Below are 40701 nucleotides of genomic sequence, written 5' to 3'. Positions count from 1 at the left end.
CCTTAGTAAAGTCGTACTGCCTTAGAACTTCTGCATCGTGACATCTAGCAGCAAATAGGATACCAGCGCTTTCTCATGGACCGGGATGCCACAATGAAACAGTGTATTAAACACCAACATCCTCACTCCAAAACCGCTTTAATTCTCCCCTTATTCCCTCACTATTGCAAACTTTATAATCCTCCCATTCCCTTGGGAACACATTCTGACACTGTCGTTCCATAAAGCGGTCATCCAGTAATACAATGACGCCTCTGTCCTGATCCGTGCGGATTACTCTGCCTGCTGACTGCAGTACTTTATTCATTCCCGGATAGAGATAGGCATAATCAAATCCATTCAACCCCTGATTGTCAAAATAGTATTTTAAAAGTTCTCTCTCCAGGCACACCTGCGGAAGCCCAGTTCCTATAATCATCGCCCCTATCAGTTTATCTTCTGTCAGGTCAATTCCTTCGGAAAAGATACCTCCCATTACACAAAAGCCGATCAGACTATGGTCTTTCACTATTTCAAATCTTTCCAGAAATTCTTCTCTTTCCTGTTCTGTCATATACTGGGATTGTACGAGTACTTCTATCTCCCCGGTAACATATCCTCCTGTTGTATCTGTCTTCGTCCATCCGTTGGACATTGATTCCTTTTCCTGTACATCGCTTTGATTACAGAATTCTTCGTATACGTCCTCCATGAACCGGTAAGATGGAAAGAAAGCAATATAATTTCCACTTTTTGCCATTGTTATCTTCCGGATATAGGATGCATATTTCTGATACATTTCAGGTCCCCGTCTTGTATATTTTGTACTGACATCATTTCCCAGCAGAAGGAGTCTTTTCTTCTGCTCAAACGGCGACTCTGCATAGATGGCATAGTCATCTTTCGCGGTTGATAAAAGCCTCTTATAATAATTAATCGGAAGAAATGTAGCAGAAAACAGTATCGTGCTATTTCCCTTTCCCATATATTCCTGCAGACATGCTGCCGGATTGACGCAAAAGAGATGAATATAAAAATCCCCCGCTTCATTTAACTCGGAATAGATCAGGTAATTCCCATCCAGACGTTCATGGATATACAGAAAATTCCGGATCGTAAAATAAAATTCCAGCACTTCTTTTCTGACATTCTCATCCTTGCAATCTTCCAGATAATCCTCAAGCTCCGTCATAAGTGTCAGAAGCTTCACATAAATGTGTGATACGCTGTTTAAAATCTGGCATCCGTCACACTCTCTTTTTAACGCAAGCAGAATCTTATTGCAGCTTTCAAGGGAAGACTCAAGTTTTGGTTCTCCGGCCTTTACCAGTCTTTTTATTTTCAGGAAATCTTCTTTACAGATACTGGTGCTGTACATCGTTCTTCCACGTTCTACCAGATTATGTGCCTCATCAATCAAAAACAGATACTCACCCTTTACACCATCTCCGAAGAAACGTTTCAAATGTGCATTCGGATCAAATACATAATTATAATCGCAGATGACAGCATCTACCCACTGTGATACATCCAAAGCCATTTCAAACGGGCAGACCTTCCATTTTTCTGCCTGTGCTTCCAGTATCTCTCTGCTCATATGGTCTGTTGTAGTGATCAGTTCATAGACCGCATCATTTACCCTGTCAAAATGTCCTTTTGCATATGGACATGCATCCGGATTACAAACCACCTCATCACAAAAACATATTTTTTCTTTTGCTGTCAGTGTAATTTCTTTCATACGCAGATTCTGCTCCCGGAGTGTTTCAAATGCCTGGCTTGCAACCGTTCTTGTAATCGTCTTCGCTGTCAGATAGAAGATTTTTTCTCCCAGTTCTTCTCCTACAGCTTTTACCGCCGGAAATACTGTTGCCATCGTTTTTCCCACACCGGTCGGTGCCTGGATGAAAAGTTTTTTCTTTCTGAGAATGGTCCGGTACACGGACGCTACCAGGTTTCGCTGTCCTTCCCGGTAATCAAATGGAAATTCTATAGACTTAATGGATGCATTTCTCTTTTTTCTCCATTCCATCTGATAGCGAGCCCATTTTTCATATTCCGATACCAGTTCTTTGAACCATATTTTCAATTCTTCCTTTGTATATAACTGCTGAAAACGCTTGATTTCTTCCGTATCCAGGTTACAATATGTCATCTGAACACCAATCTCGTCCAGATCTTTTTGTTCCGCATAGATATAAGCATAACACTTTGCCTGTGCGAGATGTAAAAGCTGTGGTTCTTCCAGACGTTTCAAATCCTTAAATACACCTTTGATCTCATCGACCACAACTCTTTTGGGTAATTCTATGATTCCATCTGCTCTTCCTTCCACCGACAATACAAAATCCTCACACGGTACTTCATATTTTAATGCAACTTCTGCACGGTATTCCGCTCCCATCTGACGCTGGATCTTTCTATGTATCCTGCTCCCCTGCTGCATGGCATCTTTATCTGCCCCGCCTGTCCGGTTGTCAATATCCCCATGCCTTAATATGAATTCTACCAGATTCCGCACTGATATGCGGATACACGACTGTTCCAGATTCATGCCGCATCCTCCTGTCTTCTTTTTTATCTTCTTTCGCTATTTTCAGCCACAATCACCTGCCGGCCTTCCAGTTCGTGCTCTTCAGACCGGATCGATCACTAATACTTCTATTTACTGTCTTTGCCGCAGAATCTCCTCATACATCGGCTGAATTGCTCCTGTCATCCCTGCGATTACATCAATCACGGTCACGATATCTTTTTCCCTGTTTTTCTGATATGCATGATAGCTCCCCTGGATACAAAAACTTAACATCACGTTCAGTGTGGTATGCTCTGCAAGATCCGGGTATTTTTCAAAGATCATCTGTTTAATACTGCACTCGATGCTGTCCGCAAAATGATTCGCCTGACTTCCCGAGAACAGAATCGCCGTCAGAGAATTCTGAGACACATATGCCATCAGAAGTTCTTTTGCAAATTCTGCCGGATGTTCCAGCAGGTATTCCGGATGCTGTATACTTTTTGCAATAGACTCTACAACTTCTGCCTCCATTGCATCTGACAGATCATAGATATCTTTGTAATGTGCATAAAACGTTGACTTATTAATCCTGGCGCTTTCACATAATTCCTTCACCGTAATCTTTTCCAGTGCTTTCTTTGACCGCAATTCAATGAATGCATTTTTAATTCCCCGTTCCGTTTTTTCAATTCTCAGATCCATGTACATTTCCTCTTTTTATCCGACTTTTTCCGCAATCCGTCGTTTATCCATCCATTCGTTGATTTTGTTGGTGGATTGCGTATCCCTTTTTACTTATAATAGCATTATAAATCACAAAAACAACTACTGTCCATTATCTTTTAGCAGATAGTTGATTATTTTATGTTACTGTTCACAGATGGGGATCTTCCAAAGTGGCGCGTATAGATTGCAGAAATGATTTTTCAGACACACTCTGGGAACTGTGAACCGTAATATATATTTTTTAGGAGGATATTATGGATTTTTATGGATTTTACACAGGAAAAATGTTTGACGCCTATGAATTTCTCGGCGCGCACCCAGATAAGGACGGAACAACCTTCCGTACCTTTGCACCTGCCGCATCACGTATTACAGTTATTGGGGAATTTAACGACTGGCAGGAATGGGAACTGAACAAATCTTATGATGGGAACTTCTGGGAATGCTATGCAAAGGGAGCAAAACCTGGCATGATGTATAAATACCGCATTTACAGACAGGACGGAGCCTGCGTAGAACACTGCGATCCTTATGGATTCGGAATGGAACTGCGCCCAAACTTTGCTTCTATTATCCGTGACCTGTCCCACTACAAGTTCAAAGACAGCAAATGGATGCAGAAGCGTTCCGTATGTAAAGACAAGCCACTGAACATCTACGAGCTTCATTTTGGATCATTTAAGAAACCTTCCGAAAAGGCAGATGACTGGTATACTTATGTGGAAATGATCGACATCCTTATTCCTTATCTTAAAGAAAATGATTATAACTATATTGAGATCATGCCTCTTAGCGAACATCCATGTGATGAATCCTGGGGATATCAGAACACCGGATTTTTCAGTCCGACAGCCCGCTATGGAACTGCCGAAGATCTGATGAAATTCATCGATGCCTGCCACAAAAATGACATCGGCGTAATCATGGACTTTGTCCCGGTACATTTTGCAATCGATCATTATGCACTTGCTGATTATGACGGCACCGCTCTGTATGAATATCCACACCAGGATGTTGGTGTCAGCGAATGGGGAAGCTGCAACTTTATGCACTCCAGAGGAGAAGTACGAAGCTTTCTGCAGTCCGCTGCCAATTACTGGTTAAGCGTATATCATGTAGACGGAATCCGCATGGATGCGATCAGCCGTATCATCTACTGGCAGGGCGAACCGGCAAGAGGAGTCAACAATAATGCTGTAGACTTCATCCGCGAAATGAACCGTGGTTTAAAATCACTTCATCCGACAGCTATGCTCTCCGCCGAAGACTCCACTTCATTTGAAGGTGTTACAAAACCGGTAGATCAGGGCGGACTTGGTTTTGATTATAAATGGGACATGGGCTGGATGAATGACACATTAGATTATTTCCGTACTGCCCCGGAATACAGAAGTCGTGATTATCATAAGCTTACATTTTCTATGATGTATTATTATAATGATGATTTCCTGCTTCCACTTTCTCATGACGAAGTTGTACATGGAAAGGCAACTATCGCACAGAAAATGAGCGGAGACTATGAAGATAAATTCCCACAGGCACGTGCTTTTTACATGTATATGTATGCACATCCGGGAAAGAAACTTAATTTCATGGGAAATGAGATTGCACAGATAAGAGAATGGGATGAAAAGCGCGAACAGGACTGGGATATCTTAAAATATCCAATCCACGATGCATTCCATCATTTTATGCAGAAATTGAACCATCTGTACATGACCCATCCTGCTTTATCTGCACTGGATTATGAAAATGCCGGATTCCACTGGCTCGACTGTCATCAGGAAGAACGCTGCATCTACGCAATCGAAAGAACCGATGGAAAAGAGCGGATTGCTGCTGTGTTTAACTTTTCTGATGAAGTACAGAAAAAGTATGAACTTCCGGTCGAAGATGCAAAAGAGCTTGAATTGATCCTTACCAGTGATGATGCTGTCTATGGGGGATCTAAGAAGTATACAAAGAAAAAGATAAAAGTTACAGGAGATACCGTATCACTTGATTTGCCGGCATATTCCGCAGCATACTATCTAATTCATTAAATTGGTGTTGAACTAAGTCGCTCCGCGACGACCTAGAAAGGTTGTTGCGGAGCGACTTAGTTCAACACCAATTTACTTTTTCTTCTTCGGCACCACATGTATCGCCCCGCCTTCGAGTTCCTCAAGAGCTTCCCCGATTCCTTCATTGTAAGTCGGATGCGAACGCATTCCTTTTAACATCTGTTCTGCCGTCAGTCCATTTGTAATTGCAGTTACGAATTCCCCGATCATGTCTGTTGCTCTTGCACACATCATCTGGGCTCCCAGGATCTTACCGGTTGATTCTTCTGCCACAACCTTGATAAATCCGCGTTCTTCCTGTGTAATAATAGATTTACCATTGGCACTCATAATAAACTTGCCACATTTTACTGCGATTTTCTTTTCTTTTGCCTGGTCTTCTGTTATTCCTGCGGATGCGATTTCTGGATCTGTGTAGACACACCCCGGAACGATACTCAGATCTATCGACGGTTCTTTTCCGGCGAGCTTTTCGGCTACAACGATTCCCTGCGCACTTGCTGCGTGTGCAAGCTGTGCACCAAAGATCAGATCACCGATTGCATAGACTCCCGGGATACTGGATTCAAAGTTTTCGTTCACCAGCACACGTCCGCGTTCCATATCTGGTTTTACATTTTCTCCGAACAGGCCATCTGTATTCGGACAGCGTCCCACTGCACACAGCACGTACTCTGCTGTTACTTCCTGCTCCTTTTCTTTCTCTATATAATGGCAGGTACAGGTTTCGCCTTCTACCGTTACACCTTGTACTGCCGCAGAAGTATGAATATCTATCCCTCGCTTTTTCAGGATCATCTTCAGATTCTGACTGATCTCTTTATCCATATTCGGTACTAACTTTGGCATTGCTTCCAGGATTGTAATCTTGCATCCAAGGTTCGCGTATACTGTGGCAAATTCCACACTGATCACACCGCCTCCGATGATGATCAGACTCTTTGGAGCTTCTTTCATCGCAAAAAGTGCATCACTGGTCAGGACTCTTTCATTGTCCATTCCCGGGATTGGCAGTATCAGTGGTTTTGAACCACTGGCAAGGATAATATTTTCCCCTTCTATCACATCCACTGTACTCTCTGTTATTGTTAAATCTTCCTTACCTTCCGCTTTCTTCTGAATCCGCACCTTCTTCTCTTCCAGAAGCGTACCTTTTCCATTGTATACATCTACGCCATTTGCCTTCAGAAGCTGCTCGACTCCCTGCACCAGTTTGTCTGTTGTTTCTTCTTTATATGCAACAATTTTTCCGTAATCATATGTTACATCCGAAGCTGATACTCCGAACCGTTCTGCATCCTGCATTTCTCTGTATAACGAAGATGCATGGATCATTGCTTTCGCCGGGATACAACCACGGTTCAGGCAGGTTCCGCCCGCTCTTCGTTCTTCTATAATGGCCGTCTTAAGTCCGAGTTTTGCAGCTTTGATCGCAGCTACATATCCGCCCGGTCCGGCACCGATTACTATAACATCATATTTTCCGCTCATTTCATTTTCCTCCTGTAAAATCTGCATTTTTACAAGGTTTTTATCACATGTTCATTCACCAGTTCCATCTACAGAACCTGCCACTGGCAGCTTCTTCCGAACGCATGGCGATTCAAAATTGCACCTCATCTACAAGCCAGATAATATTGCATCTGCAAAATTATTCCATCTTTATAAATCTGACTCCCTAATCCACGCAATCACATCATTCATCATATGCTCAACGTTCTTATCCTTTGACCAGAATAATCCAAGCTGTACACACATAGTTTCTTTTCGGTATTTGATTCCTTTTAAGAACTTTGGAATTGCCTCTGCCAGTTCAATATTCAGCGCATCGGAATAGACTTCTACATCCTTGATCTTTCCTGCTTCTACCTGAAACTGCATAGTAATCCCGCCCCATGCAAATCTGTGACTCAGCTCGTACTGGAAGTCCAGTTTTCTTCCGTACAGCCATTTCCAGGATGAAAAATGTGCCTTCTTTTCTTCAACCTCATCTGTATCCAGATCTTCCATCTTCTTTTCTTCCGATTTCAGATTATAAACCTCTTCAAAAGATTCGCGAAGTGCCTTCTTTAACTCTTCCAGTGTCAGTTCCGGAAGATATTCCCTCAGATTTGTCACTCTGGATTTCACAGAATCCACACCTTTGGATTTCAACTTATCTTTGGATACGGTCAGATATCTGGACAGTGTTTCCATATTCACATCTACCATGATAGTTCCGTGGTGATAGCAGTGTTTTTCCTGTTCGTAAAATGCATTACCAGAAAATTTCTTTCCATCGATCAGGATGTCATTCCTTCCGGATTTTTCTGCCTTTAGTCCTAGCCGCCCCATTGCATTTATGATTACCTGCAATTGCTTTTCCAGACTGTACTCATCCTTATTTACCAGAAAAGTAAAGTTCAGATTGCCCAGATCATGATAGACTGCCCCGCCTCCGGAAAGTCTTCTTGCGAGATGTCCGTTCTCTTCTTCTAATTTTGTAACTTTACATTCTTTCCATGCGTTCTGGTTACGCCCGATTACAACGGTATTCTGATTCTGCCAGAGATACAAAATACACTCTTTATCCTCACAGTGGAGGAGTAAATACTCCTCCACTGCAAGATTCTTGTATGGGTTCACCTGATTGCTTTCTATATACGTAAGCTTTGTGACCATAATTGTTCCTCTCTTCAATTTTTACCAACACAGGTTTACCCCAAAACCCGTTTATCTCTTCCAGGTATTCTCAGATATGAAACCTGTTAACATTTCTTATCCTGTTAAAACTCGTAACGCAGATGTGGATGTCTTGCCGCATTGACTTCATCCAGCCTTGTAACCGGAGTTGTCACAGGCGCCTGATGTAATTTTTCAGGATCTGTCTCTGCCAGTTCGTATAACTTGCGGAATACTGCGATTGCATCATCCAGCGTCTCTTTCGATTCTGTCTCGGTCGGCTCTACCATCAATGCTTCATCCACGATCAGTGGGAAATACATTGTAGGCGGATGAATACCGTCATCCAGAAGTCCTTTTGCAATATCCATTGCCGAAATGCCTGTCTTCTTTTTCAGACCTGCAAGACTCATAACGAATTCATGCATACAGATTTCGTCATATGCCATCGGATACAAATCTTTTAATTTATTCATCATATAGTTGGCATTCAGTACTGCATTCTGACTTGCCTCCGGAATACCCTCTCTTCCGAGTGTCTTGATATAAGTCAGTGCTTTTACCACTACAAGGAAGTTACCGTAGAAGCTCTTCATCTCACCGATACTATTTTCCGGTTTCTCCAGATGTAATGTCTCTTCTCCTTCTACCAGATATGATGGTAAGAAATCAGACAACATTTCCTTACATCCAACCGGTCCGCTTCCCGGACCGCCGCCACCATGTGGTGTGGAGAATGTCTTATGAAGATTCAGATGGATCACATCAAATCCCATATCTCCAGGGCGTACCGTACCCATGACTGCATTTAAGTTTGCCCCATCATAATAGCAGAGGCCGCCACATTCATGAATGATATCCGTAATCTCCAGAATGTTCTTATCAAAGAGACCGACTGTGTTCGGATTGGTAAGCATCAATCCTGCTACATCATCTCCTGCTGCCTCTCTTAACTTTTCAATATCTACACCTCCATCCGGTGCAGACGGAATACTGACAACCTTATATCCTGCCATTGCCGCACTTGCCGGATTCGTTCCATGTGCAGAATCCGGTACCAGAATCTTTGTTCTCTTCTCATCATTTCTGCTCTCATGATAAGCTTTGATCAGAAGAAGTCCCGTAAATTCTCCGTGCGCTCCTGCTGCCGGCTGTAACGTCATACGATCCATTCCCGTGATCTCACAAAGGGAATTCTCAATCTCCCCGATAACCTCCAGACATCCCTGTACGGTATGCTCCGGCTGTAACGGGTGGATTTCTGTAAATCCTGGCAGTGAAGCCATATCTTCATTGATCTTCGGATTATACTTCATCGTACATGATCCAAGTGGATAGAACCCGTCATTCACTCCATGTGATTTCTTTGCAAGTTCTGTATAATGTCTGCTCAGTTCTCCTTCTGAAAGTTCAGGAAGATGAAGCGGCAATTCTCTTTTATCTTTTTCCTCAGGTAAATAAATCTCTACATCCGATGCCGGTAACAGATCACATCCTCTTCCCGGTCTGCTTTTTTCAAATACTAACATGCCGGCACCTCCTTTAAGATCCGGATCACCTGATCCATCTCTTCTTTTGTATTAACTTCCGTACAGCACCACAGAATATGATGCTCATCCAGTGGATATCCGCCAAGGATTCCCTTGTCTTCAAGTGCTTTTAATATCTGTTCTGCCGGTATTGCAGATTCTGTCACAAATTCATGGAAGAATTCTGCCTTGTTACAGATCTTATATCCTATTTTTTGCAGCTCTTCTGCAAGGTAATGTGCCTTAGAAGTGCAAAGTACCGCAGCCTGTCTGACACCTTCATTTCCCATTGTTGCAAGATAGACTCCGACTGCCAGTGCACAAAGTGCCTGGTTCGAACAGATATTGCTGGATGCTTTTTCTCTCCGGATATGCTGTTCTCTTGCCTGAAGTGTCAATACATATCCGGTCTTTCCGTTATGATCGACTGTCTCACCGACAATTCTTCCAGGAAGCTTTCTCATCATTGCTTCCTTACTTGCCATGAATCCGAGATAAGGACCTCCGAATCCAAGTGAAAGCCCAAGCGGCTGTCCTTCACCAACTGCCACATCTGCTCCATATTCTGCAGGAGTCTTTATCACTCCAAGTGAAATCGGGTTCACACCCATCACATATTTTGCTCCTGCACCGTGTACGATCTCACCGATCTCTTCTGCATCTTCCAGATTACCGTAATAATTCGGATGCTGGATATATACGCATGCAGTCTGTGCATCGATGTGTTCCTTTAAATATTCTTTATCCGTCAGTCCGTCTTTTTCCGGAATAACTTCCAGTTCCATTCCATTTCCAAAGCAGTAGGTCTCTACCACTTCCAGTACATATGGCGGAACCGTTCCTGATATCAACGCTTTATGTTTCTTTCTTTCCTGACACATTGCAACACCTTCTGCCGCTGCAGTTGCACCGTCATATACAGAGGCATTGGATACATCCATTCCGGTCAGATCACAGATCATCGTCTGATATTCGAAGATTGACTGTAAGATTCCCTGACTGATCTCTGCCTGATATGGCGTATATGCCGTCAGCAGATTTTCTTTAGATGTCACATTTTTTACCATGGCCGGGATAAAATGTCTGTAAGCTCCGGCTCCGCGGAAAATTGTCCGAAACACCTGGTTCTTTTCTGCAATCTGTTCCATCTCGCGCCGTACTTCAAACTCTGTCTTTCCTTTCGGAATATTCAGTTCCCCTTTTAGTTTTACTTCTTCCGGAATATGTGCAAATAAGTCCTCAATGGACGAATAGCCGATTTCCTGAAGCATTTTTTTCCGTTCTTCTAACGTATTCGGTACATAGCTTCCCATCGCTTTTTCACCGCCTTTTTCAATGACTTAGGTTTATTCCTGCTCGCTTTCCACAAATGCTTTGTATTCATCTGCAGTTAAAAGTTCTTCCGTTGCTGATACGTCTTTTACTTTGATAAACCATGCTTTATAGGCATCATCATTGACCAGTTCCGGTGCATCTAAGAGTTCTTCGTTGATCTCTGTTACTTCTCCGGTTACCGGTGAATAGACATCTGACACTGCTTTCACAGATTCTACATCACCGAACACTTCGCCTGCTTCTACGGTATCTCCTACTTCCGGAAGGTTAACAAATACCAGATCTCCGAGTTCTGACTGTGCATAATCTGTCAGTCCTACAACTGCTGTATCTCCGTCTAATGCTATCCATTCGTGTGATTTTGAATATTTTAATTCTTCTTTTAAAATCATGATATTTTTCTCCTTTATATCTTTTTATTATATCTTTTTATTTTTCTCTTTTATAAAACGGAAGTGCAACCACCTCTGCTGCCACTCTTCTTCCTCGCACATCTGCCTCTACTGTATCTCCAATTTCTACAGAATCAGCATCAACGAGTGCCATTGCGATTGGATATCCAAGATACGGACAATGTGTTCCACTTGTTGTATGTCCGATTTTCTTATCGCCTACATATACATCCTGATGTTCACGGATGATTCCTCTTCCTGTTACCTTAAGACCGATTCGTTTGATGGATGGAGTCCCCTTCTCCTCTAAAGCTGATTTCCCAATAAAATCATTTTTCGCCATCTTCACTGCGAACTTCAGTCCGGTCTCAAGCGGAGTGATATCATCGTTCATCTCATGTCCATATAATGGCATTGCTGCCTCCATACGGAGTGTGTCTCTTGCACCCAGTCCGCAAGGAACGAGTCCTTCTTCCTTTCCTGCCTCTAACAATGCATCCCACATCTCTTCTGCTTTCTCACTTGCCAGATACAGTTCTACACCATCTTCACCTGTGTATCCTGTCTTGGAAACGATACATGGGATTCCGGCAACTTCAGCATCAAATACTGCGTGATAATATTTCTCCGGAATATTCTCTTCTGCGGTCAGCTTCTTAAGGATCTCCATTGCTTTCGGTCCCTGCAGTGCAAGCTGTGCATACTCGGATGATACATCTTTAAATGTTACTTCGCCAAACTGATGGCGTAACATCCACTGATAATCTTTGTCTTTATTTGCTGCGTTTACAACGACAAAGTAGTGTTCATCAGATTTCTTATATACGATCAGGTCATCTACTGTCCCACCGTGTTCATTACACATCGGACTGTATCTTGCCTGTCCGTCTACCATATTGGTAAAATCATTCGTCAGGATCTGGTTCAGATTCGCCAGTGCATCTTTCCCTTCACATAATACTTCTCCCATATGTGAGACATCGAAAAGTCCTGCCTGTGTACGTACTGCCATATGTTCTTTGATCACACCTGTTCCATACTGTACCGGAAGAAGATATCCCCCAAATTCTACAATCTTTCCACCGGCTTTAACATGTGCATCATAAAGTGGAGTCTTTAATTCCATTGCTAACACCTCCTAGTTGTAAAGTGGATACTTGCCACAGATTTCATTTACTGCTTCACGGATCTCATCTGCTTTTGTATCAAAATCTGTAACCGTCATCTTGATCAGTTTTGCGATGGTCTTCATATCTTCTTCTTTCAGGCCTCTCGTTGTCACTGCCGGTGTTCCGATACGGATTCCGCTTGTCACAAACGGGCTTGCCGGATCGTTCGGCACTGCATTTTTATTAACTGTGATATAGACTTCATCCAGTCTGTTCTGCAGTTCTTTTCCTGTGATATTCATATTCTGCAGATCCACTAACATCAGATGATTGTCTGTTCCGCCACTTACCAGATTGAATCCTTCGTCGATCATTGCCTGTGCAAGTGCTTTCGCATTTTTGATCACCTGCTGCTGATATTCTTTGAATTCCGGTTTTAAAGCTTCTCCGAAACAGATGGCCTTTGCGGCGATAATATGCATCAGCGGTCCTCCCTGTGTTCCTGGGAAAATGGCTTTGTTGATCGCTTTTGCGTATTTCTCTTTACACATGATCATTCCGCCTCTCGGACCTCTGAGTGTCTTATGTGTAGTTGTGGTTACAACATCTGCATATGGAACCGGACTCTGGTGCAGTCCCGCTGCCACAAGTCCTGCGATGTGTGCCATATCTACAAACAGATATGCTCCGACCTCCTTTGCGATATCTTCAAAGATATCAAACCGGATCTCTCTCGGATATGCGGATGCGCCTGCAACGATCATCTTTGGTTTGCATTCCTGTGCGGTCTTACGGATCTCATCATAATCCAGATATCCGTCGTCGTTCACATTGTATGGTACGAAATGATATAAGATTCCGGATAAATTCACCGGTGAACCATGTGTCAGATGTCCGCCGTGTGCAAGATTCAATCCCATAACCGTGTCACCTGGCTCCAGAAGTGCCTGATACACTGCAGTATTGGCATTGGCTCCTGAATGCGGCTGTACACATGCATGTTCACATCCGAACAGTTCTTTTGCTCTTTCGATTGCCAGATTCTCCAGAATGTCTACATCTTCACATCCGCCGTAATATCTCTTTCCCGGATAACCTTCCGCATATTTATTGGTTGGTACAGTTCCCATTGCCAGCATAACTGCCGGACTTACGATATTTTCGGATGCGATCAGCTCCAGATTTCTTCTCTGTCTGCCAAGCTCTAATGAAAGTGCTTCCCCAACTTCTTTGTCACATTCTGTGATGTAGTTTGTTACATCTTCGATTCTGTTCATTTTTGTTTTACCTCCTTCGGAATCTGCCTGCTTTTCATGCCCATTCCCCATTTTAGGCATCAAAAAAGCAGGCAAAAAATACTTTTTTCTCAAAAGTGTTTTTTGTCTGCCTCTGTCCTTTTACCTGAAAGATTACTTCTTCGGTACAATTCTAATTGTTCTCCAGAGCGTCGTCCGAATTCGTTCCTTTTACCTGAGAGTTTCTGCATGCCCCTTCGGCTCCTATGCCGCATAATATCTTTGCTTCATTCTTCACATCTTGCCTGAATGATATGGTTTATTCCATTTATGCACTTTGTACATAGGCATCTCACAAATTCATCTATCAACTATGCAATTAGCATAACAGGTTGTGTTCTTTAAGTCAACAGTAAATCCATAAGTTAATTATTTATCACACTTTATGTACTTTGCACAGCAATACAATCTTATGAATACCTAATATTTCTCATGCTTTATAAATAAACTCATCTATATGTCATACCAACAACTCCATCACCGCTTACGCTTAGAGCAGGGAATGTATCGCCCCGTCTCTTCCCTGATTCGGTGTGATCACATATGGCACATTCTTGGAATCCATCATATTGTGGCTTCCTAAGAATCCGCCAGGTTCATATGGGAACATTGCCGTGTCATACATATTTCCAAGACCGGATACGATCTTCACCTGTATGATCTTGCATCTTCCAGGCTTTGCCACATCCGTGAATTCCTCTCTTGTATATGGCATGTTCTGAAGGTCTTTCAGTACCTTCCGGATATCCTGTACGATCCGGTCGGCCGCCCGGTGTGCTGCCATAATACCTTCTGCTGTTCTGCCTTCGCCTTCTTCAAAGAGAACATCAATGTGCAGAATATAATCCGAAGATGCCGGTGTTCCCGCACGGTCGAGCACGACCTGGTCATGAAAGATTCCCTCCGATGAGCCAATATTAGACGGCTGGAAACCGCTTTTATCTTCCACTCCGGTGATCATGACCGTTACACCGGATAACAGATGCGTTACACCTTCTCCAAGTTCTCCCCGTACTTTACATGCAATCGGAGAATAATCCAGATTCGAATTGACGAACATATCGCATTCTCCCGGTTTCAGGATTTCAACCTTCATGTCCTTAATTCTGGACTCCTGCATGATCAGGGACTGTTCCATCCCTTTACGGATTGTCAGAACACCCTGTTCAATCTTTGTAGCATCGCCAAATTTTACTTCCCTGATCTGGAATGTTTTCCTTGTAAGTCGTCTGAGCGTTCTCGTCTCTGCTCCTGCGTTCTCATCTCCCGGCACATATTTTCCGGCTTTTCTGAGTTTATTCTTAAGCAGTGCCACTGCTTTCATAGCATCATATTCCGTCAGATTATTATCTCCTACCACACACGACTCATAACCGGATGTATTTTTATTAAAGTCTACTACACAGTCTACATAATTATTCGTACACACCAGTCTTCCCTGCTGCCCGATATAGCTAAGGCCTACACTTGGGATTCCACGGATTCCGAGCTGTTCGATCACATTTACAAAATCCACGTGATGATTGCCCCATCCGTCAATTGCAACAATTGCTCCGTCCGCCCGCATGATCTGTGCCAGATCACCGACTCTTTTTGCTGTATAGATCTTGTCATCACATACTTCCGATACCCCGTCTACGATGATTCCCGTATATTCCAGATCTTCTGCTTTCGTAAGTTCTGCTGTTACCGGACATCTGTAGTGGTGTAATGTTGTCATCTTGATACTTGGTCCTAATCCCATAAAAGTGCCTCCCTTCATACATTTTTGTATAGCGGCAAAGAGGCTATCGTTTCCTGACAGCCTCTTCATTTCTTTTTATCCAAGATGCAACAGAAGTCATTTTCAACTACTCCTGTTGCACTCTCTGTTTACATTTCAATTATACGTTATGACGATATTCGTATGGCAGAATCTTTGTCTGGTTGAAGCTCGGGCAATCACGAACCCATTCCAGAGACTCTTTTAAGATTGCGATCTGCATCGGAACATTGTTTGGTTCACCTGCATTTGATCCGATCGGTACATGAGGTGCTGTAATTCTAGGTGCACCCTGCTGTCTTGCGATCGGAGGAAGTGCAGCGATCACGCAGCAGCTCATTCCTGCTTCTTCACAGCATCTTGTAACGATTGTAGCTGAACGGTGGCAGGTTCCGCATCCACCTGTACACAGAACGATGTCAACACCCTGTTCTTTTAATTTGCGTGCGATTTCAGGACCTGTTTCGCCTCTGAATTTCTCAACGTTTCCACCGCCGCCCATGAATGTATATGTCTCAGCCGGCAGAGATCCGATGAATCCTTCTGCTACCAGTTCATGCAGACGGTCGATTGGGAACATCGCATTTACGTCTTTGTTGATATCAGAGTTATCGAATCCACCGTGTGTAACCATCAGCTGATCAGATGGTGTATCAAATGGAATCGTACGATAAGAGAAGTCTCCGGATGTATTAAATGGAGTCTGGTCTTTCTTATGGATACCACCTGCTGTAATAAATGCAACTTTACACTCGCTTAATGGTTTCTTTAATTCTGTAAATACCGGCTTTGGTGTAACCGGTACGAAGATTTCTGACTGCATACCTTCTTTTACTGTTAATTTCATTGTCTTACCTCCTTAGATTGATTCTATCGGAATATCCTTTTTTCCTATTATCTTCATACAGCTAAAATAGAATTCTACATCCTGTCCTACCTGCATCTCGACCGGTGTAAATGCCCATCTTCTCGGAACATTGATTGTTCCTTTTTCGTTCATAATGGCCACACTGATCGCTGTATCATTAACTTCAATTATCTTGCCACCCAAAAGGCAAGGCTGCGGCTCGTGATCTGTTGTCATATCAGAATCATCGTAATCGTATGGATCTTCTACAATCTGGATATAGCTGAAATAAAACTCAAGATCATGTCCCGGCTCAATCGGGGTATCGCCGATGATAATGCTCTCGGGAACTGTAATTACGCCTAATCTTCCATGTAGATGAATCTTTACCATTCCATCCGATACTTTTTTTACAAGACCGCCCATTTTTACAGGGTTGATAATATAATCCATTAGTGCATTGTTCCGCTTTCTACAAGTTTTGTCTCTGGAAGACCTAATAATTTGTTATTTGCATTGATAACGTCATTATTCCATTTCTTCTCAGCTGGTTTGATCGGAACACCTGCCATCTTATTCTTGAGCATCTGGATTGCACGTGCTGCTACTTCCGGTGTTACGCATGATGTACCGGCGATATCATTTTCGAATCCACCCTTATCCATGTTCTCTTCAACCATGGCATCTGCATACTCATTACCAACAACGAGCTGTCCCTGATATGCACAGAAGGAAACTCCTACTACAGGAATGCCTCTCTTACCTGCCTGTCCGATATGCTGGATAAAGTCAATGTGGTTATTTCCAAATCCTTCTGTTGTGATGATCACACCGTCAAGATTCATACTTTCCATTAATGATCCAAGTCTTTCTGATACCCAGAGTTTTTCATCATTAACCTGAGGAGAGCCTACACAGATAACACCAATCAGATCCAGTTCATCATCTGCTGCAAGTCCTTCTACCAGAGGTTCTCTGATATAATGACGTGTCATTTCTTTTGTTGCAGGTCCGATACATGTCAGTGCATGGATAGATCCGTCTCTTACCTGGTTCGGTGTTAACAGAATTGGTACGTTTCCACAGTCTACATTCTTCTGTCCGCCTTTGATTCCGCAAGGCTCTTCCGGACAAAGTACATTGTCATGCATAGCTCCCTGTCCCATGATTTCTTTTACGAGGGCAACTCTTGGATTACCAACTCTTCTTACATCTTCGCAAAGTTCTTCACGAACAACTTCACCATCGTATTTCTTCAGTTCATTACGAACTGCCTGTACGATGTAGTCCTGGCATTTGTGTGCTGCGAACGGGCCAGGTCTTGTCATTCCTGATAATCTCTGGATAACAGCGTGGCAGCGGATGATGATATCATTCTCATCAGCGCATCCAGGATGTCCGAAATACATCTTCTCATCAAGGTATCCTTCTGAAGATCCGAATTCATGTACCTGAACACCGTCTTCATCCACACCTGTCAGCATGAATACAACACCGTCTGCTACTTTTGTGATACCTTCTCCAAGTTCACCTTCTACTTTTGTAGCGATCGGGCACACATCCATGATCGTCTCTGTGTAAATGTGTCTCTCGTCCGGATGGATAACTTCCAGTTCCAGACTCTTACAAAGTATGTCTTCTTTTACTGCATCTTTTACGATATCTTTATTAATTGTAATCACGCCATCTTTGATCGATGTTTCTGTTCCGAGTTTTACATCTGTGATCTTGATATGTTTCTTTACAAGGCTTCTGATTACTGTCTTCTCGCCTGTCTTTTCTTCTGCCGGTGCAGGAGCTGGTGCTGCAGGAGCCGGTGCTCCGCCTGCAAATACAGGTACATCGAGTTTCAATCCATCAAATTTTTCTGCTTTTCCGATTTCAATATGAATCATTCCATTACCTCCTGTAACTGGCTGTACTGCAGGAGCTGGTGCTACTGCCTCTTCTTTTGCAACAGGCTCCTCTGTCTTCTCTTCTTCTACTTCATTTACCTTATCGAGCACATCTTTTGTAATCGGTGTAAGTGCTTCTACATCCTGAAGTAATGTGCAGCCAATTACCTGTTCGATACGAAGTCCGTCCGGACTCAGTGTTAAAAGACCTGCATCCTGCATATCATCGAACAGTCCCGGATCTTCCAGATCTGCTGCGCTGATCACAAGTCCTTTCTCTCTTCTACAGCAGAAGATTGCTGGATCTTTTAAATGTTTCTGCAATGTTTCCTGTGTAATAGACATTTTGATTCCTCCTTTTATTCGTCCTTTTTAAATTTTCTTATCAGCTTATGATTTACCGCTCTTAATGCACCGTCTGTACAATGATAAACCGGTAATTTCAGCTGTGGAGCGCATGACATTACTGTATTGCTGCAATCCGTACAGTTACTGATTAGAACTGCCTGGGCTCCGTCCTTCTTCAGCTGCATGACTTTCTGCACCTGACCTGGACATCGTCCCGGATTCTCGCATTTACGACTGTTTTTGACTTCTTTTGCCTGCTTACAATATTCAACCCCTACAACTTCAGAACCCATGCTCTTTGCCTGTTCTTCCAGTCGTTCTTTATTTGCGCCGCAGGCACAGACAAGAAGTCCGATTTTCTTTGGTCCTGGAAGAAATTCTTCTGCTGCTATGATTCCTCCTGTTGTCTTGACAACCGGGGCATCCAGCGAAGTTCTCTTTCCTGTAAACGGACCTCCCATAATGATCTCGCCGTATTCTTTTCCAAGACCTCCGGCTTTTTCGATCACATCAGCTACTTTCATGCCGATTGGAATATCAAAGAAGATATGCACAGATGCATCTTCTTTTAATTTACCAGCCACAGTCATATCTTTATCAATGAGTGGTTTCTTTTCTTCTACCGCCTCACGGATTTTAAGGACTGTCTCTGCATTGATCACGATCGCATTTGCTGCCATCGGAAGCTGTTCCGGCTCTAACAGAATGCCGAGGGTCTCACGTACGATTGCACGTTCTTCTCCCATCGGATAGATATTTTCCAGTGTGGAAATCTCTATATCATCTTCTGTAATGACTGCTTTTAATTTTTCAATTGCTTCTTTGTGAATTTCCTTGATTGCGATAATGCCTCTTTTGGCATTCACCAGATCCATCACGATCTTAAGACCTTTGATCAGGTTCTCCGGTTCCTGTTCGATTCTCGCAATATTATGGGACAGGATCGGTTCACATTCTGCTGCATTCACGATCACGACTCCATCGCCGTCAAAATGTGCATTCAGTTTCACGGATGTCGGGAAACCGGCACCTCCTAATCCAACGATCCCCGCTTCTTCGATCAGCTCTTTTGGAGAATTACCTGTCAGTTTCTGATAACTTGTAAAATCTGTATCGGATTCTTCTATCGTAATATAGTTGTCATCGATTGCTGTTACTTTTCCGTCTACACTTGAGAAAATATTACTTCCCAGTGCATTTTCCGGTTTCGCAGCAATCATCTGACCTCTCTTTATGTTATCTCCTTCACAAACCACCGGTCCGGCTGGTGCACCTACATGTTGTTTAAGTGCAAAAACAAATTCCATCGTCGGCACCTCCTTTCTAAACAATTTTTAAGTTTTTGTGTTTTCGTCACACAATTGTTTGTTTATGCTTGAATTATATGCTATAATCTTAACGAATGGAACTGACATTGTTTAATATATAACATGTCAAACTTTCATAACTGAGAAAAGCCCTGGAAAATCGGGCCTCACAGACGAGGCAGCCGAATTTTCAGGGCATATCTATTGACAATTTTTTATCATTTTTTCAAGAAAGGAGGGTTTTATGGATATCAATAAGCTTGCTCTTCTGTGTGATGTTGCAGATACAAACAACTTAACCTTAAGCGCAGAACGTATGGGATATACCCAGTCCGGTGTCAGTCACGCCATCAGTAAACTGGAAGCGGAGATGGGGATTCCTCTTATTAAGCGTACCAAGCATGGCGTTGAACTGACCTCGGAAGGTTCACTTCTCTTACCATATATACGCATGGTGGTCACACACTATCAGCGGATGGATGATGTTGTGGATTCGATCCTCGGACTTCAGCGTGGATCTATCTGTATCGGAACTTACTGTAGTATTGCATCCCAGTGGCTTCCCGAGATCATCCGGAAATACCAGCAGCTTTATCCCAATATTGTCATCCGTATCCGGGAAGGCGGGATCCGGGATATCGAGCGCTGGTTATATGAAGGAAGTATTGATTTTGGATTTTTAAGCTGGAAGAAAAATCAGAATTTTAAATTTCTGTCACTTGCAAGAGATCCGTTGTATGCGATTCTTCCAAAGAATTCTATGCTCCCGGAAAACTATCTGGAACATTTTCCCATTACAGCTTTCGCCGATTATCCTTTTATCGCATCGGAAAATGGCGTCGATCATGATGTAAATGCAGCTTTAGAGCAGTCAAATGTCACACCTATGACCAGCTTCACCTGTCATGATGATCATACGATCATTCCCATGGTAGAAAAAGGTCTTGGATTCAGCCTGCTTCCGGATATGTTCCTTAAGGGTCTGGACTCCAATGTTCTGAAAGTTCCGGTCACTCCCTGTTCGGTAAGAACTCTGGGAATCGGTATCTTGTCCGAAAGGACACTTTCTACATGTGCAAAAGCATTTATCAAATTATCTCAGAAAATGATATCGGAAATGATTCATAATGAACGTGACTGAGTATGTAAGTCCACAGATCTGAGGTTCAGGTCAAAAAGAAAAATGATATCTGATAAAGCTCTCCTGCTTTATCGGATATCATTTTTTGTCCTCGTGGTTTAAAATTTTTAAAGTTTATTCACCGCATCTGCAAGATAATCATTACTTACTTCCGCAAAGTTCTCATTCTCTACTGCTTCTGCAAGGCTTGCATCGATCGGCATCTTTCCGATGACCGGAACGCCGAGTTCTGCTGCCACTTCGTCGATATGGCTCTCTCCGAATACTGAGATTTTGCGTCCGCAGTCTGGACATACCAGATAACTGTAGTTCTCGACAATTCCGAGTACCGGAATATCCATCTGACCTGCCATATTGTAGGCCTTCTTTACGATCATGCGTACCAGATCCTGCGGGGAAGTTACGATCACGATGCCTTCTACCGGAAGGGACTGGAATACAGTAAGCGGTACATCACCTGTTCCAGGTGGCATGTCTACGAAGAGATAATCTAATTCTCCCCATGCTACATCTGTCCAGAACTGTGTGACAACACCAGAGATGACCGGACCTCTCCAGATAACCGGATCTTCTTCTTCCGGAAGCAGCAGGTTGATGGACATGATCTTAGTTCCATCTTTTGCCTCACATGGGTAGATATTTTCTCCGTCTCCTTTTGCCTTCTCATGAATTCCATACATTTTCGGAATGGACGGTCCTGTAATATCTGCATCCATAATACCTACGGAAAATCCCTGTTCTTTCATCAGTCTTGCAAGAGATGCTGTAACCATAGATTTTCCAACACCGCCCTTACCACTGACGACTGCGATCACATGATTGATGTGTGATTTTGCATTTGCCGGTTTGACCAGACTCTGTGGTTTGCTTCCACAGGAACCTGCGTGCGAACAGCCAGCACAGTCTGACGGGCTACAGCCTGTTTTTTGTTCTTCTGACATTTGTTAATACCTTCTTTTCTTTATTCTTTATATTTGTCATTACGTTACGGAATCCCCCTTGAGTCTTTATTCAAGAGGGATCCTTTTACTTTTATAAACTTGCCTTAATTCCTATTCTTCAACAGCTGCGATAAGTTCAACTTCACAAAGAACTCCCTTTGGAAGTGTCTTTACTGCTACGCAGCTTCTTGCTGGTTTTGATGTGAAGTATTTTGCATATACTTCGTTGAATGCTGCAAAGTCTCCCATATCAGCTAAGAAGCATGTTGTCTTTAATACTTTGTCAAATGATGTTCCAGCTTCTTTCAGGACTTCTGCAAGGTTTTTACATACCTGTTCTGTCTGTCCTTCAATTGTTGCAGCTTCTACGTCATTTACCTCTGGATCGATTGCAATCTGTCCGGCTGTGTAAAGAATTCCGCCATGTACATATCCCTGTGAATATGGTCCGAGTGCCTTAGGTGCTTTTTCTGTTGCTATAATTTTCATAATCCTATTTCTCCTTTGCTATTTCATATAATTTCTGTGCTATGCACACATCAAATAATCCCATTCCAACCGATTTGAAATATGTTGTCTGTCCTTCTTTGATTTCCTGTTCATCTGATGCCAGATATTCATGCATCAGTTTGATACGATCCTTCGTAAGCTTTCCATTAGCCAGAGGCTGGCTAAGATCCCCACTTTCCTCGCATGCATACGGAAGTTCGATATACACATTATCCACCAGTTCTAATACCGCATCCGGGATTTCCCTCATCTGTGGCATGTAAGAGCCGATCGCGATAATACATTTTCCTCTCAGAAGTTCTTTATCATCCGGAAGAACGGGCGTGGTTGAAGGAGTCGTTGTACATATGATATCACTGTTTTGTACAAGCTCTTCCACTGCTTTACATTGTACTACCTTTACGTCCTTCTTATCAATAGCTTTTTTCAGTCTTTCCAGATAATCTGTCAGATCTCTGTTACTGTGGTTATATACATATACCGTATGGATATCTCTTGCGGCACATGCATACACTGCCTGATGGAATCCCTGCATTCCTGCTCCGATGATTCCAACCGTATGGCAGTCCTTTCTTGACAGATGGCGGATTCCCACACCACCGACAGCTCCGGTTCTCCATGCGGTTACCGACTGCCCGTCCATAACGGCAAGCGGCGCACCAGTCGTATAATCATTCAGTAACACGATACCATCAATCGACGGCAGTCCCAGTTTGGAATTCTCCGGAAAAATCGACAAGATCTTTGTCCCGATGATATCCTTTGTGTAACATGGCATATACATGAGCTGCTTATTTTCATGTTCTACCGTTGGTCTTGGCGGCATATAGAACTCGCCTGACCCATAGATCCGGTATGCCTCTTCGATCTGATCCATCAGCTGATCCGGATCAACCATTTCTTCGATCTGCTCCTTGCTTAATACGATCATTTTACATTTCCTCCAGTTCTTTTTGTTCCCTTGTGACATCTCTCAGCCACTTATATGTCAAATACCGCTTTAAAGTAATCGGTACTTTGATCAGTTCATCACTCATCAGTATAATATAGACGACCGGCACACTGGCATGCAAAATAAATGCCGCCACTGCCCCGAGTAAAATGGAGAATCCCCACATCGTCGATACATCCATGATCAATCCGAATTTCGTATCTCCGCCTGCACGGAATACCCCCACTACCATTGTGGTATTAAATGCCTGTGCCACAGTAAAATACGACATAACGAAGAACATGAAACTCAAATAATTCTTTGCCGGTCCGGTCAGTGCCAGATTTGCATTGGCAATCGGTGCCGCGATCAGTATCAGTACACCGCCAAGGATTCCCAGAATCAGACTTAACCAGACGAAACGTTTTCCGTATGCTTTTGCCAGCTCCATTTTTCCTTCCCCGATCGTCTTACCAAGATAGATCGCCGTTGCATGGGAAATTCCAAATGTTACGACCGTTGCCAGCTGTCTTGCCACCTGTGCCACCGAGTTGGCTGCCACTGCTGCACTTCCAAGATGCCCGATCACCGCCGTATTCGCCGATGTTCCCAGTCCCCACATCAGTTCATTTAATACCACCGGCATGGAATAGACCGCAAAATCTTTCAACAATACTTTATCGATCTTCACCATATCTTTAAGCCGGATCCTTACTACTTTATTTCGAAAGACAGCGTAAGCGAGAACCATCACCGTCTCGGCTGCTCTGGCGCACAATGTACCGATTGCCGCACCTCTGACTCCCATTACCGGAAATCCGAGAAGCCCGAAGATCAGGACTGCATTTACCACAATATTCATAAGCAGCGAGATCAGGTAAATGAACGTGGCTACCATGACACGTTCAATACTACGCATGATATTTAAGTAAACCTGTGTCACTGCCATAAACACATAGGAAAATCCTACGATTCTTAAATACTTTACTCCTTCTGCAATAACTTCCGGATCAGAGGTATAGATCCGCATCAGTGTCTCCGGCATGCCAAGGGCTGCTGCTGCGAATACTACTGCAACGATAAGTCCGGCACTTAATCCCATACCCAGAACTTTTTCTATTGTTCTGGTATCTTTCTTTCCCCAGTACTGTGCCGTCAGAACGGTTGCTCCGGAAGTCACTCCGTAAAAGATCAGTGTCATGATATACTGGATCTGTCCTGCAAGGGATGCTCCGGATAATACTTTCTCTCCGACTTTTCCGAGCATGATCACATCCGTTGCCGTGACTCCGACATTGATCAGATTCTGGATTGCGATCGGGATGACCAGGGCGAATACATTCCGGTAGAACTGCTTCCAGTTGATTGTTTTTGTATATTTATTTTTTTCTTTCACTTATTTTTTCTCTGCTCCTATTTATTCTTATCGCATTTTCTGCTTCTCTGCAGATAATACACCGCAAGCTGTGTCCGATCTCTTAATTCCAGTTTCTCGAGCACATTGCTGATATAATTCCGGACCGTTCCTTCACTTAAGCAGACTTTCTCCGATATCTCTTTATTACTGAGTCCCTCGGCAACCAGTGCTGTGATCTCCAGTTCCCGTTCTCCGATTCCGTGACTGTTCCAGTCAAATGTCTGCTCTTTTTCTTTCTGCTCTTTCTGAAGCAGTCCCGGAATTCGGGACATAATCTCGGTTCCGAATACGGTCTGATTCATCTGCACCGCCTGCAGTGCCGGAAGGATACTGCCGTAATCCTGTTTTAGCAGATATCCCTTCACACCATATTTTAATGCTTTTACAATGTACTCATCATCAGAAAACGTGGTAAGCAAAAGAATCTTTGCATCCGTATGCATTTTCAAAATCTGCTCTGCAGCGTCCAGGCCGTTCATGTCCTTCATCCGTATATCCATCAAAAGAACATCCGGAAGCAGTTCATCATATAACCGGATGGCATCTTTTCCATCCTGTCCGGTACCGGTTACTTCTACTTCTCTTCCTGCCTCCAGGATTGTCTTTAACGCACTGGATACCAGGATATCGTCATCTACAATTACTATCTTCATCTTTTTCCCTCATTTTTTGGAACCGTAATAAATATCCGGAAGCCATTTTCTTTCTGGATCTGCATAGTTCCGCCCAGCATGCGGACACGTTTTTTCATATTCTCAATCCCGATTCCGCTGCTTTCTGTATTTTCTGTTTTTCGAGCGTTTCCGGTCTTTCCTGCACTTTCCTTCTCTGCATATTCTTCCCAGTCTCCATCTGGCTGGATCTGCTCATCTGACGTTCCATTATCTTCTATAATCAGCTGATATAGTCCGGGATGTTCTCTTGTCAAAATCTTCACCTCATTTGCATTGCTGTGACGCATCACGTTATTCAGTGCCTCTTTCGTAATGGCTATAAAGCTGTATTTGATCTCTTTTGGAATGTCATATCCCATATCATAAGTAAGCTGTACCGGACAAAAACTGAATTCTTCTGCCAGCGATTCCATCACTTCTTTTAAATTTACCGACTCATCATGCAGATCGTGCACGCTCTGTCTTACATTCGTCATGGCTTCGTTCAGCGTCTGATCCAGCTGCTCCATCGGGACTTTCAGATTCTCAGCCTGATTAACAGTCTTTAACGCTCCCACCATCAGGATGGACCGCGACAGCATATGTCCCACATTGTCATGGATCTCTCTGGCGATACGATTCCGTTCTTTCAGTGTGGCCAGATATACTTCTGTGTCCTGCTTTTCCAGCAGATCCTGATTCTTCTTTTCCAGCATCAGTGTCAGTTCTCTGCTGTCATCTCTGGCCCTTTTATATTCCTGCTCCAATTCATTTAACCTCCTGGTCCGCCCATATAACAGAACTGCTGCTGCCAGCCCGGCAACAATAAGCATCTCTTTTTCCAGCCCGTAATATTCCCGGAACGCTGGTGCCTCACAGGCCACGATTATACCGACAACCCCTATATAAACCGGAGAATAAAAGCATAGCATATTATATAAAGCCACCGGAAGAAACATCCACATTTCTTTGGAAACAATTCCGGCTGCCACGAAAGTGATCGTCATAATATAATGCAGATACTTTTCTTCTCCTACCAGATTCACACAGGTATAGATACACGCAAGCAGAATAGCGATAACCGCCGGAATCCCTGTTTCCGCTGTTACCAGAAGTCCTGCTCCGTAAAGGAACAAAAATCCTTCATCTGTTATCTTTCTCATTCTTTTCTCCTATATTATGTTACTGTTCACACGTTGTGCAAACAGTAACACGATTTTGCCAATGCTTCGCATTCAAAATTGGCAAAATCCACAACCACTACTGTATCATACGGAATTTTCAGTTCAGAAAATTCCTACCTGTGAACAATAACTATATTACATTTGTCACATTCAACTTATGACCTGTGACACTACCATTATAATCAGCCATTCGCTATACTACAAGTAACAAATGTCAGTACCGCAGAAAGTAATCTTCCATTTCTTCTGCAGTACTGACATACATTCACCAAGGAGGTAATCTTATGCTTGTACATATAGAAAATCTGGTAAAACGTTACGGTGATCTGTTAGCGCTTGACCACCTGTCGCTCGACATCGAAGAAGGCGAGATCTTCGGACTTCTCGGGCCAAACGGTTCCGGTAAAACCACCGCCATCAACTGCTTGCTCGCACTGTTAAAATATGACAAAGGAACGATCACGATCTTTGGAAAGGACATGAAGCCGGACAGCTACGACATCAAACAGGATATCGGTGTTGTCATGCAGAACGTTGCCGTCTTCGAGCAGATGTCCGTCTATGAAAACATCGATTATTTCTGCGGACTCTATATCAAAGACAAACAAAAACGAAAAGAACTCGTGGAAGAAGCCATCGCATTCACCGGTCTGTCCGATTTCCGTAAGATGCGCCCAAAGAAACTCTCCGGCGGACTCTTACGAAGGCTGAATATCGCATGCGGCATTGTCCACAAACCCAGACTCATCATCATGGATGAACCGACCGTTGCTGTAGATCCTCAAAGCCGTAACAAAATTCTGGAAGGGATCGTAGAGCTCAACCGCCAGGGATCAACTATTATCTACACTTCCCACTACATGGAAGAGGTCGAACAGATCTGTACCCGTATTGCAATCATCGATCACGGACGTGTACTCGCATCCGGCACGACCGAAGAATTAAAGGAAATGATCAAGACCGGCGAGACGATCACGATCGAAGCAGTTGCGTTAACGAAAAACAACCTGGCAGATATCCGCTCCCTTTCGCATGTATTTGACTTATCATACAAAGATCAGACAATGATCCTACGCTGCAGCGGTGCAAAACACAATCTGATCCGGGTACTGAATTACCTGCAGGAACAGGACATTCCATTCGGACGCGTCTTCTCCGAGCTTCCGACTCTCAATGATGTCTTCCTTGAGATCACAGGAAAAGAACTCAGGGATTAAAGGAGGGACACTTTATGTTACATTTATTAAAATATCAGTTCTTACAGACAATACGTTCCCGCTCTATTATGTTCTGGGCTCTCGCATTTCCGCTCATCCTTGGAACCCTGTTCTATGTGTCCTTTGGAAATACCGGTCTTGCAGGAACCGGAGAGACTGTCTGGGAACCGGTTCCTGTTGCCATCGTCACAGTAGACAGCAGTTCCGCAAATGCAGCATCTTTCCTGACATTTCTGAGTGAAACGGATCAGGACATGATCGATATCCATTCTTACAAAACAGAAAAAGCTGCCAAAAAAGCGCTCCGGCGGGAGGAAATATCCGGCATCTATTACGTGAAGGCGGTTCCTTCCCTTACCATTGCTTCCAATGGCATTAACCAGAGCATTCTGTCTTCCCTTCTGGAGAGCTATGAAAAGAATGCTGACATGATCCGGGATATTGCCACACAGCATCCGGAAAAGCTTTCGGACGCCCTTGCATCTCTGAACGACTACCAGACACTGGTGAAAGAAAAGTCCTTAGGCGGACATTCCTTAGATCCGACACTGACTTATTTTCTCGCACTGATCGCATTTGCCTGCTTAAGCGGAGTCTACTTAAGCATCCATTCCACGGTTCAGCTTCAGGCGAACTTAAGTGCACTCGGAGAACGGCGCAGCATCACACCGACTCATAAGCTTTCCCTGATTCTCGGCGATCTGCTGGTACTGGAAAGTATTCATTTCGTCAACATCCTGATCCTGGAGCTTTACCTTACCCAGGTACTTCATATCAGCCTTGGGCATGACATTCCGAAACTTCTTCTCATTACGTTTATGGGAACCCTGATCGGTATCTGTCTCGGAATCCTGATCGGATGCGCCGGCAAACTGTCCTACAGTGTCAAATCTGGAATCGGTGTCCTCGTTACACTGTTACCGAGTTTCCTTGCAGGCCTGATGTTCGGTGGAATGAAAAATGTGATTGAACAGCACTGCCCCGTCATCAACCGGATCAATCCTGCCAGTGTCTTAAGTGATGCATTCTACTGCCTCAGTGTCTATGATGATGCTGTCCGCTACCGCAGGTGTATCCTGATTCTTGTAATCATGTGCCTGCTTTGCATCAGCTTCTCATTTCTCATGATAAGGAGGGAACGTTATGACAGTATTTAAAGGATTTTTAATCATAACCAAACGCAATCTCCTGATGGTATTTATGTATCTGGCAATCTTCCTTACGATCGGAATCCTTGCCTCCGGCAGCGACAGCAATACTTCCGGCACCGGGTTCCATGCCCAAACACTCACTGTAGGTGTGGTAGATCATGACGGAGGCGTGCTTTCCAAAGGACTTTCCAGATATTTATCACAGTATCATACCGTCAGGCAAATGCCGGATGACACTGCGAAACTCCAGGACGCACTCTTTAACCGGAATGTCTCTTATATCGTGACCATTCCGGAAGATTTTAAAGCCTCCTGCCTCCGTAAGCATCAGTCATTGCCGGTATCCAAGATTCCGGGCAGCACGGACGGATACTACATCGACCAGCAGATCAACACCTATCTGAATCAGGCACGTGTCCTGACAGACAGTAGGTATTCCGATAAAGAGGCAGCTGCATATATTCTGAAACATACAGACAGTTCTTCTCATGTTACAATGTTAAAATCTGCTTCTTCCGAAAAGACGCCGGGTTATGGTTACATGTATCAGTATCTGCCATATGTGTTAATCTCCATACTGTGCTATGTAATGGGACTGATCATGATCGCATTCCATCAGCCGGATCTGCAAAAGCGAATCCTTTGCTCGGCTGTATCCATCAGAAGCCAGAACCTGCAGCTTGCACTGGGATATCTGGCAGTCGGATACTCCGTCTGGATGCTTACAACATGGATCCCTGCTTTCTTCTTTTACCGGAAAGCATTTTTCCAGTCGCCAAAGATGCCATATTATATGCTCAACAGCTTGACCCTGCTTCTGGTCGGACTTGCGCTTTCCTTCCTTCTTGGTACATTTATCACCAAAGAAGATATCCTGACCGCCCTCGTAAATGTTGTCACACTTGGCATGAGCTTCCTGTGCGGCGTATTCGTTCCACTTGATATCATGGGAAAAGGTGTGAAAACCGTGGCTCATTTTCTTCCGGTCTACTGGTATGAGATCAGTAACAATCTGCTGAATAACTCTGCTATTCTCACTCAGGCACAGAGACAACTCTTATACCGCAACTATGGAATCCAGTTACTTTTTGCCGCTGCGATCTTCTGTATCGCACTGGTAGTCAGTAAAAGAGCAAGGCAGACAGCATAATGCTGCCTGCCCTGCTCTTTTTTCTATCTCTATTTTATCTTTTTCTTCTGTATCCATTCCACAATCTTATAACCCAGATATCCGGAAAGGCTTCCGAATATCACGCCGCCGATAATATCAGTCGGATAATGCACATACAGGTACAATCTTGATAATGCGATCAGAACCGCAAGTACAAGAGCCGCTTTCCACATCTTCTTCTCTCCGGCAAGATACAATGCCGTTACCGAAGCAAATGAAGCCGCCGTGTGTCCCGACGGAAAAGAGTAATCCTGCGGCTTTGCGACCAGTAATTGTACCGCTGTATTTACATCAAATGGTCTGGTTCTTGCCACCAGATTCTTTATGAGCACATTGCAGAGCAGCACATCCACCAGCAATGCCGCCATCATGATCACCCCTGTCTTTCTTGTCTTCGGAATGATCAGAAGAACTATCATCAGGCAGATCCATATCATTCCTGCATCACCAAGTTTCGTGATAAGAGGGACGATCGTATCGCCGATGTCTGTTCTTAAGTTCTGGATTATATTTAGAATCTGTATTTCCATATATTTATTATTTCCTTCCTCTCCTCATCTATATGATTTTATCCATATGTTGCTATCTGTATATATAACAGCTGATTTTCTTATGCCTTTTTCGCTGTTCGAAGAACCGGCATCCGGAAGATCCGGATCAGTAACGGGATTACCATGACAAACCATACGATCGGTTCACAGATGATAACTCCTGTATATCCCAGCCACGGAACCAATGTTGCAGCAATCACAATCTTTCCGGCCATCTCAAGACCACTCGAGATCAGCGGGGTAACGTGATCTCCCAATCCCTGCATTGCATTTCTCAGAATACAGATCAGTGTCGTAATGATATAGAACAATGTATCAAACTTCAGATAATTCGTTGCATTTAAGATGACAGTCTTATTGTGCGTTCCCGTCACCAGATATACAAGCCACTCTCCGACCGTATAGCTTGCAATGATCGTTATGCCGGACCAGATTGCTGTATAGATGATTGCAAGCCAAATGCCCTTCTTCACACGGTCAATCTTACCTGCCCCTACATTCTGACCGCAATATGTTGCCATCGTCTGGCCGAATACACTGAACATGATCATGAATATCTCTGTAATCTTTCTGGCCGCTGTATGCGCAATGATGATATCCGTTCCCAGCTTATTGATCGCCGTCTGCAATGTTACGGTACCGATATTGACCAGTGAACTCATGAATCCCATCGACATTCCTGCACTGAACATCTCTTTTACCATCACCTTACCCGGCTCTTTAAAATCTTCTTTCTGCAGTTTCAGAATCTCATACTTTCTGACCATATAGATCCAACACACGACAAATGCTATGACCTGCGCCAAAACGGTCGCAATTGCCGCGCCTTTCACGCCCGTCTTCATCACCACCACAAAAAAGAAATCACCGGCAATATTCAGGCCCACCGATACTGCCAGGATCAACAGCGGCGTGACTGCATCTCCAATCGCACGAAGTGTCGCCGCACAGGCATCATATAAAAATGTCGCCAGCATTCCGGCTATGATGATAATAACATAGCTCTTTGCAACTGTCAGAAGATGAGCCGGCACATTCAAAAAACGCAGGATTGGATTCAAGAACACCAGACCGCATGCCGTGATGATCAGAGAAATACCCGTACCGATCGTCAATGACATTGCAAACGACTTCTTCATATCCCGGACATTCTTTGCTCCGAATTTCTGTGCAGTAATGATCGCAAATCCATTCGACATTCCTAATAAGAACCCAATGATCAGACCGCTCAATGTGCTGGTCGCACCTACTGCCGCAAGTGCATCTTCTCCCAAAAATGACCCTACAATCCTTGTATCTACCAGACTGTATGTAAGCTGTAATAAATTGCCTAAAAAAATCGGCAATGCGAAACTAAGTATCAGTGTCGAGGGTTTTCCCTTCGTTAAATCTTTCATTCTTTCTTAATCCTTCTTTTTTTCTCTATTCCGACTATCCTTCCTACCAACGATGCCTTTAAAATAAAAGTTGGAGTCCCATTGCGATCACCCACATATATGCACAGGTCTTTGGAATCATTAACAGTCCGACTTTTGGTTTTGTTTTACTGAATAAAGTTACCGGAAGATAACATCCAAAAGAAATAATGATAGCTGCAACCATCCTTGTCATATGATATCCATAAGTATTTCCCGAAATGAGATATAAGATAATTACCCCTATACCAGTCACAGCAAAGACTGCATTTCTGATAACCGATAATTTCATATTTCCTTCATCTGTACACCAGTTATTCTGCGGAAACATACATATCACAATTCTGACAATCGCTGATATCCATATAACAGCTTCTATTATTACTGGTATTTTAAGTTCTGTAAACGTAAATTTCCAGATATACATCAAAATAATATAAAATACGGTCATTGTTATGGAGGATATCTGAAGTCCGATTCCTAACTGCCTCTTTATTTTATCATTACTTCCATGTACTGCCCGGATAATTCTCGGTACCAGATGAAATGCATCGCCTCCGCAAAGTGTCAATGTCAATATTCCATAAAGAATAAATAACACATTTCCCTGTGAGAATATAAAAAATAAAATTGCGGCAACCAGATCAAAAAGTAAATACACTGTATCGAATATTGCTTCCATCACATCTGGAATCTGTGGTTTGTAATTGTTCTCTTTCATTATAAATTCTGCTCCTTTTCCATCAACTGACTATAAAACAAATAATTTTTCTTACACAGAATTTCGTTTTCATTTCCATTCTCCTCTTAAATGTTCTTCTGCATTATTACAGATCTTATTAAATACACGTATACACATATCCTTTTCTTCTTCTGTTAATCCACTTAACACATTTTGTGCAAACTGCTTTTGTGCGTTTATTCCTTCTTCAACAATCAACTCTGCTTTATCCAGCAAAAAAATCTCAACGTGCTTTTTATTTTCTTCACTTTGTTTTCTTTCAATAAGTTTTTTATTTTCCAGATTTTTCAGCGAAGTTGACACATGAGATTTTGTTGATTTTCTGATCTTTACTATTTCCGCTGCAGTATTGTTCTGCGGATTATTATGTAGAAACATGAGTATATCATATTCCATCTGTGTTAATTCATACTTATCACATACCTTGCCTGAAAGCAGTTCATAATAACTTGTAATTGTTTTATGCTTATCCCAGAAATACATTTCCCTCCTCCTTTATCGTTCTTTTTAGAACGATTATAATGTAATCTTTCTTTTCTGTCAATCCCGTATATTCTTGCTATATCAATGCCAACAGGACTGTTCCCAATGTAATCAGCACAATTCCTGTAGCAGATTTCGGTGTCAGTTTTTCTTTAAAAACAATTCGGGAAAAAACAATTGTGATTAGGATGCTCAATTTATCGATTGGCACTACTACACTTGCCGGACCATCCTGCAGTGCTTTGTAATAACACAGCCAGGAAGCTCCTGTTGCAAATCCGGACAGCACAATGAACAGCAGTTCCTTTTTCCCGATTGTACAAATTTCATCTGTTTTTCTTTTTATAATCACCATAAGCCATGCCATAACCAGTACAACTGTTGTACGAATTGCTGTTCCAAGATTTGAATCAATGCCAGAAATACCAATTTTTCCTAAAATCGCAGTCAGACTGGCAAATACCGCAGACAATACAGCATAAATAAACCAGCTTCCGGTGTGCTGTTCTCTATCCTCTGTTACTTCTTTTTTTGTAATCATCAATGCAGTTCCGATTCCAATCAGACAGATGCATCCTGCTTTTTTCCACGTTAATCCCTCATGAAGAAAAATGAGAGCAAGAAAAATCGTCAAAATTGTGCTGGACTTATCAATCGGTACAACTTTGTTAATATCGCCTTTCTTAAGCGCATGAAAATAGCACAACCAGGAGGCTCCTGTTGCAAGTCCGGACAGCACAAGAAATAATAATGTTCGTCCGCTTATATTATTCACTCCGGACATTGTTCCGGTAAAAAATACCAGAATCCATGAAAACACAAGTACTACAACCGTTCTTAGTGCTGTTGCCACATCCGAATCTGTTTTCTGAATTCCGCATTTTGCAAGAATTGCTGTAATACCTGCAAAAAAAGATGATCCTATCGCATATAAAATCCACATTTTACAATCCCTCCTATGCGTTTAAATATCTGTCCAGAGATCAGTTTTAAATAAGTTAGTAATTGTACAATAAAACCTGTATTTTTGCAAGAAATTCTGCATAAATACGGGCTGTTTTTTTAGTTTTATATTTTATTTTCATTAGGACTACTCATTTTGGGAAGTTAAGGTTATAATAAAGATATTATATGCAAAGAAAGGACTATTTCCATCATGGATACTTCAGCATTTATACATTTTTTATTAGACCGATTTAAAATCGAACATGCGAAACGTGATCGTTCCGGAGTTTATGGATTTACTCAACGTCTGATGGCCTATAACTCTAATAAAATCGAAGGCAGCACTCTAACTGAAGAACAGACTGCTTCTCTCTTCGATACCGGAGTTCTACCAAAATCGGAAGACTACTACCGAGCTAAAGATGTGGAAGAAATGAATGGTCATTTCTTGATGTTTAACAAGATGCTGGACACTCTGGATTCTAAACTTACGGAAGATCTGATAAAAGAATTTCATTATGAATTAAAGAGTGGTGTGTTTGAAGACCGTGCGAATGGCTATGCTATCGGTGATTACAAAAAGCGTCCTAACATGATCGGTATGTATGAAACCGTACTTCCAAGTCAGGTTTCTAATGAAATGGACAAATTATTGGCCTGGTACAATGATCAGGAAATTTCTCTTGATATACTTGCCAGTTTTCATGCACAATATGAAAACATCCATCCTTTCCAGGATGGAAACGGGCGAACCGGACGTATGATTCTCTTCCGGGAATGCCTGTATCACGGTATCGCGCCATTTATCATCGAGGATTCTAACCGGCCCGAATATCTGGATGCATTAAAAATGTATCGGCAGTCACAGGATGTAACGGCATTGATTGCGCTGTTTCGGAAAGAACAGGAGTATTATTGGAATCGTTGTCAGTATTTTCTGGCGGAATAGGTGTCACTGGCAGACTTTTTATGAAACCTTTACCAGAACTGCATTAAGAGAAAGAAGCATGCCCTGAAAGAACCTATGTCAGCAGCATTACCTCCATCATGGGGCAATCTCCCGCCTGGATGTCGGATATCCTGATCCGAGGCAACGGCTACAAGACTAAATTTTATAAAAAAGATTAAAAAATTAGCGGCTTCCGGTTCATCGCCAGAAGCCGCTTGTATTTTAGGATTAATTTAATTGAATATCCTTTGCATAAGAGTATGATATAATTTCGCCCTTCTTTGTAGAGCTATATCCTTTCTCTTTATGAGAATACTTCGAAATATCAACAGAGCCCAAATCCTTAAACTTAATATATATGCGTTCAAGAACTTCCAATTCTTCTTCGGATAAAACACCCTCTGGAATATCACATTCAGGGATTACCTGATGCTTTTCATAGTCATGACCACCCGCTTAGCGGGTGGCATGTTCTCCCCCTATAAGGGGATATTACCTGCTTGCGCCCGGAAGGCACACTGAAGTCTGCTAACTGCACCACATTTACAGCACCCCCCAACTAGGGGGCGCGCCCATGGCGCGCAAACTAAAAATAGGGGCATCGCATTTCACGACTCCCCTATAATCCACTTTATGCAATATGTTTTATTTCAATCACATACTTTTCTTTTAACTTTGAGCATCTATTCTGCGCAATGATTCCTTCATGCTGCAATCTTCCAGCTACAATTCCCGGATGTATTCCTACGCTTTTTGCAAATTCAACAATTTCATCATCTGAAGTATATCTTGTTGGAGCCAGCCTTTTATAATCTGCCGGCGAAATCAAATAGTTTGTTGCAAACTTATCTGCTTCAATTTCCAATTTATCATTGATATCTTTCATTTCTTCAACTGTGCTGCTAATAAATACAGTTTTAATTTTTTGCTGAAGTACGTGTTTAATTTCATGGAATAATGAGAACCAGAATTTATCTGCATCTAACCCTCTATTATTCATCGCAAGTACTACTCTATCCTCTGATACCCATTTAACAGCACCATTCACACCTGAATTTTTTAGATGTGGTAACAAGACAAAAGCGACACCGCATTCAGCAAAAATTTCACGCATTCTTGGAAGGAATTCTTCCGGCTTTTTAACCGTCATCCCCCTAAGCTCTGGCAGATAACCTTTTAGCTTCTCTGCATTATATGGCTTTGTTTCAATACTTTTTGAGATATTTATAGCAGTTTGAATCCACGCTCTGGAATTAATAATTTTTTTCTCGCTATTACAAGATGCACTTGATCGGAAGTTCACTAAAAAATCTGGCTGCAACATAATTCGTAAATCTGCGACCTTAAAATATTTACACAAATTCGCCACTTTTTCATTTATACTTCTTGCAATTGGCAAACCAATGACATCTACAAAATACTTATAGTCTATTTCTTTTGCAAGTTCAGCCTGTGCATCAACATCCTTAGCCTGCTGTATTTCAATCAACTTTTGATCATAAGTATTCTGTAAATTTTGCCAAACTTCTACGCTGGTTCCAAGCATCGTAGAAAGCTTCTTTGCTAAATCATTTGAAATATTAGCCTGACCATTAATCAACTGACTTAAAGTCTTAGCTGTTGTTCCCATTCTTGTGGCAAATTCAGCCTGACTTATTTCCATATCTTCAATAATATCCGCAATATAATATCCAGGGTGATATGCCACTATATCTTTGTATTCATTTACATTACTCATAATGGTTCGACACCTCCGTTACTTTCACAATTTTAATCATTTTACACTGAGCTAAAATGTCTCCTTCTACGATCTCATTACCATCGTTATCACAAGGAATCATTGTAACTCTATAACCCGTATTACCTAATCTTATGCTCCATTCATCTTTCTATCACCCTTTAAATGTTCAAAATGAAACGGAGGATAATTTGCAACATCCATTAAAGACTCTGCATTACGTATGTAGTTTTCTGCAGCTTCGAGTTTCTTTTTTACTTGCTCAGGATATCGCCACTTCTTTTTGTACTCAGAACAAAACTGTTTCTTTGCTGTTTCATTCTTATACATTATCTGCATTCCCAATCTTAATTATTCCTCTCCTTTCATTTTTATTACCATTTTGGTAACGGAATTATATCACTAATCAAAAGAAATTTCAATACACCGCGAATTAATATTTTAAATTTTTATTACCTTTTTCGTAATCACAGCAGGTGGTTTATTTGTTTTCCAAAGTTCCGTTTTTCGGATCAACGAAAAACTCCACAATGTAAAACAGGGCCTTGCCCTAACAAAAAGAGGCACATGGATCAGCAAATCCATACGCCTAATTTATATATTGTTATTATTCCTTACGAATTCTTTCAACTACACTTTCCTGACTCATCTTTTTAAACTGATACTTTGGAATCGCATATGCAATTCCACTTAATATCGGAACCATAAGCAGGCACGGTACGATTGTAAGATGCAGTTGAAAGAAAAATGCCGTAGCAAACGTATTTGATAAAATCTTTTCTGCACCAAACACAACCAGTACGATTGCAATAACAAATGCACCTCCCAAATATATGAATCCTTCTGCAATCAGCATTTTTGATATCTGCTTTTTCGTCATTCCTACAACCTCCAAAAGTGCCAGCTCCTTTTTTCTGCTAATCACAGAAGTTGTTGTTGTATTAAAGAAATTCATAATACCTATAAAAGCTAAAATAACAACAAGGAAACCACCGATCATATAATATTTTCCGACAAACCGCCTAAAGCTCGCCTTCATATCCAATACAGAAGAAACATTTATCATATCATTTTCTTTCAAAACATTTTTATCAATGTATTCTTTTACTTGCTTATCCTCTCCCTTCTTGGCATCAATAGCAGCATACATTGCTGATTGATTTCCTGTCTGGGTGATATACTCTTCTTCTGGGACCATTACTGTAATATAAACAGTATCTGCATACGGATAATCCAGGGAATATGGCATCATAGCTTCTCCGATCACCCCATAATCTTTCTGCTTTCCGTTTCCGTACTCCATTTTAAAAGTTTCGCCAGACTGATAATAAGAAACTGGTTCTTCTGTATATTTATCACTATAGTCCACAATCACATAATCCCCACTTTTAAACGTATCCCAGGAACATTTTTCCCCTTTCCATTCTAACATATCAAACACCGCTTCACTAATTCCGAGGAAATGAACCTTTACAGTATTATCCGCTTTTGTTTCCTCCCAGATTTGTTTTTCATAATCTGTCCAGTTTTCTTTGTTTTTTTCTGCCAATGTCTCCCACGTTTTCATAAGTGCTGGTTCCATCTTATGTCTTTCTTCCGAATAATACACATATCCTGTTTTCTCACTTTCCGGACACTTATTCAGAATCTCTTTGATTTCAGGTGTAATACCATTAAAATTCGTATTTAACAGATTACCTGTCATCTGATCTAATTTAAAATCGGTTGGCAAAAGAATCTTCCTGTATGAATCTAGGTCATATCCCTGCACCAGCATTACAATACAGTTAACCACTACCATAGAAAGAGCGATGGAAAGCATAACAATTAATCCTTTTTTCCAGTTCCGGAATACATTTTGAGCTGCCAGTCCCCACCATGTTACGGAAGTATTTTTTTTCATTTTTCGTCTTGACTGCTCTCCTTCTGCCAAATGCAGAGCTTCCACAGGAGATACTCGTTCAACCATTCTACAAGCCTGCAAACTTGAAAGATACACCGTCAAAAGTGTAAAAAGTGCTGCAACAATAAAAATCAAAGGATTTGCTGATACTACAGTCAGAGCCGTCTGCCCAGCCTGTTCGGTGATTTCATTATCTGCTGTCAATGATGGAGCCATTAAAAGACCTGCAAGATAACCACAAAACAGACCGAGTGGAATGCCAATGACAGACAATCGCCACGCTTGCATACGCACAATTTTTTTCAATTGTTTTCCTGTTGTTCCCACGTTCTTCAATAATCCGTAGGCTCTGATATCCGTTTTCACGGATATATTAAAAATATTATAAATAATTAAGTAACCAGCCAATATCACAAACAGTACCATTACTATAAGGGAAGTGAATGAAAATGAATCCTCTTCAAAAAGATTATATGCCGGATTGACCTCCAATCCTGTCCCTGCTTTCGTAAATTCTGCTGTCTTAGATATATTTTCTGTTTTCTTTTCCAGGTTCCAAAGATTCTTATACCAGACCGAATATTCTTTACAGCCATTATAGATACCATTTTGTAACTCATCCTGTGTAACGTGATAACGATTTTCCTTTGCATAGGATTCGGATACCCAGATCATCTGTCCTAAAACAGCCTTATCACCCTGCCAGAATCCACATATCTGAAACGTATCTGTCTTATATTGTTTCAGCATGGGATTTACTTCCCAGGTCAGCGTTACTTCTTCCCCAATCTTTGGTGTAACACCCATAGCTTCCAGTACCATGCTACTAAGCGCTACCTCATTCTTTTTCTCCGGCAATCTTCCTGTAGTCGGCAGACAATTAAAACTTTCTGCCATATTTTCATCTGCATATCGGACCTCTACGGAAAATCCAAACCGCTCATCCATTCCAGCTCCCAGAAAAATACCGGAACCATATCGTTCCACATCTTCATCCTGTTCTATTGTTTTTTGCAATCTCTCCGCATCTTCTTCTGACAAATTCTGCGCAATAGCATGGGATGAATCCATAAATTGCTTAATTTCTGTTGCTCTTTTGGAAAGCATCATGGATACGCTCCCCACAAATAGGCTTGTAAATAACAGTGATGTCAACATGATTGCAATAACAGCAATAATATTTCTTGCTCGGTTCATTTTCATAAAACGTTTCGTCAATAATCGTAACGTTTCTTTATTCTCTACTTTTACCATATAATCGCCCTCACTATACCAAACCACTGTCTGAAACAATTTTTCCGTCTTCTATCTGTAAAATCCGGTCTGCCATCTGGGCAATCTCTTCATTATGGGTAATCATAACGATGGTTTGGTGAAAACGCTTACTGGTTACTTTCAGAAGCCCTAATACATCCTGACTTGTTTTCGAATCCAAATTTCCAGTCGGCTCGTCAGCGAGCAAAATGGCAGGTTTTGCAGCTAAGGCTCTTGCAATTGCCACTCTCTGTTGCTGTCCACCGGATAGAGCGCTTGGCAGGTTTTCCAATTTTGTCCGAATACCCAGTGTATCAATAATTTCATCTACATAACCTTTTTCTACCTTTTTTCCATCCAGTTTCACAGGAAGAATAATATTTTCCCATACATTCAACATCGGAACCAAGTTATACTGTTGAAATACGAAACCAATATTCCTACGTCGGAAAATGGTAAGCTCTTCATCTGTCATATGGCTTAAGTTCTGTCCATCCACAATTACCTGCCCAGATGTTGGATTATCTAATCCTCCAATCATATGAAGCATCGTAGACTTTCCGCTCCCAGAAGTTCCAACAATCGCTACAAACTCCCCCTTTTCCACTTCTAAATTTACACCATCAAGGGCTTTGACTT

Annotated in this window: 35 protein-coding genes, 1 pseudogene and 1 riboswitch; of the genes and pseudogenes, 6 read left to right on the top strand and 30 right to left on the bottom strand. The window is 42.2% G+C overall.

Going from position 1 to position 40701, the window contains the following annotated elements:
• Positions 1 to 106 precede the first annotated feature (106 nt).
• Both ACWJAF_RS11500 and ACWJAF_RS11495 read right to left on the bottom strand, forming a co-directional pair.
• Complete coding sequence (locus ACWJAF_RS11500) at positions 107 to 2533, bottom strand: ATP-dependent DNA helicase (protein WP_448864081.1); 2427 nt, start codon at positions 2531 to 2533, stop codon at positions 107 to 109.
• A 111-nt stretch (positions 2534 to 2644) separates the two neighbouring features.
• Positions 2645 to 3199: a TetR/AcrR family transcriptional regulator gene (locus ACWJAF_RS11495; RefSeq protein ID WP_448864079.1), complete on the bottom strand. Its 555-nt coding sequence runs from the start codon at positions 3197 to 3199 to the stop codon at positions 2645 to 2647.
• Between the two features lie 278 nt (positions 3200 to 3477).
• Here ACWJAF_RS11495 and glgB point away from each other — a divergent pair, with 278 nt between their 5' ends.
• Positions 3478 to 5265, top strand: a complete 1788-nt coding sequence (gene glgB / locus ACWJAF_RS11490) for a 1,4-alpha-glucan branching protein GlgB (protein ID WP_448864077.1) — start codon at positions 3478 to 3480, stop codon at positions 5263 to 5265.
• 72 nt (positions 5266 to 5337) lie between these two features.
• Here the strand turns inward: glgB and lpdA are convergent, their stop codons facing one another.
• The 12 genes from lpdA to prdC form a co-directional block, all read right to left on the bottom strand.
• The gene (gene lpdA / locus ACWJAF_RS11485; protein ID WP_448864075.1) at positions 5338 to 6777 is read right to left on the bottom strand and encodes a dihydrolipoyl dehydrogenase; all 1440 of its coding nucleotides are present in this window, start codon (positions 6775 to 6777) and stop codon (positions 5338 to 5340) included.
• Between the two features lie 171 nt (positions 6778 to 6948).
• Positions 6949 to 7947: a lipoate--protein ligase gene (locus ACWJAF_RS11480; protein ID WP_448864073.1), complete on the bottom strand. Its 999-nt coding sequence runs from the start codon at positions 7945 to 7947 to the stop codon at positions 6949 to 6951.
• A gap of 104 nt (positions 7948 to 8051) precedes the next feature.
• Positions 8052 to 9476: an aminomethyl-transferring glycine dehydrogenase subunit GcvPB gene (gene gcvPB / locus ACWJAF_RS11475; RefSeq protein WP_448864071.1), complete on the bottom strand. Its 1425-nt coding sequence runs from the start codon at positions 9474 to 9476 to the stop codon at positions 8052 to 8054.
• The gene (gene gcvPA / locus ACWJAF_RS11470) at positions 9470 to 10789 is read right to left on the bottom strand and encodes an aminomethyl-transferring glycine dehydrogenase subunit GcvPA (protein WP_448864069.1); all 1320 of its coding nucleotides are present in this window, start codon (positions 10787 to 10789) and stop codon (positions 9470 to 9472) included. The genes gcvPB and gcvPA overlap by 7 nt, the downstream gene beginning before the upstream one ends.
• A 33-nt stretch (positions 10790 to 10822) precedes the next feature.
• Positions 10823 to 11203, bottom strand: a complete 381-nt coding sequence (gene gcvH / locus ACWJAF_RS11465; protein ID WP_448864067.1) for a glycine cleavage system protein GcvH — start codon at positions 11201 to 11203, stop codon at positions 10823 to 10825.
• A 37-nt stretch (positions 11204 to 11240) separates the two neighbouring features.
• The gene (gene gcvT / locus ACWJAF_RS11460) at positions 11241 to 12329 is read right to left on the bottom strand and encodes a glycine cleavage system aminomethyltransferase GcvT (RefSeq protein WP_448864065.1); all 1089 of its coding nucleotides are present in this window, start codon (positions 12327 to 12329) and stop codon (positions 11241 to 11243) included.
• A gap of 12 nt (positions 12330 to 12341) precedes the next feature.
• A complete protein-coding gene (locus ACWJAF_RS11455) occupies positions 12342 to 13589 on the bottom strand; it encodes a serine hydroxymethyltransferase (protein WP_296032500.1) in 1248 nt (415 codons plus the stop codon).
• 102 nt (positions 13590 to 13691) lie between these two features.
• A riboswitch (glycine riboswitch) is annotated at positions 13692 to 13765 on the bottom strand.
• 332 nt (positions 13766 to 14097) lie between these two features.
• On the bottom strand, positions 14098 to 15351 hold the full coding sequence (locus ACWJAF_RS11450) for a glycine/sarcosine/betaine reductase component B subunit (RefSeq protein WP_448864063.1): 1254 nt from the start codon (positions 15349 to 15351) through the stop codon (positions 14098 to 14100).
• A gap of 139 nt (positions 15352 to 15490) precedes the next feature.
• Positions 15491 to 16216 carry a D-proline reductase (dithiol) protein PrdB gene (gene prdB / locus ACWJAF_RS11445; RefSeq protein ID WP_448864061.1) on the bottom strand — a complete coding sequence of 242 codons (726 nt, stop codon included), beginning with the start codon at positions 16214 to 16216 and terminating at the stop codon, positions 15491 to 15493.
• 12 nt (positions 16217 to 16228) lie between these two features.
• Complete coding sequence (locus ACWJAF_RS11440; protein WP_448864059.1) at positions 16229 to 16669, bottom strand: CBO2463/CBO2479 domain-containing protein; 441 nt, start codon at positions 16667 to 16669, stop codon at positions 16229 to 16231.
• Entirely contained in the window at positions 16669 to 18456 is a 1788-nt protein-coding gene (gene prdA / locus ACWJAF_RS11435; RefSeq protein WP_448864057.1) for a D-proline reductase (dithiol) proprotein PrdA, read from the bottom strand. Before prdA ends, ACWJAF_RS11440 begins: the two co-directional genes overlap by 1 nt.
• 14 nt (positions 18457 to 18470) lie before the next feature.
• Entirely contained in the window at positions 18471 to 19766 is a 1296-nt protein-coding gene (prdC, locus tag ACWJAF_RS11430) for a proline reductase-associated electron transfer protein PrdC (RefSeq protein ID WP_448864055.1), read from the bottom strand.
• A 244-nt stretch (positions 19767 to 20010) separates the two neighbouring features.
• On the opposite strand from prdC, the gene ACWJAF_RS11425 reads away from it, so the two are divergent.
• Complete coding sequence (locus tag ACWJAF_RS11425) at positions 20011 to 20907, top strand: LysR family transcriptional regulator (RefSeq protein ID WP_448864052.1); 897 nt, start codon at positions 20011 to 20013, stop codon at positions 20905 to 20907.
• A gap of 107 nt (positions 20908 to 21014) precedes the next feature.
• On the opposite strand, the gene ACWJAF_RS11420 is transcribed toward ACWJAF_RS11425, so the two are convergent.
• The 6 genes from ACWJAF_RS11420 to ACWJAF_RS11395 form a co-directional block, all read right to left on the bottom strand.
• Positions 21015 to 21848: a P-loop NTPase gene (locus tag ACWJAF_RS11420; RefSeq protein WP_448864050.1), complete on the bottom strand. Its 834-nt coding sequence runs from the start codon at positions 21846 to 21848 to the stop codon at positions 21015 to 21017.
• A 111-nt stretch (positions 21849 to 21959) separates the two neighbouring features.
• A complete protein-coding gene (locus ACWJAF_RS11415) occupies positions 21960 to 22337 on the bottom strand; it encodes a RidA family protein (protein WP_448864048.1) in 378 nt (125 codons plus the stop codon).
• Between the two features lie 4 nt (positions 22338 to 22341).
• Positions 22342 to 23289 carry an ornithine cyclodeaminase family protein gene (locus ACWJAF_RS11410; RefSeq protein ID WP_448864046.1) on the bottom strand — a complete coding sequence of 316 codons (948 nt, stop codon included), beginning with the start codon at positions 23287 to 23289 and terminating at the stop codon, positions 22342 to 22344.
• Position 23290: 1 nt separating this feature from the next.
• A complete protein-coding gene (locus ACWJAF_RS11405) occupies positions 23291 to 24685 on the bottom strand; it encodes an MATE family efflux transporter (RefSeq protein WP_448864044.1) in 1395 nt (464 codons plus the stop codon).
• Between the two features lie 17 nt (positions 24686 to 24702).
• Complete coding sequence (locus tag ACWJAF_RS11400; RefSeq protein ID WP_448864042.1) at positions 24703 to 25359, bottom strand: response regulator; 657 nt, start codon at positions 25357 to 25359, stop codon at positions 24703 to 24705.
• Positions 25356 to 26522 (bottom strand): sensor histidine kinase, encoded by a 1167-nt coding sequence (locus ACWJAF_RS11395; protein ID WP_448864039.1) that lies wholly within the window; start codon positions 26520 to 26522, stop codon positions 25356 to 25358. The genes ACWJAF_RS11400 and ACWJAF_RS11395 overlap by 4 nt, the downstream gene beginning before the upstream one ends.
• A 305-nt stretch (positions 26523 to 26827) precedes the next feature.
• Here ACWJAF_RS11395 and ACWJAF_RS11390 point away from each other — a divergent pair, with 305 nt between their 5' ends.
• Genes ACWJAF_RS11390 through ACWJAF_RS11380 form a run of 3 tightly spaced genes read left to right on the top strand, consistent with a single transcriptional unit; the run spans position 26828 to position 30061 of the window.
• Positions 26828 to 27760, top strand: a complete 933-nt coding sequence (locus ACWJAF_RS11390; RefSeq protein WP_296032510.1) for an ABC transporter ATP-binding protein — start codon at positions 26828 to 26830, stop codon at positions 27758 to 27760.
• Between the two features lie 14 nt (positions 27761 to 27774).
• A complete protein-coding gene (locus ACWJAF_RS11385; RefSeq protein WP_448864037.1) occupies positions 27775 to 28917 on the top strand; it encodes an ABC transporter permease in 1143 nt (380 codons plus the stop codon).
• Positions 28904 to 30061 carry an ABC transporter permease gene (locus tag ACWJAF_RS11380; RefSeq protein ID WP_448864035.1) on the top strand — a complete coding sequence of 386 codons (1158 nt, stop codon included), beginning with the start codon at positions 28904 to 28906 and terminating at the stop codon, positions 30059 to 30061. Before ACWJAF_RS11385 ends, ACWJAF_RS11380 begins: the two co-directional genes overlap by 14 nt.
• A gap of 29 nt (positions 30062 to 30090) precedes the next feature.
• Here ACWJAF_RS11380 and ACWJAF_RS11375 read toward each other — a convergent pair whose 3' ends face one another.
• From ACWJAF_RS11375 to ACWJAF_RS11355, 5 genes are all read right to left on the bottom strand, one after another.
• On the bottom strand, positions 30091 to 30612 hold the full coding sequence (locus ACWJAF_RS11375; RefSeq protein ID WP_448864033.1) for a phosphatase PAP2 family protein: 522 nt from the start codon (positions 30610 to 30612) through the stop codon (positions 30091 to 30093).
• A gap of 80 nt (positions 30613 to 30692) precedes the next feature.
• On the bottom strand, positions 30693 to 32030 hold the full coding sequence (locus ACWJAF_RS11370) for an MATE family efflux transporter (RefSeq protein ID WP_448864031.1): 1338 nt from the start codon (positions 32028 to 32030) through the stop codon (positions 30693 to 30695).
• A 58-nt stretch (positions 32031 to 32088) separates the two neighbouring features.
• A complete protein-coding gene (locus ACWJAF_RS11365) occupies positions 32089 to 32769 on the bottom strand; it encodes a hypothetical protein (protein ID WP_448864029.1) in 681 nt (226 codons plus the stop codon).
• Positions 32770 to 32838: 69 nt separating this feature from the next.
• Positions 32839 to 33273, bottom strand: a complete 435-nt coding sequence (locus ACWJAF_RS11360; protein WP_448864027.1) for a MarR family winged helix-turn-helix transcriptional regulator — start codon at positions 33271 to 33273, stop codon at positions 32839 to 32841.
• Positions 33274 to 33349: 76 nt separating this feature from the next.
• Positions 33350 to 34216: an EamA family transporter gene (locus tag ACWJAF_RS11355; RefSeq protein WP_448864025.1), complete on the bottom strand. Its 867-nt coding sequence runs from the start codon at positions 34214 to 34216 to the stop codon at positions 33350 to 33352.
• A gap of 213 nt (positions 34217 to 34429) precedes the next feature.
• On the opposite strand from ACWJAF_RS11355, the gene ACWJAF_RS11350 reads away from it, so the two are divergent.
• On the top strand, positions 34430 to 35167 hold the full coding sequence (locus tag ACWJAF_RS11350) for a Fic family protein (RefSeq protein WP_448864023.1): 738 nt from the start codon (positions 34430 to 34432) through the stop codon (positions 35165 to 35167).
• 228 nt (positions 35168 to 35395) lie between these two features.
• Here the strand turns inward: ACWJAF_RS11350 and ACWJAF_RS11345 are convergent.
• From ACWJAF_RS11345 to ACWJAF_RS11325, 5 genes and pseudogenes are all read right to left on the bottom strand, one after another.
• Positions 35396 to 35593: pseudogene (locus ACWJAF_RS11345) on the bottom strand (type II toxin-antitoxin system antitoxin SocA domain-containing protein); the annotation flags it as partial.
• Positions 35594 to 35798: 205 nt separating this feature from the next.
• On the bottom strand, positions 35799 to 36905 hold the full coding sequence (locus ACWJAF_RS11340) for a HigA family addiction module antitoxin (RefSeq protein ID WP_448864021.1): 1107 nt from the start codon (positions 36903 to 36905) through the stop codon (positions 35799 to 35801).
• Between the two features lie 132 nt (positions 36906 to 37037).
• Positions 37038 to 37235 (bottom strand): hypothetical protein, encoded by a 198-nt coding sequence (locus ACWJAF_RS11335; protein ID WP_448864019.1) that lies wholly within the window; start codon positions 37233 to 37235, stop codon positions 37038 to 37040.
• A 277-nt stretch (positions 37236 to 37512) separates the two neighbouring features.
• Positions 37513 to 40062 (bottom strand): ABC transporter permease, encoded by a 2550-nt coding sequence (locus ACWJAF_RS11330; protein ID WP_448864017.1) that lies wholly within the window; start codon positions 40060 to 40062, stop codon positions 37513 to 37515.
• A 13-nt stretch (positions 40063 to 40075) separates the two neighbouring features.
• On the bottom strand, positions 40076 to 40701 hold a 626-nt coding region (locus ACWJAF_RS11325; protein WP_448864015.1), incomplete at its 5' end, for an ABC transporter ATP-binding protein.

The sequence above is a fragment of the Dorea sp. genome (assembly GCF_977044405.1).
Note: the sequence above shows the minus strand (reverse complement) of the source record. Positions and strands in the feature narration are given on the sequence as shown.

What these genes read in the sequence shown, in the direction of transcription:
- ACWJAF_RS11500 (WP_448864081.1), bottom strand. Translation starts at nt 2,533, where the DNA reads ATGAATCTGGAACAGTCGTGTATCCGCATATCAGTGCGGAATCTGGTA.
- ACWJAF_RS11495 (WP_448864079.1), bottom strand. Translation starts at nt 3,199, where the DNA reads ATGGATCTGAGAATTGAAAAAACGGAACGGGGAATTAAAAATGCATTC.
- glgB (WP_448864077.1), top strand. Translation starts at nt 3,478, where the DNA reads ATGGATTTTTATGGATTTTACACAGGAAAAATGTTTGACGCCTATGAA.
- lpdA (WP_448864075.1), bottom strand. Translation starts at nt 6,777, where the DNA reads ATGAGCGGAAAATATGATGTTATAGTAATCGGTGCCGGACCGGGCGGA.
- ACWJAF_RS11480 (WP_448864073.1), bottom strand. Translation starts at nt 7,947, where the DNA reads ATGGTCACAAAGCTTACGTATATAGAAAGCAATCAGGTGAACCCATAC.
- gcvPB (WP_448864071.1), bottom strand. Translation starts at nt 9,476, where the DNA reads ATGTTAGTATTTGAAAAAAGCAGACCGGGAAGAGGATGTGATCTGTTA.
- gcvPA (WP_448864069.1), bottom strand. Translation starts at nt 10,789, where the DNA reads ATGGGAAGCTATGTACCGAATACGTTAGAAGAACGGAAAAAAATGCTT.
- gcvH (WP_448864067.1), bottom strand. Translation starts at nt 11,203, where the DNA reads ATGATTTTAAAAGAAGAATTAAAATATTCAAAATCACACGAATGGATA.
- gcvT (WP_448864065.1), bottom strand. Translation starts at nt 12,329, where the DNA reads ATGGAATTAAAGACTCCACTTTATGATGCACATGTTAAAGCCGGTGGA.
- ACWJAF_RS11455 (WP_296032500.1), bottom strand. Translation starts at nt 13,589, where the DNA reads ATGAACAGAATCGAAGATGTAACAAACTACATCACAGAATGTGACAAA.
- ACWJAF_RS11450 (WP_448864063.1), bottom strand. Translation starts at nt 15,351, where the DNA reads ATGGGATTAGGACCAAGTATCAAGATGACAACATTACACCACTACAGA.
- prdB (WP_448864061.1), bottom strand. Translation starts at nt 16,216, where the DNA reads ATGAAATTAACAGTAAAAGAAGGTATGCAGTCAGAAATCTTCGTACCG.
- ACWJAF_RS11440 (WP_448864059.1), bottom strand. Translation starts at nt 16,669, where the DNA reads ATGGATTATATTATCAACCCTGTAAAAATGGGCGGTCTTGTAAAAAAA.
- prdA (WP_448864057.1), bottom strand. Translation starts at nt 18,456, where the DNA reads ATGTCTATTACACAGGAAACATTGCAGAAACATTTAAAAGATCCAGCA.
- prdC (WP_448864055.1), bottom strand. Translation starts at nt 19,766, where the DNA reads ATGGAATTTGTTTTTGCACTTAAACAACATGTAGGTGCACCAGCCGGA.
- ACWJAF_RS11425 (WP_448864052.1), top strand. Translation starts at nt 20,011, where the DNA reads ATGGATATCAATAAGCTTGCTCTTCTGTGTGATGTTGCAGATACAAAC.
- ACWJAF_RS11420 (WP_448864050.1), bottom strand. Translation starts at nt 21,848, where the DNA reads ATGTCAGAAGAACAAAAAACAGGCTGTAGCCCGTCAGACTGTGCTGGC.
- ACWJAF_RS11415 (WP_448864048.1), bottom strand. Translation starts at nt 22,337, where the DNA reads ATGAAAATTATAGCAACAGAAAAAGCACCTAAGGCACTCGGACCATAT.
- ACWJAF_RS11410 (WP_448864046.1), bottom strand. Translation starts at nt 23,289, where the DNA reads ATGATCGTATTAAGCAAGGAGCAGATCGAAGAAATGGTTGATCCGGAT.
- ACWJAF_RS11400 (WP_448864042.1), bottom strand. Translation starts at nt 25,359, where the DNA reads ATGAAGATAGTAATTGTAGATGACGATATCCTGGTATCCAGTGCGTTA.
- ACWJAF_RS11395 (WP_448864039.1), bottom strand. Translation starts at nt 26,522, where the DNA reads ATGAGAAAGATAACAGATGAAGGATTTTTGTTCCTTTACGGAGCAGGA.
- ACWJAF_RS11390 (WP_296032510.1), top strand. Translation starts at nt 26,828, where the DNA reads ATGCTTGTACATATAGAAAATCTGGTAAAACGTTACGGTGATCTGTTA.
- ACWJAF_RS11385 (WP_448864037.1), top strand. Translation starts at nt 27,775, where the DNA reads ATGTTACATTTATTAAAATATCAGTTCTTACAGACAATACGTTCCCGC.
- ACWJAF_RS11380 (WP_448864035.1), top strand. Translation starts at nt 28,904, where the DNA reads ATGACAGTATTTAAAGGATTTTTAATCATAACCAAACGCAATCTCCTG.
- ACWJAF_RS11375 (WP_448864033.1), bottom strand. Translation starts at nt 30,612, where the DNA reads ATGGAAATACAGATTCTAAATATAATCCAGAACTTAAGAACAGACATC.
- ACWJAF_RS11370 (WP_448864031.1), bottom strand. Translation starts at nt 32,030, where the DNA reads ATGAAAGATTTAACGAAGGGAAAACCCTCGACACTGATACTTAGTTTC.
- ACWJAF_RS11365 (WP_448864029.1), bottom strand. Translation starts at nt 32,769, where the DNA reads ATGAAAGAGAACAATTACAAACCACAGATTCCAGATGTGATGGAAGCA.
- ACWJAF_RS11360 (WP_448864027.1), bottom strand. Translation starts at nt 33,273, where the DNA reads ATGTATTTCTGGGATAAGCATAAAACAATTACAAGTTATTATGAACTG.
- ACWJAF_RS11355 (WP_448864025.1), bottom strand. Translation starts at nt 34,216, where the DNA reads ATGTGGATTTTATATGCGATAGGATCATCTTTTTTTGCAGGTATTACA.
- ACWJAF_RS11350 (WP_448864023.1), top strand. Translation starts at nt 34,430, where the DNA reads ATGGATACTTCAGCATTTATACATTTTTTATTAGACCGATTTAAAATC.
- ACWJAF_RS11340 (WP_448864021.1), bottom strand. Translation starts at nt 36,905, where the DNA reads ATGAGTAATGTAAATGAATACAAAGATATAGTGGCATATCACCCTGGA.
- ACWJAF_RS11335 (WP_448864019.1), bottom strand. Translation starts at nt 37,235, where the DNA reads ATGTATAAGAATGAAACAGCAAAGAAACAGTTTTGTTCTGAGTACAAA.
- ACWJAF_RS11330 (WP_448864017.1), bottom strand. Translation starts at nt 40,062, where the DNA reads ATGGTAAAAGTAGAGAATAAAGAAACGTTACGATTATTGACGAAACGT.